The following is a 57,671-nucleotide window of genomic DNA, read 5'->3' as shown; positions in this document are numbered from 1 at the left end:
CCCGCCGCCCGGCGCGACAGCCGGGGCATCTCCTGGGGCGCGGGCACGACACCGGGCCGGAGCATCCCGATCCGTGACTTCTTCGTCGCCCGGCCGTCGGACCCGGTGCACGTCATCAACCGCCAGCTCGCGCGCGGCAGGCACCTGCTGCTCACCCCCGGTGTGTACGACATCGCCCGCAGCATCGAGGTCAGGCGGCCCGACACCGTGGTCCTCGGCCTCGGCCACGCGACGCTGACCGCCGTGGACGGCGCCGTACCCCTGGACGTCGCCGGCGTCCCGGGCGTGGTCGTCGCCGGCGTCACCGTCGACGCCGGCCCCACCGAGTCGCCGGCGCTGCTGCGGGTGGGCCGCGAGCACGGCCGCAACGCCAGCACCCCACGCAACCCGATCACGCTGTCCGACGTGTACTTCCGGGTCGGCGGGCCGCATGTCGGCAGGGCGGACACCGCGCTGGAGGTCAACGCCGACCACGTCCTCATCGACCACACCTGGGTGTGGCGCGGAGACCACGGCGTCGAGGGCTTCACCGAGGGCGTGAACGGTGACACCGATCGCTGGCGGACCAACACCGGCCGCCACGGCGTCGTCGTCAACGGCGACCATGTGACGGCCACCGGCCTGTTCGTCGAGCACTTCCAGCGGTACAACACGGTCTGGACCGGCGAGCACGGCACGACGATCCTCTACCAGAACGAGCTGCCCTACGATCCGCCGACGCAGGCGGACTGGATGGACGGCGACGTTGAGGGCTGGGCCGGCTACAAGGTCGACGGCCGGGTGCGGCACCACACCCTGCACGGCGGCGGGGTCTACGTGTTCAACCAGAACAACCCGTCGATCCACACCGAGAACGGCTTCGAGGTGCCGGTGACGCCCGGCGTGCGGCTGCACCACGTCATGACCGTGAACCTCAGCGCCGGCACCATCGACCACGTGGTCAACGGCGTGGGCGGGCCGGCCGACCCGACCCGGGTCGGCGCGCCGGTCTACGTCGCCCGGTATCCGACGCCCTGAGCGGCGGCTCTCGGCACGGGCCGGAGCCGTGCGGCTGCGGCCCGTGCCGGCGGGCGTCAGCCGGCGCAGTTGTAGTTCTGCACCGGCTGGGTCAGCTTCTCCTGGCTGCCGAACTTCGCGTAGACCCGCAGGTAGCACGGCAGTTCGACGTCACCGTAGTAGCTCTGGACCGCGTTGTCGTAGTGCGTGGTGCCGCTCTGCGCGACCTGCCAGCCACCCGCGTCGCCCGACTGGATCTCCCAGTAGACGTCACCCGAACAGCCCTGCAGCCCCTGGGACCAGGCGATCATGTTGGCGCCGTTGTAGATCTCGGACTGCACGAGGGTGCAGCTCGCCGCCTGCGCCGGGGCGGCGCCGGCCAACAACCCCACGGTCAGCAGGGCCCCCGCTCCGACCGCTGACATCAGCTTGCGCATGACCAGTCTCCTCCACGATGGACGGTAGGTGGTCCCCAGGAGGGTAGTCGCTCTGGAGATAAGTTCCAAGAGGATCATCAATGGAGACGAAAACTTTTATCGAGACGTCCCGCCGCCGGCGAAGACGAGGTCGAGGTGGGCGTCCAACGCGGCGAGCGCCTGCTCGGCGGTGTAGTGGCCGCCGAGCAGGTGGACACCCAGCCCCTCCATCAGCGCCAGCACGCCGGCCGCGTACTCGTCCCGCCGGGGACCCGGGATGAGACCGGCGACGAAGGCGCGCAGCTGGTCGGTGTCCTCGCGCATGCCGGCGGCCACGTCCGGCCGCACCGCCGCGTAGGCGAGGAACGCCAGGGCGACCCGCCCGTCGGCGAGCGACTCCTCGGACAGCGGTAGCAGCGCGGCGACCATCGTGCGGAGCAGCAGCCGGGGCGCCGGGTCCTCGCCGAGCCGGGCGATCGCGTCGGTCACCCGGGCCTGGCTGCGCTCCCGCACGACGGTCATGGCGAAGGCCATCATCTCGTCCTTGGTGCGGAAGTAGTGCTGGACCATTCCGGCCGAGACCCCGGCCTCGGCCGCCACGTGACGCAGGCTCACGGCCTCCACGCCCTGACGTGCGGCGACGCGCATCAGGGCGGCCACGATCAGCGTGCGCCGTTCGTGGCGGTCGACCTTCTTCGGCATGGCCTCATGCTGTCACGACGCGGACGCCTCGCCGACCACCGACCGCTCCGTGGCCCCGGGGGCGGGGTGCGGGGTCACCGTGCCGGCGGCGGCGTCCACCGTGACGAGTTGGCCGGTCCGGATCCTGCGGGTGGCGTCGGGGACGCAGATGACGGCGGGGATGCCGTACTCCCGGGCGACCGTCGGGCCGTGCGCCATCACCGCCCCCGTCTCGGTGACCAGCGCGGCGGCGGTGAGGAACAGGGGCGTCCAGCCCGGGTCGGTGGTGGCGGCGACCAGCACGTCGCCGGGTTCGACGTGGGCGGTGGCCGGGTCGTGGACCACCCGGGCCGGGCCGGTCGCCCGGCCCGCCGCCGCGCCCACCCCCCGCAGGGCGCCGTCCGGGGCCGGCGGCGGCGCGAGGACGGCCTCGACGTCGGTGCCGTCGGAGAGCAGGGCCACCGGCACCGCCGGGCGGCGCAGTTCCCGCCGGTGCGCCGCGCGGCGCGCGGCGACCGTCGAGCGGTGGTCGGCGCCGTCGTGCACGGCCGCGTGCGTCTCGTCGAGGGTGAGGAACATGATGTCGTCGGGCCGCCCCAGCAGCCCCCGCTCCGCCAGCTCCGCGCCGACGAGCAGCAGTTGCCGGCGCATCTCCCGCAGCCGGTAGAGGCCGGCGAACTTGCCGGCCTCCCGCAGGCCGGCCAGCATCCGTGCCCGGCGCAGAAGGAATCCGGCGATCCGGCCACGGACCGGCCGGCGCCGGCGTGCCCGGGCGACGAGGTCCGCGCAGGCGGCCTCGGCGGCCACGGCGGCGCGGGCGAAGCGCCGGTCCGGGGCCTGCTCCGGGTCGGTGACCCGCAGGTAGTTGGCGATCATCGCGAAGACCGGGGTCGGGTCCTCGTCCCAGCGCGGCACCCCGAGGTCGACCTCGGCGACGGCGCGGTGGCCGTAGCGGTCCAGGAACGCCGCCAGGCCGATGTCGGGCAGCGTTCCCCGCGCGTACGCCGTGGCCAGGTCGTGCGGCGGGGTGGTGAGCAGCAGGTGACGATGCGCGGCGGCCTGCTGGCTCAGCCGCCACAACGCCAGGTCCATCTCGATGGTGACGTTGTGCGGCATGCCGCCCAGCACCGTGTCGATCTCGCCGGGGCCGGCCACGCCCCGCAGCAGCGAGGCCGGCAGCGTGGCGGCGAGCATCCCGGCGACGATCGGCCAGACGATGTCGTCGGGGCCGGCCGACGGGTCCTCGTCGCGCACGTACCGCAGCCGTTCGGCGGCGGTGTCCAGCCCGGCGGGCGCGGCCGAGCCGACCCGGAGACGTTCGACCTCCCGGAACAGTCGGGCCCGGGCGGCCTCCGGGCGGGCCAGCGCCCGCACGACCCCGGTCGCCGCGCGGGCGGCGGTCCGCAGCGCCGGGCCGGTGGCCCTACGCCCCGGACCGGAAGCCGGCAGCGGCGCGAAGCGCGGGTCGGCGAGCACGTGCTCCATCACCGCCTGGGCCCGCGGCCCGAAGTCCACCGCCATCAGCTTGACCAGCCGGTTGCGGGTCGACGGGTGCCGCGCGAGGTCGGTCAGGTCGCCGTAGAGGCGCCCGCCGATGTCGGTGATCTCCACGGTCAGGCCGAACGACGCCAGCATCGCCGCCACCAGCGACTTCAGGGTGGACATGCCCATTGGGGTGGCGGGTTGCCGCATGCCCTGCACGTGGCCGAACTCCAGGTAGACCCGGGGAGCCGGCCGCCCGGTCTCCGGCGGCAGCGGGAACAGCGTGGTGATCGGCCGCGACTGGAGCAGCCAGAGCACGCCCTGCCGGTCGTAGGCCCACTCGACGTCCTGCGGGCAGCCGAACCGTTCCTGGAGACGACGACCCGCGTCCCGCAGCTCGTCCAGCCGCTCGGCGGTGAGCAGGCCGGCACCGGCCCGGGGCGGTCCGTCGAGGATGTACCGCTCCACGGCGGCGCTGCCGTCCACGACGGCCGTGCCGAGCCCCTCGGCCGCCTCCACCATCATCTCGGTGCGGCAGCCGGTGAGCGGGTTGGCGGTGAACAGCACACCCGCGGTCACCGGGTCGACCATGCGCTGCACGAGTACGGCCATCCGCGCCGACGCGTGGTCGATCCCGTGGGCGTCGCGGTAGGCGACGGCGCGGGGGTCGTGCAGCGAGCGCCGGCATCCCTCGATCGCCGTCAGGAGATCGGCGATCCCGGTGACGGCGAGGAAGGTGTCCTGCTGCCCGGCGAAGCTGGCGTCCGGGAGGTCCTCCACGGTCGCGCTGGAGCGCACCGCCACCGGTCCCCCGCCGAGCCGCTCGTACGCCTGCGCGATCTCGGCCCGCGGCGCCACGCCCCGCTCGTGGGCGGCGGTGGTGACGCAGAAGCCGTCCGGCACCCGCTCGCCCGACCGCGCCAGCTCCGCCAGCCGGGCCGCCTTGCCGCCCACCAGCTCGGTCATGTCCCCGGTCACCTCGGACAACGCGATCACACGCATGCCGACCCCTTTTTGCAATACGCCTGCATTGCTATCACCGTACGTCGTTCGCAATGCAGGTGCAATGCCATGCCTCCGGCGACCCTCCCGAGCGAAACACAAATGGAAACCGTTATCGTTTCGGCGACCGCCCGCACGACTGTCCACCTGCCTCCGGAAGGACCCGCCAGCATGGCCCTCTCGCCCTCCGCCACGCCGAGGCTGACCCGCCGCGGTCTGCTCGGCGCCGCCGCCCTCTCCGCCGCCGCCTCGACCGGTGTCGCGCTGACCGGCTGCGGCGTCCACACCGGCCCGGACGCCGCCCCGTCCGGCCGGCCCCGGCGCGGCGGGCGGCTGCGGGCGGCGTTCGCCGGCGGCGGCGCCAACGAGACCCTCGACCCCCACCTGGCGAACCTGTTCAACGAGGCGTCGCGGGCCAAGGCGATGTTCGACAAGCTCGCCGACTACGGCCCCGACGTCTCCATCCGGCCCCGCCTCGCCGAAGGCTGGGAACCCAGCGCCGACCTCACCCGGTGGCGGATCACCCTGCGCCAGGCCACCTTCCACGACGGCCGGCCGGTACGCGCCACCGACGTCCTGTACAGCTACGCGCGCATCACCGACCCGAAGCGGGCCTTCCGCGCCCGGGCGAGCCTCGACATGGTCGACCTGGCCGCGAGCAGGGCGGTCGGCGACCGCGTCGTGGAGCTGGCCCTCAAGCGGCCCTTCGCCGAGTTCCCCAACGCCCTCGCGGCCTTCGGCGCCTACGTCGTCCCCGAGGGCACGGAGACCTTCGAGCGTCCCGTCGGCTCCGGCCCGTTCACGTTCGACACCTGGCGGCCGGGCCGGTCGCTGCTGCTGCGGCGCTACGCCGACCACTGGGACGGCGCGGCCCACCTCGACGAGCTGGAGTACCTGACCAGCAACGAGGAGTCCGCCCGGGTCAACGCCCTGCTCGCCGGCCAGGTGGACTACGCGCACGACGTCACCCCGACCACCGCCCGCACGTACGCCGCCGACCGCCGGATGACCGTCACGCGGATGCCGAACAGCACCATGCAGTCCTTCGCGATGAAGGTGGACCGTCCCCCGTTCGGCGACCGCGACCTGCGCGAGGCCATGTTCCTGCTGACCGACCGGCGGCAGCTCGTCGACACCGTGCTCGCCGGCTCCGGGCAGGTCGGCAACGACCTGTTCGGCAAGGGCTACCAGCACTACGCCGACGACATCGCCCAGCGCTCCCACGACCTCGACCGGGCCCGGTTCCTCGTCGACCGGGCCGGCGCCCGCGGCCTGCGCGTGCCGCTCGACACCGCGCCGGTGGCCAGCGGCTTCGTCGAGGCCGCCAGCGTCTTCGCCGAGCAGGCCAGGAAGGCCGGCCTCGTCGTCGAACCGAGGATCGGCGACAAGGACACCTACTGGAGGGACATCCTCGGCTCGGGCGTGCTGGCCTCGTACCGCTCCGGCGCCATGCCCATCGAGACGCACATCTCCCAGCGGCTGCTCACCCACTCCACCACCAACGCCACCAGGTGGGCCCGGCCCGACTTCGACGCCCACTACGCCAGGGCCGTCTCCAGCGCCGACGAGCAGACCAGACGGCAGGCGTACGGCGACATGCAGCGCATGCTGCACGCCGAGGGCGGCTTCCTGATCTGGGGCTTCGCCGACTTCCTCGTCGCCACCAGCCCACGCGTCGGCGGCGTCTCGGCCGACGCCCCCGCCAACACCCTCGACTGGGCCCGCTTCGACAAGGTCTGGCTCGGATGAGCCTGCCCCGCTACGCCGCCCGGCGGCTGCTGCTCGGCGTCGGGCAGGTCGTCGGCGTCGCCACCGTCGTCTTCGTGCTCACCGAGGCGCTGCCCGGTGACGCCGCCGTGGTGATCGCCGGTGACCAGCCCGATCCGGCCCGCATCGCCCTGATCCGCGCGCACCTGCACCTGGACCAGCCGGCCTGGCAGCGCTATCTCGACTGGCTGACCGGCCTCCTGCGGGGCGACCTCGGCGTCTCGCTGGTCTCCCAGCGGCCGGTCGCCGAGCGGCTCGCCGACAGCGCCGGCGCCACCGTGCTGCTGGCGGCCCTCACCCTGACGGTGCTGGTGCCGCTGGCCGTGGGCGTCGGCATGCTGGCCGCCCGGCGCGAAGGGGGCCGGCTCGACCGGGCGCTGTCCGCCGGGTCCGTCGCCCTGTACGCCATGCCGGAGTTCGCCCTGGCGATCCTCCTCGTCGCCGGGTTCGGCGTACAGCTCGGCTGGTTGCCGCCCACGGCGTTCGGCGCCGACCTGTCCGCGCGGCCGGCCGTCCTCGTCCTGCCCCTGCTCGTCCTGCTGGCCCGGCCCGTCTGCACGATCAGCCGGCTCACCCGGGCCGGCATGGTGGACGCGCTGCGCGCCGAGCATGTCGGGCACGCCCGGCGGCTCGGCATCACCGGCGGCCGACTCTGGCTGCGCCACGCGCTGCCCCACGCCCTGGCCCCGGTGGCCCAGCAGCTCGCCCGCACCACCGACTGGCTGCTCGGCGGAGTCATCGTCGTCGAGGCGGTGTTCGTCATACCCGGTCTCGGCACCGCCCTCGTCGACGCCGTCTCCACCCGGGACGTCCCCACGGTCCAGGCGCTGTGCGTACTCGTCGCCGTCACCGCCGTGGCCGTGAACCTGACCGCCGACCTGGTGGCGTTCCGGCTCGCGCCGCGTACCGGAGCCGTCCGGTGAGGCCCCCGCTGCGTACGCTCGTCGCGGGCCTGCTGCTCGCCGTGCCGCTCGGCCTCGCCGTGCTCGGCCCCGCCCTGGCCGGCGACGCCGCTCCCCGCGGTCTGCCGTTCGCCCCCGAGGGGCCGCTCGGCACCGACTTCGTCGGCCGGGACGTCCTGCACCAGGTGCTGCTCGGCGGCCGGTCCGTGGTCCTGGTGGCCGTCGCCGCCACCCTGCTGGCCTACCTCGTCGGGGTCCCCGTCGGCCTGCTCGCCGCGACGACCCGCCGCCGGTGGGTCGACGAGATCCTCATGCGCCCGCTGGACCTGGTCCTCGCCGTGCCGTCCCTGCTGCTGCTGATCCTGGTGGCCGCCGTCGCACGGCCCGGGCCGGCCACCCTCGTCGGCGTCGTGGCGCTCGTCGCCCTTCCCGAGGTCGCCCGGGTCACCCGGGCCGCCGCCCTGCCGCTCGCCCACGGGCCGGCGATGGAGGCGATGCGCCTGCACCGGGAGACGTGGTGGCGCCGGGCCGGCGGGTACGTGGGGCGCGGCGTCCGGCGGGTCCTGCTCGCCGACGCCGGGGTCCGGTTCGTCGGCGCGGTCTACCTGGTCGCCACGGCCAGCTTCCTCGGCGTCGGTGTCGCCCCCGACGCCGCGGACTGGGCCGTGATGGTCGACCGCAACCGCACCGGACTGTTCCTGCAACCGTGGGCCGTCGTCGTACCGGCCGCGCTGGTCGTCGCCCTGGCGGTGGGCGTCAACCTGGTCGCCGACCAGGTGCTGGCCGCCCGCGCCGACCCGGCCCCGCCGCCCGGGGACGCGGAGCCGCCCGCCCGGGGCGCCCGCCCGCCCCGCCGGGACCGCCGCTCCGGCCCGCAGGCTCCCGGAGCCGATCGGCGACCACCGCCCGGCGGGCCGCTCCTGCGGGTACGGCGACTGACCGCCGCGGCCGGGCAGCGGCGGCTCGTCGACGGGGTGTCCTTCGACCTCGCCGCCGGGGAGATCCTCGCCGTCGTCGGCGCGTCGGGCAGCGGCAAGACCACCACCGGCCGGGCGCTGCTCGGCGAGACCACGCCGGGCGTCCGCCTCACCGGCGGGATCGCGCTGGCGGGCTCGGCCGTCGCCGCCGGCGCGCCGCCCCCGGCCGGCACCGTCGGGTACGTCCCCCAGCAGCCCGCCGTGGCGCTCCATCCCCTCCGCCGCGTCGGCGCCGTGCTCGGCGAGATCGCCCGGCGCCACCCGCCCGGCCGGACCCGCCGCGCGCGTCGACAGGCGGTGGCCGACGTGCTCGACCGGATGGCCCTGCCCACCGACCGCCGGTTCCTGCGGCGCTTCCCCCACCAGCTCTCCGGCGGGCAGCAACAGCGGCTGGTCATCGCCCACGCCCTGCTCTCGCGGGCGGTCCTCCTCGTCGCCGACGAACCCACCACCGGGCAGGACGCGCTCACCCGCCGCGACGTCGCGCGCGAACTGACGGCGCTCGCCCGCCACGGCATGGCGGTGGTCCTGCTGAGTCACGACCTGCCTCTCGTCCGCGCCGTCGCGGACCGCGTCCTGGTGCTGCGCCACGGGACCGCCGTCGCGCAGGGCCCGACGGCCGAGGTCCTGGCGGCGTGGGACCACCACGACCGGGAGGCGGCACCCGTCCCGCCGACCCGGGGCCCGGCCGCCGGCCGGGACGTCCCGCCGCTGCTCGCCGTCACCGGCCTCGTGGCCACCCACCGCCACGGGGGTCGCCGGCGCACCGTCGTCCACGGCGTCGGCGCGACGGCCGCCGCCGGGGAGTGCCTCGCCGTGGTCGGCCGGTCCGGCAGCGGCAAGACGACGCTGGCGCGCTGCGTCGCCGGGCTGCACCCGCCCACCGGCGGCCGGGTCGCGCTCGCCGGCCGACGCCTCGACCCGCACCTCGACCGGCGGGACCGGCGCGACCTCGCGGCCGTCCAGTACGTGTTCCAGGACGCCCGGGCGAGCTTCGACGCGTACCGCCCGGTCCTCGACCAGGTCGCCCGCGCCGCCCGGCGCCTGCGGGACGCCACGGACGCCGAGGCCCGGCACACCGCCCTGCGCCTGCTCGACCAGGTGGGCCTCGCCGAACACACCGTCGCCGGCACGCCCGACCGGCTCTCCGGCGGGGAGTTGCACCGCGCGGCGCTGGCCCGCGCCCTCGCCGGCGAGCCCCGCGTGCTGATCTGCGACGAGATCACCGCCGGCCTGGACGGCGACGCCCGGGAGCGCATCCTCGCGCTGCTGGACGACCTACGCCGACGCCGCGACCTGGCGCTGGTCGTGATCAGTCACGACCGCGACGTCGTGGCCCGCCTCGCCGACCGGATCGTCGTGCTCGACGGCGGACGCGTCGTCGAGCAGGGACCCGCCGACGCCCTGCTCGGCGCGGCCCGACACCCGCTGACCCGCGCGCTGCTCCCCGCCGCCGCGGAGCGTCGGCAACGGGACGACGAGGAGTGGCGGGCGGATCCGGCGGCGACACGATGAGGGGAGAGACCATGCGGCAGTACCGACACGGCGTGGGCGCGTACGAGGTGCGGATGGCCGACGGCCGGCACCTCGACGGGGCCCGCAGCGTCATGCTCGACACGTTCTACCGGGAGTTCGGCCACGGCTACCGCCCCGACTGGCACCACGACGTCATCGACCTGGCCGGCACCTACCTGACGCCGCAACCGCACGCCCTGTTCGTCGCGACCCGGGGCGACGAGGTCGTCGGCACCACCGCCGTCCGCGCCGCGGCGCCGAAGAGCCCACCGCACCCGCGCTCCCTCGCGGAGCGCTTCCCCGAGGAGTCCACCGCGCAGCTCTTCCGGGTCTACGTCCGGCCCGAGCACCGCCGCCGGGGGCTCGCCCGCGCCCTCGTCGGTCTCGCCGTCGACTTCGTCGGCCGGCAACCCCGCTACCGGGAGCTGTACCTGCACACCGACACCCGGGTCGACGGTGCCGAACGGTTCTGGCGGGCGGTGGCCGAGCCGGTGCACGACGCGCGTGACGGCCGGGCCGACACCCACCAGACCGTCCACTTCCGGATCCCGCTGGCCGGCCGCCGACCGCGGGCGTAAGAATCCTTCCAGTCATCCATTGACTTCGATGATTTACGCCACAACAATCACCTCCTATATCGATGAACGTCGCTGTTGATCGGATCTGGAGGGGAGGTACCCGTGGTTGCTCTGAGAGGCGAGGTGTCGTGGTTCTGCTGCGGCAACGCCTGGGGTCCCTGCGGCTCGGCCGGTGGTGGTGCCTGCGGCACCTGTTCGTCCGGCAACTACCAGCACGCCTGGCCGAACACCTCGGACGCGTGCCTGGCCATCACCCGCCCGCACGTCTGCGGGATCAGCGGGATGAGCCGCCGCGGCTGCGGCTTCCGGCACTACACCACCAACCTCTGCAACGGTGCCCGGGTCGGCACCGCCATCGCCGACTGCGGCCCGCAGACCGACCTCTTCTGCGGCGAGCGCACCTGCTGCGGCTCGGCCTGCGGCAGCAACCGGATCATCGACCTGACGCCCGCGGCGTACAGCGCGATCGCCAGTCTCTCCACCGGGCTGCGGCCCTGCTCGGTCGACAGCGTCTGAACGGGAGGACCCCATGGACCAGACCCTGAGGCGCCGCCGGCTGCTCGCCACCGCCGCGCTCGGCGGCGTGGTCGGCGCCACCGGGCTCGGCTCGCTCGCCCCCGAGGCGGCGTTCGCCGCCGACGCCGCGGCCGTCGAACCCGGCACGCCGGACCCGAACTTCGCCGAGGGCCGGATCAGCACGATCTCCGGCAACATGCTGCTGGTCACCGGCTCGGACACCGTGCTCCACTCGATCCGGATCACCGACGGCACGAGCATCTGGAAGCTGCACCCGACCACGTTCGACCGGGTCGCCGTCGGCGACGGGCTCTACGCCCGCGGCGTCCGCCTGCCCGACGGCACGCTCGCCGCGGACGCCGTGTGGGTCAACATCGTCAACCTGCACGGGCACATCGCGGCGGTCGGCCGCAACGTGCTGCACCTCGACCACAAGGGCCGTCGGATCGTCGCGCACGTCGTGCCGGACCGCTCCGCCGCCGTCTACAACGGCACCCCGGCCGTCAGCGACATGTCGCTGCTGCGGGTCGGCCGGCACGTTCAGGTGCTCGGCGCCTGGCACCCGGACACCAACGAGATCGACATCGCCACCGTCTACGCCGCCGCCTGACGGCGCGGCCTCCGGGCGCTACGCAGCCGCGGACCGCCCGGAGGCCGCCCGCCGGACCACCCGATGGAGACCACATGTTCGACATGATCGCGGCGCTGCAACCGCTGGTCGTCGGCGCGGTGCTGATCTGGTCCGCCCGCGTGAAGCTCTTCAGCCGGCACGCCGCCGCGGCGGCCGGCCGGTCGGCGCTCGTCCGCCTGCTCGGGCAGCACCGGGCGCTGCCCGCGTACCGGCTGCTCGGCGGTGTCGAGCTGGCCCTCGGCGCGCTGCTCGTGCTGCCGCCCGCGCTGCCCCTGGAGGCGGTCGGCGCGGCCGTCCTGACCGCCGGGTTCCTCGCCTACCTGACGTACGCCCGGCGCGCCGCCCCCACCTCCTCCTGCGGGTGCCTGAGCGCCCGGCCGACCCCGGTCTCCGGCCGCGGCCTGGCCCGGGCCGGGCTGCTGCTCCCGGCGGCCGGGCTGGCGGGGCTGGCCGACGGCGGCTGGGCGGGCGCACTCACCGGGCGGCCGGTGGCCGGCGGCGCCGTGCTGGTCGCCGAACTGGCCGCGGTGGTGGCGCTCTCGCCGGAGCTGGACGCGGCCTGGCTGCTGCCGCTGCGCCGGCTGCGCGCCCGGCTGACCCATCCGCTGCGCGGCGGCACCGGCGTGCCGCTGCTGGCCACCGTGCAGCAGCTCCAGCTCAGCGACGCCTACCGGCGGGTGGCCCCGCTGCTCCGCTCCGACGTGCGGGAACACTGGGACGACGGCGACTGGCGCTTCGTCGGGCACGCCGCGCGCTACCGGGGCCGCCCGGCGACCGCGGTGTTCGCCGTGCCGCTGGCCGACCGGGAGCCCGACGCCGTGCGGGTCGCCGTGGTCGACGACGCCACCGGGCACACCCTGCTCAGCCTGGCCGCCGCGCCGCCGCCCGCCGGCCCTCGGCTCTCCGTCGCGCCGGTCTGACGCCTCCCCCACGTCACCCTCGGGCGACCGGCGTCAGGGCTGGAAGCAGTACCCGCCGGGGCTTCAGTCGGCGGTCAGCCAGGCGCGGATCTCGTCGCCGTGCTCGTCGAGGCGGGGCGGCGGCAGGTCGTACCGGGGCGGCGTGGCGGAGAAGCCGATCGGGTTGCGGACGCCCGGCACCCCGCCGACGGTGACCACCGGGTCGAGCCCGAGGTCCCGGGCCAGGGCGACGCCGCCGTCGACCGTGTTGATCGGGGCGCACGGTACGCCCGCCGCGCGCAGGTCCCGGAACCACTCGTCGCGGGTGCGCCGGACCAGCCGCTCGACCAGCATCGGGCGCAGGACGTCCCGGTTCGCGGTCCGGTCGGGGTTGTGCCGGAACCGGGGGTCGTCGGGCAGCCCAGGCAGGCCGAGCACCTCGCACAGCTTCCGGAACTGGCCGTCGTTGCCGGCGATGACGACGAGGTCGCCGTCGGCGGCCGGCAACGGCTCGTACGGGAACAGGCTCGGGTGGGCGTTGCCCATCCGGAACGGCACGGCGCCGGCGGCGACGTGGCCGCTGGCGTGGTTGACCAGGCCGGACAGCGCCGAGGAGAGCAGGTTCACCTCGACGTGCTGGCCGACGCCGGTATGGGCGCGGTGGTGCAGGGCGGCGAGGATGCCGAGGGCCGCGTGCAGACCCGCCATCACGTCGAACACGGCGACACCGGCCTTGTACGGCGGGCCGTCCGGCTCGCCGGTGAGGCTCATCAGGCCCGACGCGGCCTGGACCACGAGGTCGTAGCCGGGCAGGTCCGCGCCCGCGCCGGTGCCGAAGCCACTGATCGAGGCGTAGACGATCCCTTCGTTGTCGGCGGCGACGCCGTCGTAGTCGAGGCCGAAGCGCTTCAGCCCGCCGGGGCGGAAGTTCTGGATCATGACGTCGGCCCGCCGGACGAGTCGCCGGGCGACGTCGAGGTCGTCGGGGTCGGCGAGGTCGAGGACCACCGAGCGCTTGTTGCGGTTGACGCCGAGGTAGTAGGTGGACGTCCCCTCCCGGACCGGCGGCATCCAGGCGCGGGTGTCGTCCCCGCCCGGGCCCTCCACCTTGACCACCTCGGCGCCGAGGTCGGCGAGCAGCATGGTCGCGTACGGCCCGGCCAGGACCCGCGAGAAGTCCGCGACGAGGATGCCGCTCAACGGCCCGGCCTGCTGCTCCGCCATCGCCCCTCCCCTTACCCGCTGCCGCCGCGGGCGCGCGCCGTCGGGTGCGGGCGTTTCGCCGTCCGCACCCGACGGAACCCGATGGAAGGACAACGATGGCACAGCCGGCGCGCCGGGCATCGCCCGCCCCGAGGGACCCCACGCCGGACGGGCCGGCGCCGCCTCACCGGACGTGCTGGCACTCCGGCAGGCTGTCCAGGTTGTTCGGCGACGCGTCGTCGGCGACGGTACGCAGGTAGGGCCGGCCGCGCTTGGGCCGGACCACCCGGATGGCCGTACGTTCCGTGCCGGGCTCCTGCACGAAGAACGCGAACCGGCCGCTGCCCATCAGCTCGATCGCCTCCGGCACCGGGATGAGGAAGTGACTGCCGTCGCCGTTGTGCCCGCCCAGGGCGACGGTCGTGCCACCCGAGGTGCGCACGCAGCTCACCCGCACCGGCACGGCCGTGTCGTGGTACTCGGTGTCGGCGACCAGCGCCACCTGCAACCAGCCCTCGCTGGCCGTCGACGGCTCGTTCGGCAGCAACGCGTCCGGGGTGCTCGGCACCACCACGTCCGTCCGCCACGTGCCCGGCTCGGCGCGCCGGTGCCAGTGCCACGAGCCGCGTACGTCCTGCGGCAGCGGCAGGCGGGTCGTCTCCAGGTCGTGCAGGACCGGGCCGTGGCGCAGGGCGGGCGACAGCCGGGACAGTGCCGAGGACGTCCACTCCCGCAGCAGCCCCACCGACTTCTGCGGCACCAGCCCCGCGGTGACGTGCACGTCGGAGCCGGGCACCATCAGCAGGGTCAGCGGCACCGGCACCCCCGGGTTGACCGTGAACACCCCGGAGGTGTCCACGTACGGGGAGGTGATCGGGTCCGCGCCCGGCAGCGCTGCCGCCCCGCCGGCGTCGGGCAGCCCCGGCGCGAGCAGCGCCACCGCCGGGTCCACGATGTGCAGCCGGTCCATGTCGTCACCGACGCAGTACGCCAGCAGCCCGTCCTGCGCCCGTGACAGCGTGCCCAGCCGCACCGGGACGCCGGTGCGCGCGTTCTCCGGGGGCTGCCGCGGATCCTCCACCTCCACCTTCAGGTACGCCCGCACCACCGCGACCGGCCGGCCGAGCAGCAGCGCCAGGTGCTCGTCGCCGGCCCGGCCGGTCACGTCCACCGTCCACCGGGTGGTGTCCAGCACCCGCAGCAGCGACTCCAGCGCGCTCTGCGCGCCGCCGGCCGGATGGCCGCCCGCCCGGGCGGTGGCCAGCGCGTGGTCGGCGGCCAGCATGCGGTCGGCGAAGCGGGCCAGCAGCGGGTTCGGCAGGAACCGGCTCGGCGGCGCGCCCAGGGTCGCCGGGCGGCCCGGGTCCTCCTCCCACGCGGTCACCGTCTCCGGGTCGGGGCGCAGCCGCCCGTAGCCGTTGCCCTTGTCGTCGAAGAACTCCAGCGTGCGGTCCACCGACGACGGCACCAGGTAGCCGCACACCGGGCTGACGCCCGCGTCCGCGTCGCGCGGCGCGCCGAGCGCGTCGGCGAAGCGCAGCAGGACCCGGGCCGGGGCGGTGAAGCGCGGCCGCAGGGCGGCCAGGTCCGGGTGGCCCGGCACGGCGAGCGTCACCCCGTGCGTCACCGGCGCGGGCGTCGCCACGTCCGGGCCGAGCACCTCCAGGAACCGGCCGTAGCCGTCGACCAGGCGGGCCCGGTCCAGCCGCAGGAACCCGGCCCGCAGGGCCACGAAGTCCGCGGCGCGGGGGGTCTGTGGCGGCTGCGCGGCGTCGGTGGCGTTCGGGGCGTCCACCACCAGGCCGGTGGCGTCGCGACGCAGCTGCTCGGCGATCCCGACGAGTTCGCCGGAGAGCAGGTCGCGTTCGGCGTCCCGCGGGTCGACCGTGCCGTCGAGCAGCGCCGCCGCCGACGCCGACAACATCACCCGCCCGCGCAGCGTACGGCCCGTCTCCGGCGCCGGCTCGGTCACGACGGCCGGCAGGTCGTGGTCGACCTCGCCCAGCGGCCAGTCGTGCGCGCCGCGCGGCGTCGGCAGGTAGGTGGCCGACCACTCCAGCAGCAACGGGTTCCACGGCCGGCTCGGCGGGGTCACCCCGACCGGGCTGGGCAACTGGCCGTCGACCACGGCGCCCGCCGGCGGTCGCGTCGGGTCCCCCACGCCCGGGTCGAACGTCGCCCACCACGCCGCCCGCGCGGCGGCCACCGGCGACGGCCGGGTGTCGGTGGCCAGCGCCAGGTCGGGGGCGGATCCCGGGTCGATGCTGGCCAGCTCGACGAGCAGGTCCGTGGCCACCGCCGGCACGCCGTACTGCGGCAGCAGCCCGGCCAGCGGGGTCGGCGGCAGCACCGCCGCGCCCGGACCGGCGTCGCCGCCGGCCACGCCGAAGCCGCGTACGGTCTGCCCGTCCACCCGGCACAGCAGGTTGCCCAGCTCGGAGTAGCGGCCGTCGGCGCCGTGCTTCGGGCTGCGTCCGCCACCGGCCACCACCAGCGCCGGCTCCAACGCGTGCCAGACCCGCGGCCGGGTCCGTTCCACCTGCACGAACGACCCGCCGCCGGCGGCACCGCCGGAGCCGGCCGCCGGCTGCCAGATGTACTCGTTGCCCGCCGCCGCCGGGGCCGAGCCGAACCGGCTCTGGTGCAGCGAGGCGTCCAGCCGGGCGGGACCGTCGGCGCCGGTCACGTCGGACAGCGCGCCCTGCAGCAGCGCCTCGACCATCCGGGCCGCGTCGGCGGGGTCGTCCGGTTCGGCGGCGAGCGCCGCGAGGGCCTCGGCGAGGGTCTCCCCCAGCGCCACCGCCACCGCGTCCGACGCGGGACGGTAGTCGGTCTCCCGACCGAGCAGCCCGCCGTCGCCGGGCCAGTTCGGCTGCGGCCAGCCGATGGACACCGCCGCCGCGTGGTAGACCGACCGGTCCGGCACCGGCTGGTCGTCGCGGCGCGGCGGGTAGACCTCCCAGCCGAGGTCCTCCATCCGCTCGGTGTACGCCGTCTCCCCGGCCACGTGCAGCGGGTCGCGAACGGGGTCGGTGTACCAGCCGAGCACCAGGTACGCCACCGGGCCGGTCACCCCGGTCAGCTCGTCGTGCAGGGCGAACCGGTGGGTCACGTTGTCGTAGTAGCCGGCCCAGCCGAGGTCGCCGTGGCCGAGCGCGGTCAGCGGGGACCTCGGCGCGGCGCCGGGGGCCGGCAGGGTCGGGCCGGTCAAGGCCCGGTCCACCCGGACGGGTTCGATCGCGCCCGCGTACGGCAGCAGCCACGCCTCCACCGCCCGGGGACCGGGCGTCGCCGGGCCAGAGATCCGCACGACCAGCCACCGGTCGGGCACCGGCGGGAACGTGGTCGCACCGGTGTCGTCGGCGACGCCGCGGGTCAGCCCGTCGGGCAGCCCCCAGTGCAGGTGCGCGCCGGGCGGCCGGGCGGTCTGCCGCGCGCTGAACGGTTCGGGCAGCACGTCCTGCTGCACCCGGCCGCTGGCCGGCGGAGTGGGCCGGGTCAGCGCCGTACGCGCCCAGTCGGAGGCGGCGCCGGGCTCCCGCACGACCAGGACGTCGAGCGCGACCGGGACGAGGACAGTTGTCACGACGAGGGGCTCCCTCTGTTCGGCGGGCCTGACTGCGGTCGGGCCCCGCGGTGGATCGGCGACGCCGAGGATCAGGCCGGCGGGGTGGAGGCGCCGAACCGCTGCCGCGACGGTGCCTGGAGCAGGGACAGCGCCACGGCGGCGCCGCCGCGCGGCCGGGGCAGGGGGCGGGCCTGGTCGAGGTTGCGGGCCAGGCCGGCGACGTCGACGACGCCGGGCACCGGGCCGGGGCGCATCGGCACCGGGACGCTGCCCAGGTCCGGTCCCGCGCCGTCGCGGATCGGCGCCCGCCAGCCCGCCCCGTCGGCTTCCAGGCCGAACTGCACGCTCTGCGGCGGTTCCTCCAGCCACACCAGGCGGGGGGCGCCGCGGAACAAGGCCACCAGCACCGACGGCGACAGCCGCTCCAGGCGCAGCAGCTCCACCACCAGGTCGGGTCGGGTGCGGGCCAGCTCGTCCGGGTCGACGCCCGGCCGCACCACGGCGGGGTCGTCGCTGGTCCAGGCGCGTACCTCCATGCCGGGCCAGCCGCTGACCAGGGACGAGCGGAGCAGGAACCCGGTGACCGGGACCGGCCCGGCCGCGGCGGTGAGCTCCCCCGCGGCCCGGGCCTCGGCGAGCAGGTCGGCGGCGACCGGAATCGACATGCGGGTGCGCTGCACCTCCCGCACCAGCGGCAGCTGCTCGGTCACCGCGGCGGTGACCCGCGGCAGCAGCGTTCGGGTGCCGGCGCGTTCCCGGCTGCCGTCGCCGCCGACGGCCAGCGCCCCCGCCCGCAGCCGCTCCAGCCAGCCGTCATCCAGGCGGAAGAACCGGATGGACTCGGGCGGCAGCAGGCGCGCGTCGGGCACGAGGTAGCGGAACGGCAGGTCGTGCAGCAGGCTCCAGCGGGCCAGCAGGTGCTCGACGTACGGGGGCAGCGGCGGCGCGTCGGCGGTCGCCGCCGCGACCGGCTCGGCGACGGCACGCGCGGCGGCGGCGGCCAGGGTGCGGGCCCGCGGCGCGGGCTGCCCGGTGGTGTCGGCGGGCGGGCCGACCAGCGCGCCGAGCCGTTCGGCGAGCAGCCGGCCGCCGGCGGACAGGTGGGTCGTCACGACGGTTCTCCTTCCGGGCGCAACTGGCGCGGGATGACGCTGGAGCCACCCGGGTGCGCCTGCCACAGGTCGGCGCGGGCGGTGCGGGACAGCAGCCGCTGCGCGAACGTCTCACCGAGGGCGGCGAGAGGGTCGGCGCCGTCGACGGCCACCGCGGCGGCACGCCGCAGGTCGGTGCCCTCGGCGGCCACCGTGGCGGTGCGGCGCACGGCGGTGCCGGAGGCGGCGTACGAGCGGGCGCTGTCCTCGCGGAGACCCGCCGCGCTGCCGGCTCGTGCCGCGTCGTCGGCGGCGCGGTGCCAGGCCACCACCTCGCGGATGAACCGGCCGTCGGCGGCGGCGAGGAGCCGGCCCAGCTCGAACGCGGCGTCGCCGGTCACGTCGCCCGGCCCCGCGGGCAGCGGGTCGGGTGCCGCACCGAGCAGCGGCGGGCGGTAGCCCATGGTGGCCGGCGTGCCGTCGCGGCGGGTGGCGGCCAGCGCGAGCGCCCCGTCGGCGTCCACCAGCGGGGGCTGCCCGGCCGGCGGGGCGCCGAACGCGCCGAGGTCGAGGTGCCCGGCGACGTGCTCGAAGGTGCCGCCGGCGGTGCTGGTCACGAACGGCCAGGACGCCAGCACGAGCAACGTGGGCACGCTGGTCAGGTTGGTCGCCCAGACGTCGTCGCGGGCCTCCAGCGACACCAGGCAGGCCGTGTACGGCGTGGGCGTAACCCCGCCCAGCGGCAGCCGGTTGGCGGTGACCACGGCGAACCAGCCGTCGTCGTCGCTGCCGGCCAGCGCGGTGTCCGCGACGTTGACCTGACGCACATGGGTGAGCAGCCTGACGTCGGTGCGGCTGGGCAGCAGCGACCGGAACGTGGTCAGGTCCTTGGCCCGCAGCCCGACGACGGCCCGGTTGCCGTCGACCGGCTCGATGCCGTTGAGGCGGGTGAACACCGCCTCGCCGACGACGGAGCGCAGCGTCCCGGTGGTCAGGGTCGCCTCGTCGGACCGGACGACCAGCAGCGCCAGCCAGGGCGTGCCGTCGCCGAGCCGTCGCTCCCACGGCAGGGCGCGTCGGCCCAGCACCACGTGCGGCAGACGGTCGCCGAACGCGCCCACCGCGTCGCGGGGCGGGTGCTGCCCGGCGACCTCGGTGGCGTCGAGGGCGAGCCGGGGCGCGCCGACCTGCACGTGGGTGGCGTGCTCGGGTGGCGAGGTCTTCGGGGTGCCCCGGTCCGTCACCTCCAGCCTGCTGGTGAACCGGTAGATGCCGGCGGTGAGCGACGGCGTCACCGTGTCGTGCAGCCGGATCGATCCCGGCGCGACGGGGGTCTCCGTCATCACGCCTCCGTTTCGTCGTCGTCGAAGGCGACGAACGCCGCCGCTGGTGCCGGGGCCGCCGGCTCGGTCGCCGGGGCCGCCCCGGCGACCGCGGTACGCGCCGCCGACCGGGCGGCGACACCCGGGCGGCCGGGCACCGTCGCGGGTCTGGTGACCCGGGCCAGTTCCCGCCGGGCGGCGGTGCAGTCGGTGTCGACGGCGTGGTCCGGGGTGCCGATCACGCCGGCGACCCGCCAGCCGTCCCCGGCCACGACCTGCACCGAGATCGCCTCGGCGCCGCGCTCCGCGTCGACCGTCAGGAGGATGCGGTGCGGCTGGTCGTCGTCGGGGGCGTCCTCCCGGCTGCTGACCCGCACCCCGTCGAGTTCGACGCGGACGTCGGCGAGGCTGGCGGTGGCGGACACCGGTTCCAGGGACACCACGACCGCGCGGGTCGTGGCGGGCAGGTTGGTGACCAGACCGTCGACGGCGGCGGAGAGCAGCGCCGCGGGCACCGGCACGTGCTCGCCGGCCTGGCGGTAGCGGGCCGGCGGATGCCACGGGTGCGGCAGCAGGACGGTGGCGCCCGGCGCGACGAGCACGCCGTCGGTGACCGGGACCAGCGGCGTGTCGGCGGCCCAGCCGGCGGCGGCGCCGGCCGCCGGGGTCACCACCGCGCGGGCGGCGTCGGCGGGCACCCGGGTGCCCGCCCGGGCCGGGCCGTCGCTGAGCGGCGCGCCGGTGCCGGTGAAGGTGACCAGCCGCAGCGGCGCGGACCCCTCGTCGAGGCGCAGCCGCAGCCCACCGGCGCCCGTGGTGTCCCAGACCTGGGTGCCGCCCACCGGCAGGGCCGCGCCGCTGTCCCCCTCCGCGCGGGCCCGGGCGACGGCGCGGAGCTCCGCCCGCCCCGCGCCCCGGTGCTGGTCGGTGGAGACGGTCGCGCGCAGCCTCGGCCCGGCCGGCGCCGCCACGGCCCGGCGGGCCGCGGTCACGGCGGTCTCGGACGAGTCGGCGGTACGTCGCAGGCGCAGCACCGACGGCGCCGGCGCGACGGCGTCGGGGACCGACAGCGGCAGGTGGCGCTGTGTCTCCTCCTCGATCATCGTGGCCAGGGCCACGTCCGGCAGCACGCCGGTCGCCTCGGAGACGGTGATCGGGGCGGCCAGGCCCACCGACGACAGGGCCCGGAGCATGGTGGGAGTGGCGCCACCCTTCGCCGTGCCCGCGAGGGCGCTGTCCCACAGGCCGGCCGGGAATCCGGCGGTGGCGGTGGAGGGCCGCAGCGTCTGGATCTGCGCGGCGGGCACCGCGACCCAGTTGGCGCCGACGCGCTGTTCGACCGCGACGACCATGGTCGCGCGGGTCCTGCCCATGTTCCATCCGGCGGGGACGACGTCGACCTCCCGCCCGTCGGTGCGGTCGTCGGCGCGGCCGCTGCCGGTCAGCCGCCACCCGTACAGCGGCATCAGCGACTCCACCCGGACCGCGAACTCCGGCGCCACGGACCACGGGCGCTCCAGGGTGCCGTCGGGGCGGCTGCCGACCGCCGGCGGCAGGGTGCCGGCGGTGACGGTGCCGCTGGTCGCCGGGCGGGCCGCGTCGCCGCCGCCGAGGTACTTGACGGTCACCTGGTTCCAGTCGAGGAGCGGCTGCTGCTGCGCCCTGCCGAACTTGACGGTGACCGAGGCGATGGCCAGGTCGACCGTGACGGTGCCGTGCAGCGGCGGGCCCTGGATGCGTACCCGGGCGCCGAGGGAGACGCTGACGTTGATCCGCGCGCAGGCGAAGAAGCACACCTTGATCGTGAAACGGGCGCCGACGCTGACGCTGGCGGTGATGTCGTAGGTCAGCGGGTCCCACCGCAGGTACACGTCGAGGGCGGCGACGAACCAGACCCGCACCGGTGAGCGGTCGTAGGAGGCCTCCAGGCGACCGCCGAGCATCACCGCCGACGGGGTGAGGGTGAAGTACGCCTCGCCCTTGACCACCACGCCGCCGCCGACGGACCAGTGGAACCCGACCCGGGGCACGTCCGGGTAGTGTGCCGGCTTGTTGAACCGGGGGTGGTAGCCGCCGATGGAGAGCAGCACCTCCGGCCGGTCGAGCCACACCACGAAGGCGAACCCGCCGGTGACCTGGCAGTCGCGGCTGAGCAGCCACGAGTTGCGGGTCAGCGCCGCCCGGACGGAGAGCACCTTGTCCACCGTGCTGTACCGGGCGGCCAGGGCCAACTCCAGGTTGACCACCGCGGCCTGCGCGTCGGGCAGCGCCATCCGCATGAGGCCGAGCAGGCCGACCTCCAGTCCCCGGTCGGCGGAGACGTAGGCCAGGGCGGTGGTGTGCAGCAGTTGGAAGGTGGAGAACTTCACCCCGGCGGCGAGCCAGAACGCGCCCCGGGCCGGCGGGATGTCCCTGGACATCCGCGCCAGTGCGCCCATCGGGCCGCCAGAGCCCCCGAAGCCGCCCTCGTCGATGGCCTTCACCAGGGGGAAGGCGGGCACGCCCTGCGGGTCGCGGGGCACCATCAGCCGGCGGTTGTAGCCGGCACCGCCGGCGAGGCCCAGGACGTACAGGTAGGGCGGGCCGCCGAGCGGGAACCCGACGGACAGGAACACGAACAGCGAGGTGTACTCGCCGAGGTCGTCGCGGGGTCGGGCGTACGAGCCGACCGCGGTCAGGCCGCGCCCGGCCAGGTCGACCGAGAGCATGCCGTCGTACTGCACGCCGTTGGCGCCGGTGACCTTGACCAGCCCGCCCGCGACCGACACCCCGGGCGAGCTGAACGACACCGACAGGCCGGCCAGGTCCACCTCCCAGGCGCTGAGGTCGGTGGGGTTGCGCAGCGGCACCAGCAGCGACAGGTCGTCGACGTCGAGGGTGAGCCCGGCGACGGCGACCCCGCCGTCGACGGACACCCCGACCTTGCCCGGCCCGGAGGTGGCCGCCTTGTACAGCAGCGCCAGCTCCGCGATGTGCAGCGGACCGTAGCTCCGGTTGATCTCGAACCGGGCCTCGGCCTTCCCGCCGAACAGCACCAGCCACCGGCCGCCGCCGCGGGCGACCAGCACGTCCAGGGGCGGATTCGCCGGGGCGGCGTCGCCGCCGCCGCCGGTCTGCAGCAGCGACGCCGCGACCGGGTTGGACCCGCCCCCGCCGGGGGCCATCGGGAACCCCAGCCCGTCGAGCATGACGGCCCCGTCGACCACGGTCGGCCGGTCCAGCGCCGCCGGGCCGGTCAGCGCCAGGTCGGCGCGGACGTGGGCGCCGACGGCACCGAGGCGGAATCCGCCGGTCTCGACCAGCGCCCTGCCGGACGCGCCGGCGGCCACCCGGATGCCCAGCCCGCCCAGCCGCAGCACCGGCCGCAGCTGCGGCGCGGCGGGGGTGGTGAGGTCGAGCAGCAGCAGGCCGACGCCCCGGCCGGCCTGCCCCCACCCGGCGTCGACGGTGTCGGGCAGCCCGAAGCGCAGCTGCACGGCGGTGTCGCCGGCGGGCAGGGCCAGCTCGCCGCGCAGCACGAGGCCGTAGCGGGCGCCGTCGGTGACCACGGACAGGGTCAGCCCGCCCGGCACCGGCACGGGCACCCCGGTGACGGCGTCGAGGGCTCCGCGCAGCAGCCCGACCGGGGTGGGCAGGGCGGGAGCCATCCGCATCCCGTCCGGGGAGTCCACGGCCACGCCGGCGCTCGTGAGGATCTGCGCGGCGGTGCGGCCGCCGGACCACAGGGGCCGGCGCAGCCACGGCTCGGCCGCGCGCAGGGCGAGGGTTCCGGCCATCGGCACGACCAGCCGCTGGGCGAGCTGCGCCAGCTCGGCCGCCCCGGGCAGCTGCACCACCGGGGCGAGCTGGACGCCCAGCTCACCGGTGCCGGCGTCGTCGCTGCCGAGCAGGCCGAGCCGCACGGCCAGTCCCGCCGCCGTGGCCTGCGCCGACAGCCGGGCGCGCAGGGTCACCCCGAGCCCCGTGTCGACGTACGCGTGGGCGGCCAGCGACGCGGTCACGGCGGAGTCGGCGTAGCCGACGGCGATGTCGGCGGTGACCGCGCCGGCGGTGAGGCCCTGCACGGCCAGCCCGAGTTCCGGTCGCTCGGCAGCCAGGTCGGTACGCAGTTCGACGGTGCCGTCGAGCACCGCGACCCGGACCACCACCTCTCCCGGAGTGGCCGGCGGCGGCACCTGGGCGTCACCCAGGACGCGGCGCAGCAGGGCCACGACGGCGGGCGCGGCGACCGTGCCGGCGCTGGCGAGGGCCCCGGTGGAGAGGTCCCGCGCGAGGTCGGCGAGCGCGCCGGTGCGGGCGGCGAACCCGTGCGGCGCCGACTTCGGGTCGTAGACGCCGAGCGCCGTGGCGACGTCGAGCACGTCGTCGAGGGCGGCGGGGTGCGGGTCGCGGGCGCCGATGCCCTCGACGAGCCGGTCGAGGAGCTCCGGCAGCAGTCTCGCCCCGGCGGCCTCCACCAGCGTGTCCAGGCCGCTCACCGCCGGCAGCAGGGTGACCGTGGCGTCCAGCGCGGCCGGGGTGACGGCCACGGACAGGCCCGAGGCATCGGCGCCCAGCCGCAGGTCGAGCGCGCCCCAGTCGCCGGGCAGCGGCAGGTGCAGGGTCAGCTCGCCGCCCGGCCGCACCTGCCGGGCGGCGTCGACGTCCAGCCGCAGCGCGAGGTCCAGGGTGGCCGTGCCGGCGTCGTCGGTCCACAGCACGATCGGGTCGGTGGCGCCGACCAGCAGCCGCAGCGCCCGGTCCTCGGCGGTGCCGACGTCGAGCAGGTCGACGGTGACGCCGCCGGGCAGGGTGAGGGCGTGCGCGGGGTCGGCGGCCAGGCCCAGCGGGGCCGCGGCCAGGCGCAGCAGGCCGGCCAGCGGCGCGGCCTGCGGCGGCGCGCCGGGCGTACCGGCGAAGGTGCGCTGCAGCCAGGCGGCCGGCTCGGTCAGCAGCCCGTCGAGGGAGGCCACCCGCAGGTCCTCGCCGGTCAGCTGTTCGAGCAGGACGCCGAGCGCGCCGCCGACGAGCAGCCGGGGCAGCAGCGACGCGAGGCGGGCGGGCAGGTCCGGGCCGGCCGGCGACAGCCCGACCGGCCCGGGCAGCCACGGCGCGGCCAGCGACATCGCGCCGGCGGCCCGGGTGAGGGTGACGCCGCCGACCGCGAGCGCGGCCTGCACGCGCGGGGTGGGGTCGGCCAGCGCCACGGTCGAGGAGCCGGTGAGGGTGACGCCGTGGCCGAGCCGCAGCCCGGTGCCGGTGGTGCGGGCGGTGAGCCGCCACGGCCGGGCCTCCAGCACCAGCTCGACCGGCAGTCCGGCGAGGCGGCGCCGCCAGGAACCGCCGCCGGCGGCGGTGTCCCGGACCAGGCCGAGGAGCCCGGCGGCCCGGTCGACCAGCGCGGGCAGCCGGGGCGCCAGCCAACCGGTGGCGTCGGTGCGCAGCGCGGCGACCGCGTCGGCGAGCACGGCGGCCGGCCGGCCGGGCGCGGCGCGGTGGATGACGCCGAGGGCGGCGAGTTCGTTCAGCAGCCGGGCCAGCCGGCCGTTGGCGGCGGCCACCCGGTCGAGTTCCTGCACCAGGGCGTCGAGCAGCTCCGGCGACCGGGGGTCGGCCAGGTCGACGGCGGCGGCCGACTCGCCGCGCAGGGCGGCGTCGTGCAGCACCACGTGGATGTCGGTGACGGGGCCGGCGGTGCCGGCGCGCACGGTGGCGCGGACGGTGAGGGCGCGGACCCGGGCAGGCCTCGGGGCGCCGGTGCCGGGCCCGCCGAGCAGCCACCCGCCGGGGCGGGCGACGCGGACGCGCACCTGCGCCGACGAGAGGTCGGCCGGCGCCGCCGGGTCCAACGCCACCGAGCCGAGCCCGAGGCGTACGTCGACGTCGACGTCGGGGTCGCCGGCCGCCGGGGCGCCCAGGTCGAGGGCGAGCCGCAGGGCGGCGACCGCGTGGGTGGGCGGTGCGGCCGGTCCGGCCTCCTCGACGGTGTGCGTGGTCAGCGCGGCGACGAGCGCCGCCCGCAGGTCACCCGCTCCCCCACTGCCGTCGACGTCGCCGAGGCTGCCGTGCAGCGCGAGCGCGGGCACACCGCGCAGGTCGACGGGTGTGCCGAGCCAGCGGGCGAACGCGGCGGCGGGTAGCGGGCGGGGGCGGGCCTGCGCGCCGGGCTCCCCGGCGGCGTACCCGTCGAGCAGGCGGCGCTGGAGGCGCAGGGCGGCGTCGAGCAGTGGCGCGGCCGGCAGGCCGGTCGGGGCCAGCACGCCGGCCAGCCGCACCCCCTCGGCCACCGCCGGGGCGTCCAGCGGCAGCAGGGCGCCGTCGAACGCGGTGCCGACGGTGATCAGGCCGAGCACCTGCGCGGGGACGGCCGCGGCGAGTTGCCGGGCGACCAGGCCGAGGTAGGAGTGTCCGACCAGGATCGTGCGTACGCCGGGACGCACCGTCCGCACCGCGTCCTGCACGTGCCGCAGCGCGGCGAGCGCGGCGGCGGCGGGGAGGGTGCCGTCGTCGGCGAGGTCCACCACGTACCAGTGGGCGGCGGGCAGCGTGCCGAGGTCGATCAGGTCGGGTGGGGTGCCGGGGACCCGCAGGTCCACGGTGGCGACCTGGTCGGGCGCGACGTCGCCGAGCAGGTCGGCCCAGGGTCGTGACCCGGCCAGCGGCGGCGCGAGCAGCAGCACCGCCCAGTCGTCGCCGGCGGCGGCCGTGCGGGCGGCGATCTCGTCGCGGAGCTGGGCGACCGCCGCCGGCGCGGTGGTGAGGGTGTCGTGGGTGGCGGCGACCGGGGTGCCGGCCCGCCAGCCGGTCTCGGCCGGCAGGGCGGTGCCGGCGGGGACCAGCCCGTCGCCATCGGTAAGCACGCCGGCCAGCGCCCCGAGCGCCGCCGCGGCGTGGGTGGCGTCGACGCCGTCGAGCACGCCGGCGACCTCCGGCAGGTACGCCCCGGCGGCCTCGGCCGCCGCGAGCACGTCGGCGCCGGTGACCGGGATCGGGTCGGCCTCCTCCGAAGCGTCGTCGGTGTCGGCGCCGGCGAACCGGTCGACCAGCGGCGCGATCGCCCACTTCGCGGGCGGGCCCTGCGGCTCCAGCCAGGCGAGGACCTCCACCGCGTCGTCGCCGGCGCGGTGGACCGGCACCCGCCAGGGCGCCGCCTCGGTGCCGCCGCCGGAGACGGGCAGGTCGACCTGTGGCAGGTCCTGGCCGGGCAGGGCGGGCAGCCGGTCGGTCAGCGCGGCCTGCAGCAACCGCAGCAGCGCCACCAGGTACGGCGTCCCGTCGTCGGTGCGGGCGTCCTCGTCGCGGGCCAGGTCGGCGAGCCACCGGCGCAGCGCGGCGGCGGGGTCGGCCAGCAGCGACGACAGGTCGGTCGGGTCCGGGGGCAGCAGCGGCGGCATCCCCGCGAGCGGGCCGGTGGTGCCCGGCCCGGCGATGCCGACCAGCGCCAGCAGGTCGCGGGCGGTGGGGCCGGCCCACGACTCGGCGACCCGGGCGAGCAGGCCGCGGGCGGCGCCCCACAGTGCGGCGGGGTCGACGCCGAGGCCGAGGTCGGGCAGGGCGGGGTCGATCGGGCCGGCGGGCGGCAGGGTGAGGTCGCCCAGCAGGTGGGGCACGCCGTCGACGGTGACGGCGAGGTCGTCGACGGTCGCGGTGACCGCCACCGGCGACCCGAGCGACCAGGCGACGTCGAGGCGGACGCCGTCGGTGGAGACGCGTACCGGCGCGCCGATGGCCAGGGCCGGCGGGTCGAAGACGGCGGTGGCGGTGACCCCGCCGAGCCAGGCCGGACCGGTCGCCCCGTCGAGCGGGATCGAGGCCAGCGCCGCGCGGACGTCCACCCGCCAGGGCAGGGTCGCGTCGAGGTGGGCGCCGCCGCGCAGGGCGAGTCCGAGCTCGACGACGGGCGCGGCGGCGGTGCCGGAGTCCCACAGGACGAGGTCCAGCGCCACGGGGGCGCCCGGCGCGGCGGCGAGCGCGTTCACCGGGACCCGCCACGGGTCGGCCGGGGTGCCGGCGCCGGTCACCACCGGTGTGGCGGTGCCCGCGAGCCGGGCGACGTCGCGCAGCACGCCGGGCCAGCCGTCGGGTGCCTGGCGCAGCTGCCGGTAGTAGGCGGCCAGCGCGCGGGTCGGCGCGGTGGTGAGCAGTCCGAGGTCGACCCCGGGGGTGGTGCCCAGCCCGAGCAGGCGCCGCAGCGCGGCGACCGGGCCGGCGGCGGGGCCGAGCCCGGTCTCGATGGCCTCCTCCAGCAGCGACTGCGCGGCGGAGGTCAGCGACCGGGCGTCGGTCAGGTCGACCAGGTGGAGGTGGTGCGGGTCGTCGCCGATGGCGACGGTGACGTCGCGCAGTTCCAGCAGCGGGGTGATCGTGCCGCTGGCCGCCCGGTAGCGCAGGCCGGCGCGCAGCCCGCCGACCTGCACGGCACCGGCCGGCTCGCCGGCGGCCGGGAAGAGCCGACCGCCGTGGGCGGGCGCGGCGACGAGCACGTCGAGGCGTTCGAAGAGCGTGACCGGGGCCGAGCCGGTCAGCGGCACCACCAGCAGCACGGCGTCGCCGCGTACGACCGCGTCGAGCGTGCCGTCGCCGGTGTAGGTGACCCGGGCGCCGACCACGAGGGCGCCGGCGCCGGTGGCGGGGTCGGTGCGGACGGCCACGGTGAGGTCGACCGACGGCGGGCCGGCCAGCACCGGGATCAGCAGCGGGTCGGCGTCGGTGGGCAGGTCGGTGCGCTTGGACTCGTCGGCGCCGAGCAGGCCGGCGACCGAGTCGAGCCAGCCGACCAGGCCGGGCGCGCCGTCCGGGGTCCGCGCGGCGACCAGCGCGGCCAGCCAGGACCGGAACGCCGCCGGGTCGGTGGCGAGGTCGCCCAGGGGCAGCGGCACCAGGCCCGGGGCCAGGCCCAGCAGGCCGGGCAGGTTGGCCGCGACCAGTCGCACCGGTGCGGGCACGCCGTCGCCGACCTCGGCCAGGACGTAGCGCAGCAGCGCGGTGACGAGCAGGGCCAGCTGGGAGCTGCCGGCGGCCGGGTCCAGCACGAGCGGCTCGGTGGCGCCGGGCAGGCCCCGGACGGTGACGGTGACGCGGCTCAGCGCCTCGTCGGGTGGGGCGACCAGCAGGACGGCCGCCTCCACGCTGGCGCCGGTGTCGCCGAGGGGCGCCCGGGCGCGCAGCCGGATCGGGTGTTCCCTGCTGGCGGCGACGGCGGTGACGGTGCCGGCGGACGCCACGAGCAGGTCGAGCCGCGCGGTGACGGCGGGGCCGCCGGCGACCGGCCCGGCCTCGGCCTCGATCGCCAGGGTCAGCGGGGCGGACGCCGCCGGCCCGGCGCGCTCGACGACCAGGTAGACCTGACCTTTGCCGCCCTGCTCCAGCAGCGGCACGTGCCGGGCGACCCGGTCGGGCCGGCCGGCCGCCTCGGTCGCGAAGCGCGGCCGGGCCGAGGGCAGCAGCACCTCGATCGCGCGCACCAGCGCGGCGCGCTGGACGTCGCTGGCGACCAGCTTGCCTACCCGCGTCCACGGGTCGGCGAAGAACTCCTCGACCAGCCGGACGCCGCCACCGGAGGGGGCGAGCAGCCCGAGCGCGATGCCGAGGTCCTCGACCTCGGCGGGAATGCCGTCAACGTTGATCATGGGCCCACCCACCCCATCGTCCCCCCTCGGTTCCCGCCCTCCTCGGTGGATTCGGCGCGGGAGTTCCCGGAGGCTACGGAGGACCGACCCCGAAACTCTGTCGCCCTTCGGACGTTGCCGACCGTGCCGTCGCCGAGACGGTCCGAAGCGTCAGACCGCGTTCGCCCGTTGCGGCACGCGGCTCCCCCGCCCGGCCGACCGGGTCGACGACTCGGTCGGCCGGCGGCTGACCGATCGATCAGTCAAACGCGTCCCCGGCCACTGGAATGCCTGGCCGGAGTGGACACGTTCGACGACCGTCGACCGTCGTCCGGCGGCGGTGACCGACCGGTCGGTCAGTCGTGATGCCAATAGGCGACTCTCCCCTTGCCGGCCCGCCGCCGCGATCCCGAAGGTTGCCCACGAGAACGTCAGTCACCCGCCGTCGACCCGGGGCGGCGACGCCCGTGCCGCACACCGCGAGGCGCGACGCGGCCGGGCCGCCCTGATCCGGCCGGCAGGGTGACGATTCGGAAGAGGGGGGACCACTGGTGGACACCGCCAGCATCGACGCCGAGTACCTGGTGGCCACGTTCGAGGAGGACGACGACCCGGAGCAGCTGATCGGCGACGCCGTCGACTACGACCTGCTCGCGGCGCTGGCAGAGGAGGAGTGACGATGGGCGTGCACCTGGCCCCGACGCTGCGCGTGCTGCGTGAGGAGATCAACACCCGCTGGCCGCACCGGGACAAGGCCTCCGACGGCTGGATCGGCGACGCGGCCCACCAGGCCCGCAAGTCCGACCACAACCCGGACGCCGACGACCGCTCGGTCAACGCGGCGGACTTCGACATCGACGGGATCGACCCGTTGCTGGTCGTCCGGCACTGCATCGAGCACCCGTCCACCCAGTACGTGATCTACAACCGGCTGATCTGGAGCCGTACCCGCGACTTCCGGCCCGCGCGCTACACCGGATCCAACCCGCACACCAAGCACCTGCACGTCAGCGTCAGCCACGCCCGGGCCCTGGAGGACAGCCTGCGCCCGTGGGGCGTCGCCACGGCCCGGGCCGCCAAGCTCGGCGACCGGGTCCTGCGGGCGGGCTGCAAGGGCAGCGACGTGCGGGAGTTGCAGACCCTCGCCAACCGGTTGGGCGCCCGCCTCACCGCCGACGGCGTGTTCGGGCCGAAGACCACCGCCTGGGTCCGGACGTTCCAGAAGTCGAAGAAGCTGACGGTCGACGCCGTCGTCGGACCGAAGACCCTGACCGCTCTCCGCACCGCCACCAGGCCACCGGCGCCGCAGCCGGCAGGCCGGGCCCCGGGCTCGCGCACCGTCCGCGTCGGCAGCACCGGCGAGGACGTGGCGTACGTCAAGCGGTTCGTCGGCGCGCGGCGGTGCGGGCCGCCGGGCACCCGCTTCGACGCGAAGACCGAGGCGGGGGTCCGCTGGTACCAGCGGATGCGCGGGCTCACCGACGACGGCATCGTCGGCCGGCTCACCTGGGCCGAGATGGGCGTACGCGTCACCTACTGATTCACGGTGCGGAACCGGGTCGCCCCGGTCCCGCGCCCGTACCGAACCGCCCGGTCGTGCCGACGACCCGGGGCGCGCAATCGATGACCGGAGTGTCCATGGTGTGGCGTGGTCGCCACGCCGGCGGGGCGGGGGAGTTCATGACCCAGAGCTTGAGCGAAGAGGGCGTACGCGGGGCCGTCCTGGCGACCGTGGGCACGCGGCGGCCGGACCCGGTGGCCGTCACCCAGAGCCCGACCAGCCGCGTGCCGCACGACCTGTTGCTCGCGGAGCTGCTCGACGCCGTCGACGACCTCGTCCCGTACGCGCGGGAGCTGAAGCCGGCGCGCCGCCGGCTGTGGGCCATGCTGAACCCGGCGGCCGGCGCGCCGGTGCCCACCGCCCGGGCGATGGCGCGCCGGGTCCGGGGCGTGGAGATGGCCTGGGCGGTGACCGTGGCGCTCGGCCCGGCCCTGCGCCAACTGGCCGACCTCGCCCGGCCCGGCCAGTACCTCCCCCCGTTCGAGCCACGGCTGCGCGGCTACCTCCACAAGGCCCGCGAGGCGTACTGCGCCGCGATCACCGAGGCGCTCGACGCCGCGCCGCCGCACCGGATCGAGGCCCGGCAGAACGAGGGCGACCGGTTGGTCGGGGAGTTCTCGACGACGATGCCGCTGCTCTACCTGACCGACCGCATGGGTCTGGAGGCCGTGATCGGGCAGCTCGCCGACCAGGTCACCGACCTCGTCGCCCTGCGGGCGGAACGGGAGGACGACGCCCTTCCCGGACGGGCCGCGGACGCCGAGACCGGCGTCGCCATGACCGCCCCCGGGCAGGAGTGGTTCCTGCGCCGCCGCCTGCTGGCCGAGCTGTACGCGGTACGCGCCTACTCGTTCCGCGACTACCTGCAGCCGTATGTGCGGTTCAGCCAGAAGTTGCGCACCATCAGCCTGGCGGTGCAGATCCTGACCACCCGGGAACGGCTGTCGTGGCTCGCCGACCAACCGGTGCTGCCCAGCGCGGCGACGGAACGGGTGGACGGGTACGTCGTCGAACTCGCGTCGGCCCTCACCCATGTGGAGCAGAGCTTCCTGCTGCACAAGGACGGCGCGTACGTCGAGGCGGCGGAGCGGCACCGGCTCGCCGTCGCGGTGCTGGCCACCGTCACCGGCCGACCCGGGTTCAAGGCCGACCTCGACGACATCGCCGACACCATCGAACTGCAGAAGACCGTCAAGGCGATCGCGGCCGGGGTGGCGATCGGCGTCGCCACGGCGATCACCGCAGGGGCGGCCGGCGCCGCCGCCGGCGCGGTGCTGGAGACCGTCGTCGGCAGCGGCACGGTGCTCGGCTCGATCGCCGTCTCGGCGGGCGTGGTCGCCACCCGGCTGATGTGGGAGACGCTCGTCGCCCGTGGCGCGTCCGAGCTGCTGCTGGGGCCGGAGTCCATCACGGCGACGTCGTTCCAGGAGGACCTCGCGTGGCAGGCGCTGCAGGCCGCCGTCGTCCGTGTCGTGCTCTGCGGCTCCGGGGACATCTTCAAGGCGGTGGCCCGGTCCGGTGACCGGGCCGAGCAGGTCGCCCGGCTCGTGGTCGAGCAGATCACCACCTTCGGGTTCGGCGAGGCGCAGCACCTGATCCGCACCGGGGAGCTGCGCAGCCTGCGGGACAGCGTGGTGGCCGCGGTGCAGCAGGCCGCCACCACGGGCGCCGTCATGGTCGGCGGGCTGGTGGCGAGGTCGTTCCTCGACCGGCTCGGCGCGGCCCGCGGGGCGCTCACCGTCGACGGCGAGCGGCGGCTGCAGGAGCTGGAGGCCGAGCGCGCGCAGGTCGCCCAGGACTTCGAGGCCGTCCGCAACGGCACGGCCGGCCCGGAACAGTTCCGGGCGTGGGCGGCCCGCGCGGCACAGGCCTGGAACGGGCTGGTCACCCTCGTCGACGGGCTGCCGCCCGGGGCGGAACGCGACGCGGCGCTGCTCCGGCTCACCGCCGCCAAGGGCGAGATCGAGCTGCGCCTCGCCGAGGCCGGGATCAGCGCCTCGCTGACCTGGCCGGACGCCGTACCGACCTTCGAGGGCCTGCTGCCGGGCCTGGTGGTCTTCAGCGACGACGCCCGGCCGGTGCTCGACGCCGCCTACCCGCCCGGCACCCGGCGGCCCACCGACCTCCCCGACGCCGTGCTCGTGTCCGGCTCCGGCGGCCGGCGCCTGCTCCTGCTGCCCGAGGGCGACCTGCCGGCGCGGGCCGCGACGCCGGAGCGGCTGGTCCACGTGCCCGAGGCGAGCATGCGGCCCGGGCCAGCACCCGAGCCGGTGGTGCTGCCCGGCGCGGCGACCCTGGGCCTGGAGCGCCTCCAGGCCGCCTTCGGCCCCGACAAGGTGGCGAAGATCCTCGCGCAGGCGGCCAGGGGACGGGAGTCGTTCCTGCGTCTGCTCGCACACCCGGACCTGGCCGGTGTCGGCGCCGTCCAGTCCCGCTCGACCGCCCTGTACGGGCTCGCGTCGCATCCCGCGTCGATCGCGTTCGGGCGGCAGTGGGGTCCGCTGCTGGTGCTGCGGCTGCGCAAGCGGCTCGGCACGGCGCAGGTCGACGACGGGCTCGGCCGGGCGGGCACCCTGCTGGAGCAGGCCCCGGCGGGTGACCGCCCGGCGCTCGTCGCCCGGCTGATGTCGCTGACCAGCCAGCAGTTGCGCCGGGAACTGGCACTCGCTCCCCCGCTGCGCCCGCCGCGCCGCAAGATCACGCCGGAGAACCTGGGCGTCGACCGGGCCCACCCCAGTTGGCGGGTCCTGGCCGACGAGGTGGCCCGGGACTTTCCCGCGCTCACCCCGGACCAGCGCCGGGCGATGACCGACTGCCTGCAGGTCGTCGAGGTCGCCGAGGCCGGCGAGTTCGACGCGTACCGGCCGCAGACCAGGATCGCGCTCGTCGACTCGTTCGAGAAGATGATGGTCGACGGGCAGATCCGCGTGCCGGATCTGACCATCGTCGCCAACCGCATGCGCGGCCGGCTCGCCGAGCACGTCTTCCTCGGTCCGCTGCCCGTCCTGCAGCAGACGATGTGGTTCCTCGGCGCGCGGATCGGCACCTGGCTGACCGGCCGGTCCAACCTGGACGGGCACTGGATGGCCGGCGACGTGCCGTGCTTCCTCGAGCTGAAGTCCGACGCGATCCACCTCCAGACCGCCGCGGAGCAGCAGGCGACGGCCCGGCAGTACCTGCGCGACGCGCTCGGGGACTTCGAGAACATCCCGGCCGGATCGCAGTACCACCTCTGGTTCATCCGGGACCCGGGGCCGGACGGGCGGCAGCGGATGCTCGAGATCCTCCTGCCGCCGGGCGGCCCGATCGCGGGGGTGCACTTCGGGCCGGAGCCGCCGCCGGGCGTGCCGCAGCGGTGACCGCCGCGGCGCGACACCACGGCCGACAATCCGGCAGGAGCGTCGGCGACCGGGATCGACACGTGGACTCCCGGCCGCTACTCGACGAGTGGGACGCCGGCCTCGACCGATGACGAAAAAACAGGCGTGTCGGCACGGCAAGTCCTTCACATCCGCGTGGAATCAGCAGGAAACGCGGAAATTCTTTCATCTATACATTCGAATGCATCGCCGTCTAGCATCACCTCCGACCAGATCGACATTCCCGGATCTCCGCACCACCCCCCGCACGGGATCCGGCGTCAGGAGAGGGACGACCGATGACACTCCCCCGCCTGTCCAGGCGCCACTGGCGTCTGGGCGTCGCAACAGCCGCGGTCACCGCCGCGGTGGCGTTCGGCACCCCAGCGACCGCCGCTCCCGCCGAGGGGCAGATCCTCCAGGCCGGCGGCGCCACCGCGGTCTCCGGCTCGTACATCGTGGTGTTCAAGGACACCGCGGTGACCCGGGCCGAGGTCACGGGCAACGCCCGCGCCCTGGCCAGTCGGCACGACGGCACCGTCGCCCGGACCTTCCAGCACACGGTGCGCGGGTTCGAGGCCCGGATGTCCGCCGCGCAGGCCCGGCGGTTGGCCGCCGACCCGTCGGTGAAGTACGTCCAGCAGAACCACGTCGTGCGGATCTCCGGTACGCAGAGCCCCACCCCGTCGTGGGGCCTGGACCGCAGTGACCAGCGCGACCTGCCGTTGAACAACTCCTACACCTACCCGAACGGCGGCTCCGGCGTCCGGGCGTACATCATCGACACCGGCATCCGGTTCTCGCACAGCGACTTCGGTGGCCGCGCGGTCACCGGTTTCGACTCGGTCGACGGCGGCGCGGCCGACGACTGCAACGGCCACGGCACCCACGTCGCGGGCACTGTGGGCGGCACCGCGTACGGCATGGCCAAGAACGCCACCCTGGTCGGCGTCCGGGTCCTCGACTGTGGGGGCAGCGGCACGTACGCCGGGGTGATCGCGGGCATCGACTGGGTCACCGGCGACCACGACCCCGGCGAGCTGGCGGTGGCCAACATGAGCCTCGGCGGCGGGAAGGACCAGGCCGTCAACGACGCGGTGACGGCCTCCATCGCCGACGGCGTCAGCTACGCCATCGCGGCCGGCAACGACTACTCCGCCGACGCCTGCGGCGTCTCGCCGGCCAGCACCCCCAACGCGATCACCGTGGGGGCGACCACCAGCACCGACGCCCGGGCGGACTACTCCAACATCGGCACCTGCCTGGACATCTTCGCCCCGGGCTCGTCGATCACCTCGGCGTGGCACACCGGCGACAGCGCCACCAACACCATCAGCGGCACGTCGATGGCCACGCCGCACGTGGCCGGCGCGGCCGCGCTGGTCCTCGCCGCCAACCCGTCGTACACCCCGCAGCAGGTCCGCGACAAGCTCGTCAACGACGCGACCAACGGCAAGGTCACCAACCCGGGCACCGGCTCACCGAACAAGCTGCTCTACGTCGGCAACATCAGCACGCCGACGCAGGACTTCGCCATGTCGGTGTCGCCCACCTCCGGAACGGTCAACCCGGGCAGCTCGGTCACCGCGACCGTCGGCACCACCACCACGGTCGGCAGCGCGCAGAACGTGACGTTCTCCGCCAACGGCCTGCCCGCCGGGGCCACGGCGAGCTTCAGCCCGGCGTCGGTCACCTCCGGCAACTCCGCCACGATGACCATCTCCACCACCGGCACCACCGCGCCGGGCACCTACCCGGTGACCGTCACCGGCACCGGCACGGTCACCACCCAGACCGCGTCGTACACGTTGACGGTCAACGGGCCGCCCGGCTGCTCGCAGACCAACGGCACCGACGTCAGCATCGGCGACAACACCACGGTGGAAAGCTCGATCACCATCAGCGGGTGCTCCGGCAACGCCTCCGCCACCAGCACCGTCGCCGTGAACATCGTCCACACCTACATCGGTGACCTCGTCGTCAGCCTCGTCGCCCCCGACGGCACCGCCTACACCCTGCACAACCGCAGCGGCGGCTCGACCGACAACATCAACCAGACCTACACCGTCAACCTCTCCAGCGAGGCCGCCAACGGCACCTGGAAGCTGCGGGTGCAGGACGCCGCCTCCGGCGACACCGGCTACCTCAACACCTGGACGCTCAACCTGGTCGGCGGGACGCCCCCGGGCTGCACCGGCACGAACGGCACCGACGTCAGCATCGGCGACAACACCACGGTGGAAAGCTCGATCACCATCAGCGGCTGCTCCGGCAACGCCTCCACCGCAAGCACCGTCGCCGTGAACATCGTCCACACCTACATCGGTGACCTCGTCGTCACCCTCATCGCCCCCGACGGCACCGCCTACACCCTGCACAACCGCACCGGCGGCTCGACCGACAACATCAACCAGACCTACACCGTCAACCTCTCCTCCGAGGCCCGTAACGGCACCTGGAAGCTGCGGGTGCAGGACGCCGCCTCCGGCGACACCGGCTACCTCAACACCTGGACGCTGACGCTCTAGCGGCAACGGCGCCACCAGCGCACCCCCACACCGGGACCCCGGCTGAACCTCGGGATCTAGCGGTCCTCGCAACACCCAGACCTTCTGGGAGTTGCGAGGACCGTGTCCGTTTCTGCTGGACTCAAGGCGAAGTTCTTCGAAGACGCTGCGCGAGCAGACCGGGTTCGCCGACCACCTCGCCCGCCGCGCCACCGACCCCCGGCTACACCGTCCGGCAGCACCCGCGGCACGTGGGCGGCGCGATCGAGGAGTGACCGCCCGGAACCGAGCCCGCCGGTTCGGCCCCGGGTTCGGCGTGGGTTCGCCACCGGGCTCGGCGTCGGGGTCAGCCTCAATTCGCCGCCGGTCGCCGCCTGGGTCGGCAGCGTCTCCGCTCGCGCCGGGCGGCGCCACGTGAGGGTGGTCATAGCGGCTGGACGCGCCACCACGGGGGGCTGCTAGCCTCGTCGGCAGGTCATGAGCGCCAGCGTCAAGCCCCGGCTCGCTGGCCGGCAACCCTCGTCCGCGCAGGGGTGCCCCGGGTGAAGACCAGGCACCGGAGCAGCTCCGGTGCAAGCGTGGCCTGGTTCCCAGGTCAGCAACGACCGAGGAGAGCCATGTCCTTCCGCATCTGCGTACCGACGGTCCGCGCCGCGGCCCCGACGCCGCCCCTGACCCGGCGCCGCCACGTCGACATGATGCGGGTCTGCAGCGCCTCGTGTCGCCCCGGCGACCCGCGCTAGCCACGCACCAGACCCCCTTCCCAGGACCACCCCAGCGGTACGCCCACCGGGCGCACCGCCGGCGACGCACGCCCGTGCCCGCCGTCGGAGACCCCTTTCGGAGACACCTGTGCGATTCCTTCCCGCCCTCACCCGCGCCGCCGCCCTCGGCGTCGCCGCCGTCCTCGCCGCCACCGCCCTGACCGCCTGCGGCGACGACGCGTCCGAGGCGACCGACAACCCGTACAACCTGCTCCAGCCGGGTGTGCTGCGCACCGGCACGCTCACCGACGCCCCGCCGAACGTCTACCTCAAGGACGGCAAGTTCACCGGCTTCGACAACGACCTGCTCACCGCGGTCGCCGCGAAGGTCGGCCTGAAGGTCGAGTTCGTCGGGACGGACTTCTCCGCGCTGCTCTCGCAGGTCAACAACCGCAAGTTCGACGTCGGCAGCTCCTCGATCACCATCACCGAGGCCCGCAAGAAGACCGTCGACTTCGGCAACGGCTACGATTTCGGCCACTTCGGGCTCGACGTGCCGGCCAATTCGTCGATCACCGGTTTCGACCAGCTCGCCGGCAAGCGGGTCGTGGTCGTGCAGGGCACCGTCCAGGACGACTACGCGACCGGCGAGGGCCTCGACCCGGTCCGGGTGCCCGACTACAACGGCGCGATCAACCAGCTCAAGGCCGGCACCGCCGACGCCTGGATCGCCCCCGCCGAGATCGGCGACAAGTCGGCCGCCGACAGCAACGGCAAGATCAAGGTGGCGGGGAAGCTGCTCAGCCCGGCCCCGACGGCGTACGCGTTCGCCAAGGGCAACGACAAGCTGCGCGAGGCGCTGAACAAGGGCCTCGACGAGGTGATCGCCGACGGCACGTGGAGCCGCCTGCAGGCCCAGTACTACCCGGGCCGCCCGATCCCCGCCGACTTCAAGCCGGGCAGCGGCACCGTCCCGGTGCCGTCGGCCTCGGCCGCCTCCTGACACGTACGGACGACGAGCGAGCGGGACGGTAGGAGAACACGATGGATCCGTTGAGCACCCTGTGGGAGACCTTCTTCGACTGGGACTCCATGCGCGAGGCGCTGCCCGAGATGCTGACGGTCGGGCTGCCCAACACGCTGATCCTCGCGATCTCCGCCGCCCTGCTCGGCTCGGTGCTGGGCATGGGGCTGGCCGTCGCCGGCATCTCGCGTACCCGATGGTTGCGCTGGCCGGCGCGGGTCTACACCGACGTTTTCCGCGGCCTGCCGGCCGCGGCGACCATCCTGCTCATCGGCGTCGGTCTGGCGCCGCTGGGCATGGAGGTGTGGGGCCCCAACCCGTATCCCCTGGGCATCCTGGCGCTGTCGCTGATCGCGGCGGCCTACATCGGCGAGATCTTCCGCTCCGGCATCCAGTCGGTGGAGGCCGCCCAGCTGGAGGGGGCCCGGGCGCTGGGCCTGTCCTGGGGCGAGGCGATGCGCCTGGTGATCGTGCCGCAGGGCATCCGCCGGGTGCTGCCGGCCTGGGTGAACCAGCTGATCGCGCTGATCAAGGACTCCAGCCTGGTCTACTTCCTCGGCCTGCTGGCCAGCCAGCGGGAGCTGTTCCGGATCGGGCAGGACTACGCGGCGAACACCGGCAACCAGTCGGCGCTGCTGCTGGCCGGCCTGTTCTACCTGGCGCTGACCGTGCCGCTGACCCACGTCGTGAACTGGATCGACCGGCGGCTGCGGCACGGCCGGCAGGCCGCCGCGCCCGCCGACGCCGACGACGACCTCGACCTGGCGCTGCCGGGGGCGGCGGGAGGAAACCAGCGATGAGCATCGACACGACGACCTCGGTGAGCCTGAGCGTCCGCGACGTGCACCTGGCCTTCGGGTCGCACCGGGTGCTGCGCGGCGTGGACCTGGACGTCGCGCGGGGCGCGACGGCCTGCGTGATCGGCCCGTCCGGCTCGGGCAAGTCCACGCTTCTGCGCGCCATCAACCGGCTCATCGAGCCCGATCGGGGCGACGTGCTGCTCGACGGGCGCAGCGTGCTGGGCGACGACCCGGATGCCCTGCGGCAGCGGGTCGGCATGGTCTTCCAGCAGTTCAACCTCTTCCCGCACATGAGCGTGCTGCGCAACATCACCCTCGCGCTGCGCCGGATCAGGAAGCTTGGTGAGGACGAGGCGGCGGCGGTCGCCCGCGACCACCTGGAGCTGGTGGGGCTCGCGGCCAAGGCCGACGCCCGGCCGGCGCACCTGTCGGGCGGGCAGCAGCAGCGGGTCGCGATCGCCCGCGCGCTGGCGTTGCGGCCGCAGGTGATGCTCTTCGACGAGGCGACCTCGGCTCTGGACCCGGAGCTGGTCAAGGGGGTGCTGGGGCTGATGGCCGAGCTGTCCGCCGGCGGCATGACGATGGTGGTGGTCACCCACGAGATGGGCTTCGCCCGCGAGGTCGCCGACACCGTCGCGTTCATGGATCGCGGCGTGGTGCTGGAGGCCGGCGAACCGGCCGCGATCTTCGAGGGGGCGGAGCACCCCCGGCTGCGCCGCTTCCTCTCCCAGGTGCTCTGACCCGCCGCGACGTCCCCACCGAGGAGCACCACCGGCGCCGCCGGGAACTGGGACAACGGGCATGCGGCCGTCTGAGGCGCATCTTCCGTGAATGCACGCGGTCCGGTGCCGAACGAGTATCGCGGGCACGCCGCTGTGCGGTAGCCCCCCGCTCGGTGCGGCCCGATCACCCGACCGTCGGCGGACCGTCCCTCTCGGAGGATCGTCGGACGCCGGTTCGCGCCGCGGATCCGCCCGTACCGGTCTACGCTGCCTGGTGACGCCTCCTGACGGTCCGCGCTGTCGTCGGTCCGGGCAGCCGGCTCGTTCACCGGCCGAAGCCTCCGTTGTCGGAACCCGACGACCCACGGCCACCTGCGCGTCGCTGCCCGTGATCCTCGACCTCGGCACGGACGGTCACCCGGACGGCCGGGCGGCTCCTTATTGACCAGCGGCGGAGGTCTGGGCAATATCTTCCACAACACAGGCGGCCACTGGAGTTTCCTTTCACGCACCCCTTCCCACCCCCGACCCGGCCGCACAGGAGATGCCATGCACCTCGACCACTCCGAACTGGACCGTCGGACCCTGCTGCGGGCCGGCCTCGGCGCCGCCACGGTCGCGGTCGTCGGAAGCGAACTCGCCTTCCCCGCCGCCGCGCAGGCGGACCCCGGCGCCGACCTGGACTGGATCTACAGCTGCGACGAGTGGGGCGCGCGTCCGCCGGCGGACCCGCTGTCGGTCAGCGCCATCCCCACCAACAAGATCATCGTGCACCACATGGCGTTCCCGAACGTCACCGACTACTCAGAGGCGCAGGCGATCAAGCTGGCCCGCGACTGCCAGGACCTGCACATGGACGGCAACCGCTGGTCCGACACCGGCCAGCACTTCACCGTCAGCCGCGGTGGATACGTCATGGAGGGGCGCCGGGGCAGCCTGGAGCGGCTGCAGGCCGGCGACCGGCAGATGATCTCGGCGCACTGTCCGGGCGAGAACGGCCGGGCGATCGGCATCGAGAACGAGGGCACGTACGTCACCGAGACGCCGCCGGAGGCGTTGCTGGACTCGCTGGTCAAGCTCTGCACGACCATCTGCCGGCAGTACGGTCTGCACGCCCACGACATCTTCGGGCACTGGGACTTCCGCACCACGCAGTGCCCCGGCGCCGCCTTCTACCGGCAGTTCCCGGTCCTGCGCCGCCGGGTGTTCGAGGCGCTCGACACCGATCTGGCGGACGTGCCGGCCCGCCGCTGGCCGGACCTGTGGCGGTTCGTCGGCTCGCCGTCGGTGCGGGTCGTGCAGTACCTGCTGGCCCACCGCGGCTACACCGTGCCGGTCAACAGCGTCTTCGACGCCGCCACCGTCGCGGCCGTGCAGGACTGGCAGTACCGCAACGGCATCCCGGTCGACGTCGACGCCACCCTCACCGCGCCGACCTGGGAGACGCTGGCGCCGGAGCTCGACAAGGACGCCGCCGGCATCCCGGTCAGCGCCGCCCAGTTCATGCTCAACTTCAAGGGGTGGGCGGACGTCGCCGTCACCGGCGAGTACGACCACGCCACCAAGAAGGCCGTCCAGGATCTCCAGGCGCTGCACGGCCTGCCGCGCAACGGCAAGCTCACCACCAACACGTGGTGCGTCCTCGTCGGCGGCGTCGTGCGCCACTCCTTCCGGCACTGACCGCCCGCGGCCCGTGGGACGACCTCCCGCTCCCACGGGCCGCGGAACGCGGGCGCGCCTCGTCCACACCCGGCCCCTGATCTGCGACGATGACGCCTTCACGACCGGAGGAGGGTGCTGTGGCGTCTCGGCTCAACCCGTACATCAGCTTTCCGGGCACCGCACGGGAGGCGATGGAGTTCTACCAGCGTGTGTTCGGCGGCTCACTGTCGATGAGCACCTTCGGCGAGTTCGGCACCGACGATCCCGCGCTGACCGACAAGATCATGCATGCGATGTTGGAGACCGACCGGGGCTACACCCTGATGGCCTCGGACACCGCGCCGGGGATGGAGCACGATCCGGGCAACAACGTCGCCGTCAGCCTCAGCGGCGACGACGCCGACGAGCTGCGCGGCTACTGGGAGAAGCTCGCCGACGGCGGCACGGTGACCATGCCGCTGGAGAAGCAGATGTGGGGCGACGAGTTCGGCATGTGCGTCGACCGCTTCGGCACCCGCTGGATGGTGGACATCGGCCAGCCCCAGCGCTGACCTCGGGAGCGCTCCCGCGGCCCGGCGGGCCGGCCGGAGGTGTACCGGCGGCGCGACCGGGTACCGACCGCTGTCCGACGGGTCCGCGGCGCGCACCGGCGCGCCCGGGCCCGCAGCCGCCGGTCAGGGGGTGCACCGATGCCGTCGACGCCGCCGAGCGCGCCTGCCGCCGGGACCCCCGCCGCCCGCGCGACGCCGCCGCGCCCGCCGGCCGCCCGCCCCGGCGGGACCCTCTCCGGCCGCGGGAGGTCCCGCCGGCCGCGGCCGCCCCGGACGCCGGTGCCACGCCGGCCGCCGGACCGATGAGCGGCGTCCGGAACCTGCGGGTCCGACCGGATCTGCTCTACGTGGCGAGCGGCTGGAGCACGCTGGTCACCGACGTGCGCGGCCGGATCACCGGCGCCGACCCGCAGGGCTTCTTCGCGCGCAACACCCGGGTGCTCAGCACGGAGCGCCTCGCCGTGGACGGCCGCGAGCCGGTGCCGTTCAGCACGGCCAACGTGGCCGGCCACGCCCAGCTCTCGTACGCGGCACTCGGCGACGGTGAGACACTGCCCTCCCGCGCGGCCTACCTCCTGGTGGAGCGCTTCGTCGGCGAGGGGCTGCGCACCCGGCTGACCGTGGTCAGCTACGCCCCGGTGCCGCTGGAACTGGAACTGCGGATCGATCTCGCCGCCGACTTCGCCGACACCAGCGAGGCCGAGACCGGCCGCCGGGTGCAGTCGGGCGCGGTCGACGCGAGCTGGCACCCCGACGACCGCGAGCTGCGCCTGACCTACCGGTGCGACGGCCTCGACCGGGCGGTGGCGATCGGCGTACACGCGGATTCGCCCGTCCGGTACGTGGACGACGCCGTCCTGGTCGCGGTCGCGGTGCCGCCCCGGGGGTCGGGCCGGGTGGAACTCGTGGTCGAGCCGATCTTCGAGGGACGGCGTCTCGCCGCGCCGCCGCCGACCTTCGCCGAGCCGGGCGACGACGCGGCCCGCGCCCGCGCCCACCTCGCCCGGGAACTGACCCGGCTGAGCAGCAGCAACTTCGACGTCACGGCGGCCTGGCGGTGCGCGGTCGACGACCTGGCGGTGCTGCCGCTGGGTGAGCCGGCCGGGCCGACGGCGCCGATGGCCGGCCTGCCGATCTACCAGGAGATCTTCGGCCGCGACACGATGACCGCGTCGTGGCAGGCCCTGCTCGCCGGGCCGACGATGCTGGCGGACAGCCTGCGGCTCAACGCCGGCCACCTCGGGCGCCGCATCGACGACTGGCGCGACGAGGAGCCCGGCAAGCCGTTGCACGAGGCCCGTCAGGGACCGGTGTCCGCGCTCGGGCTCGACCCGTTCAGCGGCTACTACGGCGACTGGTCGACCGCGCCGGACTTCCTGATCTTCCTCGGGCAGTACTTCGCGTGGACGGGGGATCTCGACACGGTGCGGGATCTGCTGCCGGTCGCGCGCCGCGCCCTGGACTGGATCGACCGGTACGGCGACCCCGACCGGGACGGCTTCCTCGAATACCACTGCCGGTCCCGGGCCGGGCTGAAGAACCAGGGGTGGAAGGACTCGGACACCGCGATCGTCGACGAGCACGGCGAGGTGGTGCCCAACCCGATCGCGACCAGCGAGCTCCAGGCGTACTGGTACGCCGCGCTGCGGCACGCCGCCGTGGTGTTCGCCGCGGCCGGTCACCCCGCGCTCGGCGCCCGGCTGCTCCGCCGGGCCACGGTCCTTCGTCGCCGTTTCCACCGCGCCTACTGGATGCCCGAGCGGGGCTGTCACGCCATGGCGCTCGACCCGGACAAGCGTCAGGTGCGTTCGGTCAACTCCAACGACGGTCACCTGCTCGCCACCGGGATCGTGCCGGCCCGGCTCGCTCCCCTGGTCGCCGACCGGCTGCTCGCCGACGACATGTTCAGCGGCTGGGGGGTGCGCACCCTGTCGTCGGCACACCCGGCGTACAACCCGTTCAGCTACCACCGGGGCAGCGTCTGGCCCGTGGAGGCGGGCACGATCGGCCTCGGGCTGGCCCGGTACGGCTGCTGGGAGCACCTGCACCGCCTCGCCGAGGGGATGTTCGCCGCGGCGGCGCTCTTCACCGAGCACCGCCTGCCGGAGGTGCTCAGCGGCCTGCCGCGCGACGACGCGCACCCGCACCCCGGCGTCTACCCGAACTCGTGCTCCCCGCAGGCCTGGTCCGCCAGCGCGGTCGTCGCGCTCATCCAGGCGCTGCTGGCGCTGCGCCCGGCCGCGCCGCTGCGAACGATCTTCGTCGACCCGCACCTGCCCGAGTGGCTGCCGGACCTCGTCCTCGAGGGCGTGCAGGTCGGCGGGCGCACCGTCGACCTGACCGTCCGGCGTGGACGCGGCGGGCGTACGTCGCTGCGCGCCCGCGGCGACCGGATCGCGGTGGTGCGCCGGCCGACGCTCCAGGCGATGTCCGCCCGCCGGCACCGCCCCTGACCGGCCGCGAATCCGGGACCGCCGGCGCCGCTGCCGGTCTCGAAACACCCGAACGGGCCGGTTCGGGACGATCCTCGCGGTCGTCACCGTCCGGCCGGCGTCGCGCACCGTACGGGCTGCTGTCGGCGCAGGTCGGATAGCGGCGGAACCAGCCAGCGGGACTAGGATCCTGTCGTGGCCGACGCGGGGCTCATCCAGGACGACGAGCGGTTACGCCGTCTCGAGGCGGTGACCGACGCTGCCCTGTCCCGGCTCGACGCGGCCGATCTCTTCGACGAGCTGCTCGATCGCGTCCGGGATCTGCTCGGCGTCGACACCGCGGCCATCCTGCTGCTGGACGCGCACGCCCAGCAGCTCGTGGCCACCGCCGCCAAGGGTCTCGAGGAGGAGGTCCGGCAAGGTTTCCGCGTCTCGGTCGGCCGGGGTTTCGCCGGCCGGATCGCGCTGACCCGACAGCCGGTGGTCATCGAGGAGGTCACCCCCGACGCGGTGGTCAACCCCATCCTGCTGGCGATGGGCCTGACGTCGCTGCTGGGCGTGCCGATATTCGCCCGTGGTGAGCTCATCGGCGTGCTACACGTCGGCACGCTGCAGCACCGTCAGTTCACCGCCGACGACGTCCGCCTGCTGGAGTTGGTCGCCGACCGGGCCAGCCTGGCCCATTTCGCCCGGGCGAACAACCTGGCGCAGACCGCCGCCCTCGCCCTGCAGCGCAGCCTGCTGCCCAACCAGCTGCCCGAGGTGCCCGGCCTGGCCATGTCCGCCCGGTACGTGCCCGGTCACGTCGCCGGCGTCGGCGGGGACTGGTACGACGTGTTCAGCCTGCCGTCGGGCTGGCTGGGGCTGGTGATCGGCGACGTGTCGGGGCACGGCCTGCAGTCGGCCGTGGTGATGGGGCGCGTCCGCAGCGCGCTGCGCGCGTACGCGCTGGTCTGCGGCGATCCGGCGGAGGCGTTGGCGCTGCTGGACCGGAAGGTCTCCCACTTCGAGGCCGGCAGCCTGACCACGGCCCTCTACGTCATGGTCTCCCCTGATCGAAGCAGGATCCGGATCTCCAGCGCCGGGCACCTGCAACCCGTCCTCGCCGTGCCGGGCCGGCCGGGCGCCCTGGTCCCGGTCCCCGTCGACCCTCCGCTCGGCACGGGCCGCCGCCCGCCCGCCCGCCGGCAGACCGAGGTGGACCTTCCGCCGGGGGCCGTCCTGGCCTGCTTCACCGACGGGCTCGTCGAACGCCGCGACGAGGTCATCGACGTCGGCCTCCAGCAGCTCGTCCACGCGGTCCGGCCGGACCCTCCCGAGGAGGTCTGCCGCACCGTCATGGCGGCCCTCGGCGTCGAGCAACCGACCGACGACATCGCCCTGCTGGTGGTCCGTCGGCAGCCGACGCACGGCTGATCCGGCCGGGTCCGCCCCGCCGGCCCGTTTGGCGGAGGGCGACCGCGGAAAGAGTGGCGGGCATGAAGTGGGCAAGTCGAGCCGTACCCGCCGCCGTCGCCGCCGTCGCGGCCCTCGCCGCGCGCGACCTGATCCAGCGCGACCACGCGTTGCTGCGCAACTTCCCGGTCCTCGGCCGGGCCCGCTACCTGCTGGAGTCGATCGGGCCGGAGCTGCGCCAGTACATCGTCGCGGGCAACAACGAGGAGCGCCCGTTCACCCGCGACCAGCGCCGCTGGGTGTACGCGTCGGCGAAGCAGCAGAACAACTACTTCGGTTTCGGCACCGACAACGACATCGAGTTCACCCCCGGCTATCCGATCATCAAGCACCGCACCTTCGGCCGCGCCGTACCGCCGTCCACTCCGGGTGCCGGGCACGATGTGCGGCTGCCGTGCGCGAAGGTGCTCGGCGCCGCCCGGAGCCGGGCCCACGCCTTCCGGCCCGAGTCGGTGGTGAACATCTCCGGAATGAGCTTCGGCTCGCTCTCCGGCAACGCGGTGGAGGCCCTCAACCGGGGCGCGGCGCTGGCGGGCTGCCTGCAGAACACCGGCGAGGGTGGGCTGTCCCCGTACCACCGCAAGGGCGGTGACCTGGTCTTCCAGATCGGCACGGCGTACTTCGGCTGCCGGGACGAGCAGGGCCGGTTCAGCCTCGACCGGCTCAGGGACCTCGTCGCCGGGGCGCCCGTGCGGGCGCTGGAGGTCAAGCTCAGCCAGGGCGCCAAGCCCAGCCTCGGTGGCCTGCTGCCGGCCGCCAAGGTCTCCGCGGAGATCGCCGCGACCCGGGGCATCGCGCCGGGGCGGGACTGCGTGAGCCCGTCCCGGCACGCCGAGTTCTCCGACTGCGACAGCCTGCTCGACTGGGTGGAGCTGCTCGCCGCCGAGACCGGCCTGCCGGTGGGCATCAAGTCCGCGGTGGGCGACCTCGGCTTCTGGGAGGAGCTGGCCACCCTGATGCGCGACACCGGGCGCGGGGTCGACTTCGTCACCGTCGACGGCGGCGAGGGCGGCACGGGCGCCGCGCCGTTGATCTTCACCGACTCGGTGTCGCTGCCGTTCCAGCAGGGCTTCACCCGCGTCTACAAGGTCTTCGCCGAACGCGACCTGCACGAGCAGGTGGTCTTCGTCGGCGCCGGCAAGCTCGGCCTGCCCGACAACGCCGTGGTGGCGTTCGCGCTCGGCTGCGACATGGTGAACGTCGGCCGGGAGGCGATGCTGGCGATCGGCTGCATCCAGGCCCAGAAGTGCCACACCGACACGTGCCCCACCGGCGTCGCCACGCAGAACCCGTGGCTCGCCCGGGGCCTCGACCCGACCCGGAAGTCGGTCCGCGCGGCCAACTACGTCAGGACCCTGCGGCGGGACCTTTTCAAGGTCGCCGAGGCGTGCGGTGTCGAGCATCCGGGCCTGATCGACACCGACGCCATCGAGGTCCTCGACGGCCGCACCGCCTCCCACCCGCTGCACGAGGTGTACGGGTACCGCCCCGGCTGGGGCCTGCCGTCCGCCGCCGACCGGGCGGAGATCGTACGCCTGATGACGGCGGAGGCGCCGCGGGGCGGCAGCGCCCCGCCCTCGCCGACCGCGATGCCGTGATCGAGGTGTTCACCACCGTGTGCTTGGCGGGTGCTCAAGGGGCTGTGTCGGAGTAGACCTCGACGTCGTAGAGCAACTGCACGTTGCGGCGGCCGTTCGTGATGCCGACGAAGATCGGGTCACCGGCCGGGGTGGAGCCCTGGCGCCACACCTGTTCCCGAGCAGCTTCCCGCGACTCGTGATGGATCTTGCCCGCTTGGTGCAGTTGCAGGACGCGACGGGCGGTGGTCCGGTCGCTGTCGAGGTGGACTCGCAGCAGAGGCATGGCGTGAACTCCTTGCCGACCGTCAAGGCCATCCTTTCGTACGTTCGACTAGCTTACCGCTGTTAAATTGCCTGTCCACTGGACTAGAGTCGGCTCCATGACCACCGCAGAGCCCGGTGTGCCGACGACACCCTCGGCGGGGCGACGGGGCAGCCGCACCCCTCCGCCGGTGTGGCTACGGGCGGAGTCCTCGCGTGCACGGCGCAAACCGCCGCTGACCCTTGAGCGCATCGTGGACACAGCGGTGACCTTGCTGGACGAGCACGGCATCGAGGGCCTGACGATGCGCTGCCTTGCCCAGCAGCTCGACGTGACGGCGACTGCGTTGTACTGGCACGTGAGGACGAAGGATGACGTCCTGGACCTGGCCGTCGACCGGATCTTCGGCGACGTGCCAGTTCCGGACGTGAGCGACAACTGGCTGGAGGACATCCGCGTCCTCGTCCGAGGCTGGCGTGGCGCCATGCTGGGCCATCCCTGGGCACCAAGGCTGGTCGGACGTCCGATGCTCGGGCCCAACGTCCTGGCCCGTACCGAGTTCCTGCAATCGGCGCTGGTGCGCGGCGGCTGTTGCGGACTTCAGCTTGCGGTGGCCACGCGAATGCTGGCCAACTACGTCATCGGCGCCTCGCTCACGGAAGCCACGTGGCACCAGACCGCGGACCCTGACGCGAGAGCCGCAGCCCGCGACCATGTCGCCGCGAGCGCCAACGCCTATCCGACCCTCAGCGCCTCTGGCCATCTCGACGACACCCGATGGGACGACAACCTGCTGTTCGAGGAGGGCCTCAACGGGATTCTCCTGACAGCGGCACGGACAGGGATGCCGGAATGAGCATGTGCGCCACTCAGTTCTTTGGTTCCGGCTGGCGCGCGTCCGGCTGGACAGCGGGATCGTGGAGCGCCGCCGATCGCGACAGCCATTCCCGGGCCACCATCGCGAACACGAGCCGGTCGGCCCACTCGCCGCGGAACAGGTAGCTCTCGACATGCCGCGCCTCGCACCGCATCCCCAGCCGGGTCATCAGCCGGGCCGACGCCTCGTTGCCGGCGTGGCACCGGCCGTAAACGCGGTGCAGGCCGAACTCCTCGAAGCCCCATCCCAGCAGCGCCGCCACGGCCTCGGTGGCCAGCCCCCGGCCGGAGAACTCCGGGTTGAAGACGTACCCGATCTCGGCGGTGCGGTCGGCCCGGCTCCGCCAGACCAGCTCGACGGTGCCGGTCACCCGCCCGTCCAGCTCGGCGGCCAACGTCAGGATGTCACCCTCGGCACGCAGCCCGTCCTCGCGGGTCATCGTCGCCACCGACTCCCGCGACTGCTCGCGGCTGCGCGGCTCGTTGCCGAGCATCCAGCGGCACACGTCGGGCCGGCGCTGGTACGCGTACACGTCGTCAAGGTCGTCCATCGTGACCGGCCGGAGGGTGAGCCGGCGCGCGCGAATCGGGGTGAACACCGCCGGAGCGTACGGGATTCGGCCCGTTCGGTCCGGACCATTTCGACAGAGCCCGGGGCAGGCGGCCTGAGCCGACCTGGCGCATGCCGCGCTGGGCACCCACCCGTAGTCGGTCGGTCCGGGTATGGCCAGGGCCTGACCGACCACCGTCTCCGTACCTGTCAGGTCGGGGACGGCTCCTACCCGCGGCCTGCGACCTTGGCGGGCTCGGCGAGGCGACCGGTGCCGGGCAGGAACCGGCCCACCCGCGAGGCATAGGCGGCGTAGGCAGCGCCGTGCATACGGGCGAGGTATGGCTCCTCCACCGCGCGGACCTGCAACTGGATCGACACGACCAGGACCACGGTGGCGGCGAGGGAGATCGGGTTCGGCACCATCAGGGCCAGGGCCAGGCCCGTCACGATCATCGCGGTGAAGATCGGGTTGCGGGCCAGCGCGAACGCACCGTCGGTGACCAGGTCGGTACGTTCGTCAGGGTCGACCCCGACCCGCCACGAGGTGCCCATGCCCGTTTGCGCGGCGAGGGCGGCGATCACTCCGGCGACGGCGAGCACCAGTCCGATGATCCGCATCGTGGGCCGGTCGAGAGTGTCGATCGGGTTCATGCCGGCGAGCGCGGCGACCGGGCCCGCCGCGCCGAGCAGCAGCGCGGCGACGAACAGCAGCTTGGCCCACCAGCGCAGCGTGCCGGCCGGTACGGGGTCCAGCCGCAGTCCGGTGTCGCCGGTGCGGCGCCACTGCGCGAAACTGCGCCACCCGAACGCCAGTCCGAGGGCGAGCAGGTAGATCAGTAGGGCGACGGCGGCCATCGGCTCACTCCTTGCCGGCGCAGCAGTCGTCACCGCAGCCATCCACGGACGCGGACGGGGCGGTCATGGCGGACACCGCGGTGGCCGGCGGGCAGCAGGTGTCACCGCGCCACGCCTCGCGGCCTTCCTTCACCGCGACGGCGGCGATGACGAGGGCGGCGACCGGGTCGGCCCACCACCAGCCGAACAACGAGTTGGCCGCCAGCCCGACCAGCAGCACCGCGGACAGGTAGGTGCACAGCAGAGTCTGTTTGGAATCGGCCACCGCCGAGGCGGAGCCGAGTTCACGACCGGCGCGGCGCTGCACGGCCGACAGCACCGGCATCACGACCAAAGACAGCGCGGCCAGGACCAGGCCAACGGCGGAGTGCGCAGCCCGGTCGGCGCCGGCCAGGGCCCGCACCGACTCCACCGTCACGTAGGCCGCGAGGGCAAAGAACGACACTGCGATGATCCGCAGCGTGGTGCGTTCGCGGCGTTCGTGGTCGGCGGCGGAGAACTGCCACGCCACCGCGGCCGCCGAGACGACCTCGATGACCGAGTCCAGCCCGAAGCCGATCAGCGCCGTCGACGACGCGAGAGTCCCCGCGGTGATCGCCACCACCGCCTCGACGACGTTGTAGGTGATGGTCGCGGCGACCAGCAGCCTCACCCGGCGGGCAAGCACCGCCCGCCGGGTCCCATGGCCGAAACGCGCCAGCACCTGCCCGTGCGTCAACCTCTCCACACCCCCAACCATACAGCAGCCGCTGTATTCAGCAAAGACTGTACCGTGGTGAGAGGTGGATCAGGTGGCGAACAGGTAGTCGTTGGCCTTTCGCTGGAAGCGAGCCGATGGCTACCTTCTCGGCTCGTACCGCATCACCACCGCCCCCGAGGCGAACTCCAGCCGACTCACGAGCTTCAAGTCGACACACTTCGATAGACCTGCGAACGGTGTCGGCCCGTGACCCGCTATCCGGGGCTGCACCACGAACTCGTACTCATCGATCAATCCCAGCTCCGCCAACGCCAGCGGGAGCTGCACGCCTGACACGAAGAGCCCCTTACCCGACTCCTGCTTGAGCTGCTGAACGGCCTTGCCCAGATCCCCGCGCACGAACTCCGCGTTCCAATCGACCCGCTCCAGGGTGCTTGACACGACGTACTTCTTTGCCGCGTTGATCGTCTGGGCGAAGGGCTCCATCCAATCAGGTCTCGACCCCGTCGGCGCCGCCGGCCGCCACGCTGTCTCCATCATCTCGTACATCACCCGGCCGAAGAGAAGTGCGTCGGCCCGGGCGAGGTTCTCGGTGTGGTGACGATGCAAGTCCTCGTCGGCGGGAATTGCACGATGGTCGCAGCACCCGTCCAATGTGACGTTGATGGAATACCGAAGTGGTCGCATTCCGCTCGCCTCGTCGCGTGTGGTCATGGGCGTGGTCTCCTCATGGCTGGCGGGTCCGGTCCGATGAGGGACGAACACCACAACCGTTGCGTCGCCCCGGTCATGGCCAGCAGCATACGGGGCGCTGCCCCGGTTATGCGGGACGCGGATTTGGCCCGGACGTCATCGCCGCCACGATCGACGGTGCGGCCATTGTCAAGCAGTACCGAGCCCGCGGCGGCCCCGTCGGACTCGTCCCTCGCAAACCGCGCTACCCACTGATCCCGGCCGGGCCGGCGCCGATGACGGCGACCCGTGCGGGATTGCGCATGGTCGGTTCCTCACTTGCGTACGTGATCCTGCAAAAGCGTTCTTGCGGTTTGGAAGGTATCCGCGCGTGTGGCGCCGACGAGGCCGATGCAGCCGCGTTTGGCCCAGCCCGTGACGTAGAGTCCCGGCTCGCCGAGCACCGCCCCGGCGCGATGCGGAACAGTGCGGGTTTCGGGGTCGAAGGGCACACCTGCCAGGGGTGAGGCGGCGTAGCCGATGGCGCGGTAGACGGCCTGTACCTTGTGGTCCTCGTAGTCACCGGAACCGGTGATGTGCCCGTAGCCGTCGGGAACGGCACGTTCGGTGCGCAGCCCTTGCACCCGGTCGACGCCGAGAATGGCTGCGGGGATCCGGTAGAAGTGCAGGTGGACGCGCCGTGACGCGGTCCGTGCGGCAGCGGGGATCCGCGACCAGGCTCGCAGGATGTCGACGACCTTCCGGGTGGGCGCGAATTGCCGGGTCATGCGCTCCATGTGCAGATCGGGGGCCAGGTCGGCAGGGTCAACGATGACATCGACGTCATCCTGGTCACCGATCTCGCCCAGCTCCGTAGGGCTGAAGCGGGTGTCGGCCGGGCCGCGGCGCGCGAACAGATGGATGTCGCGGACGGGGCTGGCGGCGAACTCATTCGACACGTGCAACGGGATGCCGGTGCCGGCGAGGGCGTACGCGGGCTTGCTCAGCATCCGAATCACATCGAGGGCGACGTTGCCGGCGCCGATCACCGCAACGGACTCCGCTCGCAGCGCCCACGCCGGCGGCGCGTCGGGGTGGCCGCCGTACCAGGCGACGAAGTCCGCCGCCCCGAAGGAGCCGGGCAGACCGAGGCCGGGTAGCTCGACGGGGACGTCCCGCCGGGCGCCGGTGGCGATGACGACCGCGTCGTAGCGGTTGCGCAGGTCGCGCACCGTGACGTCGGTGCCGATCTCGACACCGCAGAAGAGCTGGGCGCCGCTGCCGGCGAGCACGGCACGAAGCTCGTCGGTGAGCTGCTTGACCCGGGCGGGATGGTCCGGGGCGATGCCGTGCCGGACCAGGCCATACGGGGCGGGCAGCCGCTCGAAGATGTCTATCCGCGTCCCGGGTGCGAGCTCGCTCAAGGCACCGGCGGCGTGGACACCGGCCGGGCCGGCGCCGACGATCGCCACGGACAACTCGATCGTCACTCCGTCTCCTGCGGTGGCAGCGCGGCCACGAGCGCATGGTCAGCCGGGATGGGCCCGACCCGCCCGGCCGCGCCCGGCGACCCCAGTTCGTCGAAGAACTCGGCGTTGACGGCCCGGTAGCCCTTCCACTCGACGGGCAGATCACGCTGGTACCAGATCGCTTCGACGGAGCAGACCGGTTCGCAGGCTCCGCGGTCGACGCACTCGTCCGGATGGACATACAGCATCCGATCGCCCTCGTAGACGCAGTCGGCGGGGCATTCGTCGACGCACGCCTTAACCTTCAGATCCACGCACGGCAACGCGATCACGTAAGTCACGGCGTGAACGCTAAGACCTCAACCGCACTTCACCTCAACCGCTTGAACTCAACCAGGGTTCAAGTTCTACGGTCTCCGGGTGCCACCAGAGCAGCCTGCGGGCCCGGATGATCTGCTCACCGTCGGCGAGGTCACTGCTCGTACCGGGCTGCCCGCCTCCGCACTACGGTTCTACGAGGACAAAGGGCTGATCGCCGCCGAGCGCAGCCCTGGCAATCAGCGCCTCTACCGGCGCCATATGCTGCGCCGCATCTCTCTCGTCCTCGCCGCCAAGCGGCTCGGCGTCTCGCTCGCCGACGTCGCCGCAATCCTCGCCACGCTGCCGGCCGGCCAACCGCCAAGCCAGCACGACTGGCACCGCGTGTCGCGTATGTGGAAAGGCGAGTTGGAAGCCCGGCGGCGCTACATCGGGAACCTCGAGCGCCAGCTCACCGGCTGCATCGGGTGCGGCTGCCTCTCCATGCGGTCATGTGGGATGCGCAATCCCGGGGATCGGCTTCGCCATCAGGGCCAGGGACCGGTACGCCTCGACGAGAAGTGTGAGCAGGACAGCCCCGGCTTGACCTGAAGTCGGGTTGAATGTCTAGCGTCCTTGTTGTGGATCAACGAATCGGCGTCGCGGAGCCGCAGTCCGCCCACCATCTGCTGGTAGCGCCGAGTTCCAGCATCCACCTGCGGTGGTCCAAGCAGGCTGACCTGACCCGCGACGCTCGTCGCGGCTTCTGTGCTCGAGGTTTTCCTCGGGCCGACGACGGTCCGCTCGTCTGTCACGCCAGGGGTTTCGTCACTACACCGTCGTTACCGGAAGGAATCTGATGAGGCTGTCATCTCTGCTGCGCCCGCGGACCACCGCGAGCGCCCACTGCGACCTGCCCTGCGGGGTCTACGACCCGGCCCAGGCCCGTATCGAGGCCGAGTCGATCCTCGCGATCAGCAAGAAGTACCAGGACAACACCGACCCGGAGTTCCGCACCCGTTCGCTGATCGTCAAGGAGCAGCGCGCCGAACTGGTCAAGCACCACCTCTGGGTGCTGTGGACCGACTACTTCAAGGCGTCACACTTCGAGAAGTACCCGCAGTTGCACGGCCTGTTCAACGAGGCCACCAAGCTGGCCGGTGCCAGCGGCACGAAGGGCTCCGCCGACCCGGCCGTCGCCGAGCAACTCCTCGCCAAGATCGAGGAGATCGCGAACATCTTCTGGGAGACCAAGCAGAGCTGACACGTGGGTGACCGGGTGGCGCCCTGCCACCCGGTCCCGCGCAACCCGTTAGGAGGGTGTATGCCGTCTCGCACCGATCTCGTCGAGAATATGATGAGCCGCTTCCCACAGGTACCGCACGAGGCGGTCATCAAGGAGGACCTGCTGCGCGGCGGGCTCGCCTTCGACGACTCGGCGCTGACGGACAACGAAAACGGCGACGTCAAACCAAAGTCCTACTTCATTTTCTCCTTCGACCACCGGACCCTGCCGGAGCTGGGCACGGCCGCGCTGCGCCGGCCGCCGGAGGAGATCGTGCTCACCGGCGGGCCGTACGGGCTGCGGCGGACGATCGTGTCGGTCCGCACCAATCCTGCCTCGCCGTACCGCGTCAAGACCGGCGACGACGGACGGATGCAACTGTTCCTGGACGGCAAGCCGATCGCCGACGTCGGGCTGCCGCCAATGCCGGCGTACTACCAGCAAACGCTGGCCAACGGGAAATCGGTGATGGAGGTAGCCCCGACGATCCAGTGGGGCTACCTCATCTACCTGACCGTCTTCCGGGTCTGCCAGTACTTTGGCGCCAAGGAGGAGTGCCAGTACTGCGACATCAACCACAACTGGCGGCAGCACAAGGCGGCCGGGCGCCCGTACACCGGGATCAAACCCGTCGACGAGATCCTCGAGGCCCTGGAGATCATCGACAAGTACGACACCGAGCGTGCGTCCCAGGCGTACACGCTTACCGGCGGTAGTATCACTTCAAAGGTCGACGGGCGCGCTGAGGCCGACTTCTACGGCCGGTACGCCCAGGCGATCGAGGAACGGTTCCCGGGGCGCTGGCTCGGCAAGGTGGTCGCGCAGGCCCTGCCCCGCACCGACGTGCAGCGGTTCAAAGACTATGGCATTCAGATCTACCACCCCAACTACGAGGTGTGGGACAAGCGCCTGTTCGAGCTCTACTGCCCCGGCAAGGAGCGCTACGTCGGCCGCGAGGAGTGGCACCGCCGCATCCTCGACTCGGCCGAGGTCTTCGGGCCGCGCAACGTGATCCCGAACTTCGTCGCCGGCGTCGAGATGGCCGCCCCGCACGGCTTCACGACCGTGGACGAGGCCATCGCGTCCACCGCCGAGGGCCTCCAGTACTTCATGTCGCGCGGCATCACCCCGCGCTTCACCACCTGGTGCCCCGAGCCGACCACGCCGCTCGGCCGCACCAACCCCGAGGGGGCGCCGCTGGAATACCACGTCCGGCTGCTGGAGGTCTACCGCGCGACCATGGAAGGCAACGGCCTCTCCAGCCCGCCCGGATACGGGCCGGCCGGACCCGGCCAGGCCGTGTTCTCCGTCAGCTCCTTCATGGACAGCCTCCCGACTGGGCGATCGTGATGACAGACTCCCCTGTCGCCTCGAGCAACCAGGAGCCGGCATTTCTGCAGCTACGCGAAGTCCGTTCGGCCACGCTCCCACACGACCAGTTCACCACCTATCTGCTGTTGCGTGTAACCGCAGCACCTGGCGTGGTGCCACGCCGGCGTAGACATGTCGGACAGGGGACGCCGGCCCGGGCGTCGCCCGGACTGGTGCGGCTCGGCTGAAGCAGCTTGCTTCTACCGGGCGTTCGAGGCGCGACGCGGCGTCTTCGAGGTGGAGAGCCAGAAACGTCACTCATATCCCATGGCCGGTATGACGTCGCCGAGTGCTTCTTCGATGAACTCGCGGGTTTCGTCGTCGAACTGGTCGTTGCGGTTCGCCAGCTTGTGAGACTGGAACGTTGACGGGGTGGCAAAGTCGTCGACGTCGAGTCGTTCGAACAGGGTGCGGCGCTGCCCGGGCCAGTCGGCTGCGAGGTCTTCGGCTTTCACCTCGATGTATCGCCTGCCCGTAAGGTCGACCGTGTTCTTCCAGGTGAGCCACCGGGTGTAGACCGGCTTGAGGTAGGCGAGCGCGCCGTCGACGGTGGGCGGTGCCCATGGCTGGGCCAGGTGGGATGCGAGCACTGAGACCGGGTGGCGCTTGATGTGAACGATGGTCGCTTCGGGGACGAGTTCCCAGAGGAAGTCCATGTGCAGCAGGTTGAACGGTGTCTTCTCGCACCAGGTCGGCTTGCCCGCGTCGGCGGCTGCGCCGCCGAACGTCGTGTCGATCAGGCCACGGAGGATCCCGAGCAGTTCGCGCCGATCGCCGAAAAACCTCGGGAGTACCCGCCTGCGGCTCGACGGCTCGAACGGTCCGGCAGGCCGGTCGGCGTTCCCGAAGCCTTCCGCAGGCGCAGGTTCGTCGAATGTGTACGCGACCAGCTGCGGCCAGAGCTGTTGCACCGCGTCTCGGTAGCGCCGCTCGCCGACCAGCTCGGGAACGGTTTTGCCGCGATCGTCGCGCCGGCCGGGCACTCGTACGGTGAGGAAGTCACTCAGCCGGTACAGGGCGTCCTCACCAACGATGGGGTCGTATCGATCGGTGAGCGCGTCGGCCAGGTCCCGCAGGCCGCCCGGGTCGATGAGGAACCTGGTCTCCATGGGAATCCGGTGGATCAGCGGATGTTCGCCGATGATGTCGGCGATCCGTGACGTTCCCGAACGACCGGTACCCGCGACGAAGATCGGTGAGGGGGATGGCATGGTGGGCAGTCAAGCTCTCGGACCGGCGCCTGTGCAAGCCACTTATCCCGTTCGCCCGGTGCTGCGGGCCGGACGCGCACCCGTCGCGCTGGGCGCGTGCCGGGACGGCCGTCTCCAACCCCGCGCGAGGTCGTTAGAGCCGGGCCGAGCGGGTCGGCTCGGCGAGGGGCCGACCGACCCGGAACAACGCGAGCGGCTGGCCACCCACCCGTCCCGCGAGCCGGGCGGCGGTCACCGGGCAGTCGATGAGCTGGCTGAGCGGATGGACCGCCAGGCCGTGCCTGGCGAGGGTCAGCCATGTGCGCAGGAGACGGCGTCCCGCAGCGATGTGATCGTCGCCGTCCGCCACCATGACCAGGATGCTGCCGTCGTACCGCAGCAGGCTCCGGCCGCTGACCGCCAGCAGCGCCGCGAGGCCCAACCGGCGGGTGACGGGGTACGCGCGCAGCGAGGCGGCCAGGAACCGTGCTTCGAACCGGGACAGGACGAGAGCCCGGTCGGTGAGTCCGTCGAGGTGGTAGCGCGGATGGCGTGGGTCGAGGCGCAGCCAGTCGCGTAGCTCGGCCGCGACGGCCGGGGTGCCGAACAGCCAGCGGTCGGCGACCACCAACTCGCGCGCGAGATCCTGGG

The 57,671-nt window shown here is 74.0% G+C and carries 41 protein-coding genes and 1 riboswitch (2 of these 42 cut by a window edge); of the genes, 24 read left to right on the top strand and 17 right to left on the bottom strand.

The genetic code is table 11. From position 1 onward, the window contains the following. On the top strand, nt 1-1,017 hold the 3' portion of the coding sequence (locus tag ACGFZ2_RS16285; RefSeq protein ID WP_393454211.1) for an adenylyl cyclase. It extends 852 nt beyond the left edge of the window; 1,017 of the gene's 1,869 nt are visible here — the last part of the coding sequence; its start codon lies off the left edge, out of view; the stop codon is at nt 1,015-1,017. Between the two features lie 56 nt (nt 1,018-1,073). Here the strand turns inward: ACGFZ2_RS16285 and ACGFZ2_RS16280 are convergent, their stop codons facing one another. From ACGFZ2_RS16280 to ACGFZ2_RS16270, 3 genes are all read right to left on the bottom strand, one after another. Then, nucleotides 1,074-1,433 (bottom strand): hypothetical protein, encoded by a 360-nt coding sequence (locus tag ACGFZ2_RS16280; RefSeq protein ID WP_357702788.1) that lies wholly within the window; start codon nt 1,431-1,433, stop codon nt 1,074-1,076. A 96-nt stretch (nt 1,434-1,529) separates the two neighbouring features. Further along, entirely contained in the window at nt 1,530-2,114 is a 585-nt protein-coding gene (locus ACGFZ2_RS16275; protein ID WP_393454208.1) for a TetR/AcrR family transcriptional regulator, read from the bottom strand. Nucleotides 2,115-2,126: 12 nt separating this feature from the next. Next, nucleotides 2,127-4,577: a PEP/pyruvate-binding domain-containing protein gene (locus ACGFZ2_RS16270; RefSeq protein WP_393454205.1), complete on the bottom strand. Its 2,451-nt coding sequence runs from the start codon at nt 4,575-4,577 to the stop codon at nt 2,127-2,129. A gap of 171 nt (nt 4,578-4,748) precedes the next feature. Here ACGFZ2_RS16270 and ACGFZ2_RS16265 point away from each other — a divergent pair, with 171 nt between their 5' ends. The 7 genes from ACGFZ2_RS16265 (at nt 4,749) to ACGFZ2_RS16235 (ending at nt 12,383) form a co-directional block, all read left to right on the top strand. Beyond that, a complete protein-coding gene (locus ACGFZ2_RS16265) occupies nt 4,749-6,326 on the top strand; it encodes an ABC transporter substrate-binding protein (RefSeq protein WP_393454202.1) in 1,578 nt (525 codons plus the stop codon). Then, complete coding sequence (locus ACGFZ2_RS16260; RefSeq protein WP_393454199.1) at nt 6,323-7,267, top strand: ABC transporter permease; 945 nt, start codon at nt 6,323-6,325, stop codon at nt 7,265-7,267. Before ACGFZ2_RS16265 ends, ACGFZ2_RS16260 begins: the two co-directional genes overlap by 4 nt. Next, on the top strand, nt 7,264-9,738 hold the full coding sequence (locus ACGFZ2_RS16255; RefSeq protein WP_393454196.1) for an ATP-binding cassette domain-containing protein: 2,475 nt from the start codon (nt 7,264-7,266) through the stop codon (nt 9,736-9,738). The genes ACGFZ2_RS16260 and ACGFZ2_RS16255 overlap by 4 nt, the downstream gene beginning before the upstream one ends. 11 nt (nt 9,739-9,749) lie before the next feature. Then, entirely contained in the window at nt 9,750-10,316 is a 567-nt protein-coding gene (locus tag ACGFZ2_RS16250; protein WP_393454193.1) for a GNAT family N-acetyltransferase, read from the top strand. A 102-nt stretch (nt 10,317-10,418) separates the two neighbouring features. Beyond that, entirely contained in the window at nt 10,419-10,832 is a 414-nt protein-coding gene (locus ACGFZ2_RS16245) for a hypothetical protein (protein WP_350708163.1), read from the top strand. 13 nt (nt 10,833-10,845) lie between these two features. Continuing rightward, nucleotides 10,846-11,442: a cell wall protein gene (locus ACGFZ2_RS16240; protein WP_393454190.1), complete on the top strand. Its 597-nt coding sequence runs from the start codon at nt 10,846-10,848 to the stop codon at nt 11,440-11,442. A 74-nt stretch (nt 11,443-11,516) separates the two neighbouring features. Then, entirely contained in the window at nt 11,517-12,383 is an 867-nt protein-coding gene (locus ACGFZ2_RS16235) for a MauE/DoxX family redox-associated membrane protein (RefSeq protein ID WP_393454187.1), read from the top strand. Nucleotides 12,384-12,446: 63 nt separating this feature from the next. On the opposite strand, the gene ACGFZ2_RS16230 is transcribed toward ACGFZ2_RS16235, so the two are convergent. The 5 genes from ACGFZ2_RS16230 to ACGFZ2_RS16210 all read right to left on the bottom strand — a co-directional run bounded on the left by ACGFZ2_RS16230 (nt 12,447) and on the right by ACGFZ2_RS16210 (nt 29,154). After that, nucleotides 12,447-13,586, bottom strand: coding sequence for a CaiB/BaiF CoA transferase family protein (locus ACGFZ2_RS16230; RefSeq protein WP_393454184.1), 1,140 nt, complete (start codon nt 13,584-13,586; stop codon nt 12,447-12,449). Nucleotides 13,587-13,749: 163 nt separating this feature from the next. After that, nucleotides 13,750-17,151: a DUF3892 domain-containing protein gene (locus tag ACGFZ2_RS16225; RefSeq protein ID WP_393454181.1), complete on the bottom strand. Its 3,402-nt coding sequence runs from the start codon at nt 17,149-17,151 to the stop codon at nt 13,750-13,752. A gap of 71 nt (nt 17,152-17,222) precedes the next feature. Further along, nucleotides 17,223-18,245 carry a hypothetical protein gene (locus tag ACGFZ2_RS16220; RefSeq protein WP_393264052.1) on the bottom strand — a complete coding sequence of 341 codons (1,023 nt, stop codon included), beginning with the start codon at nt 18,243-18,245 and terminating at the stop codon, nt 17,223-17,225. After that, nucleotides 18,242-19,567 carry a hypothetical protein gene (locus ACGFZ2_RS16215; protein ID WP_393264053.1) on the bottom strand — a complete coding sequence of 442 codons (1,326 nt, stop codon included), beginning with the start codon at nt 19,565-19,567 and terminating at the stop codon, nt 18,242-18,244. Before ACGFZ2_RS16215 ends, ACGFZ2_RS16220 begins: the two co-directional genes overlap by 4 nt. After that, nucleotides 19,567-29,154 (bottom strand): DUF6603 domain-containing protein, encoded by a 9,588-nt coding sequence (locus ACGFZ2_RS16210; protein WP_393454178.1) that lies wholly within the window; start codon nt 29,152-29,154, stop codon nt 19,567-19,569. The genes ACGFZ2_RS16215 and ACGFZ2_RS16210 overlap by 1 nt, the downstream gene beginning before the upstream one ends. Before the next feature lie 530 nt (nt 29,155-29,684). Between ACGFZ2_RS16210 and ACGFZ2_RS16205 the strand changes: the two genes are divergently transcribed. The 12 genes from ACGFZ2_RS16205 (at nt 29,685) to ACGFZ2_RS16150 (ending at nt 47,508) form a co-directional block, all read left to right on the top strand. Beyond that, entirely contained in the window at nt 29,685-29,810 is a 126-nt protein-coding gene (locus ACGFZ2_RS16205) for a hypothetical protein (RefSeq protein ID WP_350679578.1), read from the top strand. A 2-nt stretch (nt 29,811-29,812) separates the two neighbouring features. Continuing rightward, a complete protein-coding gene (locus ACGFZ2_RS16200) occupies nt 29,813-30,673 on the top strand; it encodes a peptidoglycan-binding protein (RefSeq protein WP_393454175.1) in 861 nt (286 codons plus the stop codon). Nucleotides 30,674-30,813: 140 nt separating this feature from the next. Next, on the top strand, nt 30,814-34,053 hold the full coding sequence (locus ACGFZ2_RS16195; protein WP_393454172.1) for a hypothetical protein: 3,240 nt from the start codon (nt 30,814-30,816) through the stop codon (nt 34,051-34,053). Between the two features lie 299 nt (nt 34,054-34,352). Beyond that, nucleotides 34,353-36,581 carry a proprotein convertase P-domain-containing protein gene (locus tag ACGFZ2_RS16190; RefSeq protein ID WP_393454169.1) on the top strand — a complete coding sequence of 743 codons (2,229 nt, stop codon included), beginning with the start codon at nt 34,353-34,355 and terminating at the stop codon, nt 36,579-36,581. A 452-nt stretch (nt 36,582-37,033) separates the two neighbouring features. Beyond that, a riboswitch (SAM riboswitch) is annotated at nt 37,034-37,145 on the top strand. 267 nt (nt 37,146-37,412) lie between these two features. Further along, the gene (locus ACGFZ2_RS16185) at nt 37,413-38,267 is read left to right on the top strand and encodes an ABC transporter substrate-binding protein (RefSeq protein WP_393264066.1); all 855 of its coding nucleotides are present in this window, start codon (nt 37,413-37,415) and stop codon (nt 38,265-38,267) included. 41 nt (nt 38,268-38,308) lie between these two features. After that, entirely contained in the window at nt 38,309-39,088 is a 780-nt protein-coding gene (locus tag ACGFZ2_RS16180) for an amino acid ABC transporter permease (RefSeq protein ID WP_350708139.1), read from the top strand. Continuing rightward, on the top strand, nt 39,085-39,828 hold the full coding sequence (locus ACGFZ2_RS16175) for an amino acid ABC transporter ATP-binding protein (RefSeq protein WP_393454166.1): 744 nt from the start codon (nt 39,085-39,087) through the stop codon (nt 39,826-39,828). Before ACGFZ2_RS16180 ends, ACGFZ2_RS16175 begins: the two co-directional genes overlap by 4 nt. Before the next feature lie 531 nt (nt 39,829-40,359). Next, nucleotides 40,360-41,490, top strand: coding sequence for an N-acetylmuramoyl-L-alanine amidase (locus tag ACGFZ2_RS16170; RefSeq protein ID WP_357701182.1), 1,131 nt, complete (start codon nt 40,360-40,362; stop codon nt 41,488-41,490). 119 nt (nt 41,491-41,609) lie between these two features. Beyond that, complete coding sequence (locus tag ACGFZ2_RS16165) at nt 41,610-42,023, top strand: VOC family protein (RefSeq protein WP_357701180.1); 414 nt, start codon at nt 41,610-41,612, stop codon at nt 42,021-42,023. A 302-nt stretch (nt 42,024-42,325) separates the two neighbouring features. Beyond that, on the top strand, nt 42,326-44,476 hold the full coding sequence (locus tag ACGFZ2_RS16160; protein ID WP_393454160.1) for a glycogen debranching N-terminal domain-containing protein: 2,151 nt from the start codon (nt 42,326-42,328) through the stop codon (nt 44,474-44,476). A gap of 174 nt (nt 44,477-44,650) precedes the next feature. Next, a complete protein-coding gene (locus ACGFZ2_RS16155; RefSeq protein WP_393264082.1) occupies nt 44,651-45,871 on the top strand; it encodes a PP2C family protein-serine/threonine phosphatase in 1,221 nt (406 codons plus the stop codon). Between the two features lie 62 nt (nt 45,872-45,933). After that, nucleotides 45,934-47,508, top strand: coding sequence for an FMN-binding glutamate synthase family protein (locus ACGFZ2_RS16150; RefSeq protein WP_393264084.1), 1,575 nt, complete (start codon nt 45,934-45,936; stop codon nt 47,506-47,508). A gap of 34 nt (nt 47,509-47,542) precedes the next feature. On the opposite strand, the gene ACGFZ2_RS16145 is transcribed toward ACGFZ2_RS16150, so the two are convergent. Continuing rightward, the gene (locus ACGFZ2_RS16145; RefSeq protein ID WP_393264087.1) at nt 47,543-47,773 is read right to left on the bottom strand and encodes a hypothetical protein; all 231 of its coding nucleotides are present in this window, start codon (nt 47,771-47,773) and stop codon (nt 47,543-47,545) included. A 97-nt stretch (nt 47,774-47,870) separates the two neighbouring features. On the opposite strand from ACGFZ2_RS16145, the gene ACGFZ2_RS16140 reads away from it, so the two are divergent. After that, on the top strand, nt 47,871-48,608 hold the full coding sequence (locus ACGFZ2_RS16140) for a TetR/AcrR family transcriptional regulator (RefSeq protein WP_393264090.1): 738 nt from the start codon (nt 47,871-47,873) through the stop codon (nt 48,606-48,608). Between the two features lie 13 nt (nt 48,609-48,621). Here ACGFZ2_RS16140 and ACGFZ2_RS16135 read toward each other — a convergent pair whose 3' ends face one another. From ACGFZ2_RS16135 to fdxA, 6 genes are all read right to left on the bottom strand, one after another. Next, nucleotides 48,622-49,227 (bottom strand): GNAT family N-acetyltransferase, encoded by a 606-nt coding sequence (locus ACGFZ2_RS16135; protein ID WP_393454157.1) that lies wholly within the window; start codon nt 49,225-49,227, stop codon nt 48,622-48,624. 179 nt (nt 49,228-49,406) lie between these two features. Continuing rightward, on the bottom strand, nt 49,407-50,036 hold the full coding sequence (locus tag ACGFZ2_RS16130) for a methyltransferase family protein (RefSeq protein ID WP_393454154.1): 630 nt from the start codon (nt 50,034-50,036) through the stop codon (nt 49,407-49,409). Nucleotides 50,037-50,040: 4 nt separating this feature from the next. Beyond that, on the bottom strand, nt 50,041-50,754 hold the full coding sequence (locus ACGFZ2_RS16125) for a cation transporter (protein WP_393264442.1): 714 nt from the start codon (nt 50,752-50,754) through the stop codon (nt 50,041-50,043). A 120-nt stretch (nt 50,755-50,874) separates the two neighbouring features. Next, nucleotides 50,875-51,450: a dihydrofolate reductase family protein gene (locus ACGFZ2_RS16120; RefSeq protein ID WP_393454151.1), complete on the bottom strand. Its 576-nt coding sequence runs from the start codon at nt 51,448-51,450 to the stop codon at nt 50,875-50,877. Between the two features lie 293 nt (nt 51,451-51,743). Beyond that, nucleotides 51,744-52,898 (bottom strand): FAD-dependent oxidoreductase, encoded by a 1,155-nt coding sequence (locus ACGFZ2_RS16115; RefSeq protein ID WP_393454148.1) that lies wholly within the window; start codon nt 52,896-52,898, stop codon nt 51,744-51,746. Then, nucleotides 52,895-53,218, bottom strand: coding sequence for a ferredoxin (gene fdxA, locus ACGFZ2_RS16110; protein WP_393264103.1), 324 nt, complete (start codon nt 53,216-53,218; stop codon nt 52,895-52,897). Before fdxA ends, ACGFZ2_RS16115 begins: the two co-directional genes overlap by 4 nt. Nucleotides 53,219-53,297: 79 nt before the next feature. Here fdxA and soxR point away from each other — a divergent pair, with 79 nt between their 5' ends. The 3 genes from soxR (at nt 53,298) to ACGFZ2_RS16095 (ending at nt 55,809) form a co-directional block, all read left to right on the top strand. Then, a complete protein-coding gene (soxR, locus tag ACGFZ2_RS16105; protein ID WP_393454145.1) occupies nt 53,298-53,786 on the top strand; it encodes a redox-sensitive transcriptional activator SoxR in 489 nt (162 codons plus the stop codon). Between the two features lie 247 nt (nt 53,787-54,033). Then, complete coding sequence (gene sodN / locus ACGFZ2_RS16100) at nt 54,034-54,438, top strand: superoxide dismutase, Ni (protein ID WP_393264105.1); 405 nt, start codon at nt 54,034-54,036, stop codon at nt 54,436-54,438. Nucleotides 54,439-54,498: 60 nt separating this feature from the next. Further along, entirely contained in the window at nt 54,499-55,809 is a 1,311-nt protein-coding gene (locus ACGFZ2_RS16095) for a radical SAM protein (RefSeq protein ID WP_393454142.1), read from the top strand. A 275-nt stretch (nt 55,810-56,084) separates the two neighbouring features. Here the strand turns inward: ACGFZ2_RS16095 and ACGFZ2_RS16090 are convergent, their stop codons facing one another. Next, nucleotides 56,085-57,041, bottom strand: a complete 957-nt coding sequence (locus ACGFZ2_RS16090) for a sulfotransferase family protein (protein ID WP_393454139.1) — start codon at nt 57,039-57,041, stop codon at nt 56,085-56,087. A 133-nt stretch (nt 57,042-57,174) separates the two neighbouring features. Beyond that, nucleotides 57,175-57,671 carry the 3' portion of a hypothetical protein gene (locus ACGFZ2_RS16085; RefSeq protein WP_393454136.1) on the bottom strand. Its footprint extends 397 nt past the window's final position, so the window shows 497 of its 894 coding nt (coding positions 398-894); its start codon lies off the right edge, out of view — the gene reads right to left on this strand; the stop codon is at nt 57,175-57,177.

The sequence above is a fragment of the Micromonospora sp. NPDC048063 genome, assembly GCF_043202855.1.
Lineage (GTDB): Bacteria > Actinomycetota > Actinomycetes > Mycobacteriales > Micromonosporaceae > Micromonospora.
The sequence above is the reverse complement of the archived record's forward strand: the minus strand, read 5'-3'. Positions and strand labels throughout refer to the sequence as shown.

Bases quoted from the DNA above. Each gene is read 5' to 3' on its own strand.
- ACGFZ2_RS16280 (WP_357702788.1), bottom strand. From the start codon at position 1,433: ATGCGCAAGCTGATGTCAGCGGTCGGAGCGGGGGCCCTGCTGACCGTG.
- ACGFZ2_RS16275 (WP_393454208.1), bottom strand. From the start codon at position 2,114: ATGCCGAAGAAGGTCGACCGCCACGAACGGCGCACGCTGATCGTGGCC.
- ACGFZ2_RS16270 (WP_393454205.1), bottom strand. From the start codon at position 4,577: ATGCGTGTGATCGCGTTGTCCGAGGTGACCGGGGACATGACCGAGCTG.
- ACGFZ2_RS16265 (WP_393454202.1), top strand. From the start codon at position 4,749: ATGGCCCTCTCGCCCTCCGCCACGCCGAGGCTGACCCGCCGCGGTCTG.
- ACGFZ2_RS16260 (WP_393454199.1), top strand. From the start codon at position 6,323: ATGAGCCTGCCCCGCTACGCCGCCCGGCGGCTGCTGCTCGGCGTCGGG.
- ACGFZ2_RS16250 (WP_393454193.1), top strand. From the start codon at position 9,750: ATGCGGCAGTACCGACACGGCGTGGGCGCGTACGAGGTGCGGATGGCC.
- ACGFZ2_RS16240 (WP_393454190.1), top strand. From the start codon at position 10,846: ATGGACCAGACCCTGAGGCGCCGCCGGCTGCTCGCCACCGCCGCGCTC.
- ACGFZ2_RS16235 (WP_393454187.1), top strand. From the start codon at position 11,517: ATGTTCGACATGATCGCGGCGCTGCAACCGCTGGTCGTCGGCGCGGTG.
- ACGFZ2_RS16230 (WP_393454184.1), bottom strand. From the start codon at position 13,586: ATGGCGGAGCAGCAGGCCGGGCCGTTGAGCGGCATCCTCGTCGCGGAC.
- ACGFZ2_RS16215 (WP_393264053.1), bottom strand. From the start codon at position 19,567: ATGACGGAGACCCCCGTCGCGCCGGGATCGATCCGGCTGCACGACACG.
- ACGFZ2_RS16210 (WP_393454178.1), bottom strand. From the start codon at position 29,154: ATGATCAACGTTGACGGCATTCCCGCCGAGGTCGAGGACCTCGGCATC.
- ACGFZ2_RS16200 (WP_393454175.1), top strand. From the start codon at position 29,813: ATGGGCGTGCACCTGGCCCCGACGCTGCGCGTGCTGCGTGAGGAGATC.
- ACGFZ2_RS16195 (WP_393454172.1), top strand. From the start codon at position 30,814: ATGACCCAGAGCTTGAGCGAAGAGGGCGTACGCGGGGCCGTCCTGGCG.
- ACGFZ2_RS16190 (WP_393454169.1), top strand. From the start codon at position 34,353: ATGACACTCCCCCGCCTGTCCAGGCGCCACTGGCGTCTGGGCGTCGCA.
- ACGFZ2_RS16180 (WP_350708139.1), top strand. From the start codon at position 38,309: ATGGATCCGTTGAGCACCCTGTGGGAGACCTTCTTCGACTGGGACTCC.
- ACGFZ2_RS16175 (WP_393454166.1), top strand. From the start codon at position 39,085: ATGAGCATCGACACGACGACCTCGGTGAGCCTGAGCGTCCGCGACGTG.
- ACGFZ2_RS16170 (WP_357701182.1), top strand. From the start codon at position 40,360: ATGCACCTCGACCACTCCGAACTGGACCGTCGGACCCTGCTGCGGGCC.
- ACGFZ2_RS16160 (WP_393454160.1), top strand. From the start codon at position 42,326: ATGAGCGGCGTCCGGAACCTGCGGGTCCGACCGGATCTGCTCTACGTG.
- ACGFZ2_RS16150 (WP_393264084.1), top strand. From the start codon at position 45,934: ATGAAGTGGGCAAGTCGAGCCGTACCCGCCGCCGTCGCCGCCGTCGCG.
- ACGFZ2_RS16145 (WP_393264087.1), bottom strand. From the start codon at position 47,773: ATGCCTCTGCTGCGAGTCCACCTCGACAGCGACCGGACCACCGCCCGT.
- ACGFZ2_RS16140 (WP_393264090.1), top strand. From the start codon at position 47,871: ATGACCACCGCAGAGCCCGGTGTGCCGACGACACCCTCGGCGGGGCGA.
- ACGFZ2_RS16130 (WP_393454154.1), bottom strand. From the start codon at position 50,036: ATGGCCGCCGTCGCCCTACTGATCTACCTGCTCGCCCTCGGACTGGCG.
- ACGFZ2_RS16120 (WP_393454151.1), bottom strand. From the start codon at position 51,450: ATGACCACACGCGACGAGGCGAGCGGAATGCGACCACTTCGGTATTCC.
- sodN (WP_393264105.1), top strand. From the start codon at position 54,034: ATGAGGCTGTCATCTCTGCTGCGCCCGCGGACCACCGCGAGCGCCCAC.
- ACGFZ2_RS16095 (WP_393454142.1), top strand. From the start codon at position 54,499: ATGCCGTCTCGCACCGATCTCGTCGAGAATATGATGAGCCGCTTCCCA.
- ACGFZ2_RS16090 (WP_393454139.1), bottom strand. From the start codon at position 57,041: ATGCCATCCCCCTCACCGATCTTCGTCGCGGGTACCGGTCGTTCGGGA.